The 41,520-nt window shown below is 68.4% G+C and carries 32 protein-coding genes; 11 read left to right on the forward strand and 21 right to left on the reverse strand.

Translation table 11 applies throughout. From position 1 onward, the window contains the following. Window positions 1-144 precede the first annotated feature (144 nt). Window positions 145-1,074 carry a tripartite tricarboxylate transporter substrate binding protein gene (locus tag AB7O82_RS11140; RefSeq protein ID WP_428538449.1) on the forward strand — a complete coding sequence of 310 codons (930 nt, stop codon included), beginning with the start codon at window positions 145-147 and terminating at the stop codon, window positions 1,072-1,074. Window positions 1,075-1,226: 152 nt separating this feature from the next. On the opposite strand, the gene AB7O82_RS11145 is transcribed toward AB7O82_RS11140, so the two are convergent. Beyond that, window positions 1,227-1,406, reverse strand: a complete 180-nt coding sequence (locus AB7O82_RS11145; RefSeq protein ID WP_428619403.1) for a hypothetical protein — start codon at window positions 1,404-1,406, stop codon at window positions 1,227-1,229. 191 nt (window positions 1,407-1,597) lie between these two features. On the opposite strand from AB7O82_RS11145, the gene AB7O82_RS11150 reads away from it, so the two are divergent. From AB7O82_RS11150 to AB7O82_RS11160, 3 genes are all read left to right on the forward strand, one after another. Next, window positions 1,598-2,626 (forward strand): LLM class flavin-dependent oxidoreductase, encoded by a 1,029-nt coding sequence (locus tag AB7O82_RS11150; protein ID WP_428538455.1) that lies wholly within the window; start codon window positions 1,598-1,600, stop codon window positions 2,624-2,626. Window positions 2,627-2,756: 130 nt separating this feature from the next. Then, on the forward strand, window positions 2,757-3,989 hold the full coding sequence (locus tag AB7O82_RS11155; RefSeq protein WP_428619405.1) for an efflux RND transporter periplasmic adaptor subunit: 1,233 nt from the start codon (window positions 2,757-2,759) through the stop codon (window positions 3,987-3,989). Continuing rightward, a complete protein-coding gene (locus AB7O82_RS11160) occupies window positions 3,989-7,150 on the forward strand; it encodes an efflux RND transporter permease subunit (protein WP_428538600.1) in 3,162 nt (1,053 codons plus the stop codon). Before AB7O82_RS11155 ends, AB7O82_RS11160 begins: the two co-directional genes overlap by 1 nt. A gap of 82 nt (window positions 7,151-7,232) precedes the next feature. Here AB7O82_RS11160 and AB7O82_RS11165 read toward each other — a convergent pair whose 3' ends face one another. Together AB7O82_RS11165 and AB7O82_RS11170 are read right to left on the reverse strand one after the other, a co-directional pair. Then, window positions 7,233-7,508 carry a hypothetical protein gene (locus tag AB7O82_RS11165; RefSeq protein ID WP_428538461.1) on the reverse strand — a complete coding sequence of 92 codons (276 nt, stop codon included), beginning with the start codon at window positions 7,506-7,508 and terminating at the stop codon, window positions 7,233-7,235. A gap of 291 nt (window positions 7,509-7,799) precedes the next feature. Next, window positions 7,800-8,528 (reverse strand): type 1 glutamine amidotransferase, encoded by a 729-nt coding sequence (locus AB7O82_RS11170; RefSeq protein ID WP_428538464.1) that lies wholly within the window; start codon window positions 8,526-8,528, stop codon window positions 7,800-7,802. Between the two features lie 118 nt (window positions 8,529-8,646). On the opposite strand from AB7O82_RS11170, the gene AB7O82_RS11175 reads away from it, so the two are divergent. After that, window positions 8,647-9,096, forward strand: coding sequence for a DUF305 domain-containing protein (locus tag AB7O82_RS11175; protein WP_428538467.1), 450 nt, complete (start codon window positions 8,647-8,649; stop codon window positions 9,094-9,096). Window positions 9,097-9,115: 19 nt separating this feature from the next. Here the strand turns inward: AB7O82_RS11175 and AB7O82_RS11180 are convergent, their stop codons facing one another. Further along, on the reverse strand, window positions 9,116-9,391 hold the full coding sequence (locus AB7O82_RS11180) for a metal-sensitive transcriptional regulator (RefSeq protein WP_428538470.1): 276 nt from the start codon (window positions 9,389-9,391) through the stop codon (window positions 9,116-9,118). Between the two features lie 39 nt (window positions 9,392-9,430). On the opposite strand from AB7O82_RS11180, the gene AB7O82_RS11185 reads away from it, so the two are divergent. After that, entirely contained in the window at window positions 9,431-11,824 is a 2,394-nt protein-coding gene (locus AB7O82_RS11185) for a heavy metal translocating P-type ATPase (protein WP_428538473.1), read from the forward strand. Here AB7O82_RS11185 and AB7O82_RS11190 read toward each other — a convergent pair. Continuing rightward, window positions 11,821-12,678 carry a LysR family transcriptional regulator gene (locus tag AB7O82_RS11190; protein WP_428538476.1) on the reverse strand — a complete coding sequence of 286 codons (858 nt, stop codon included), beginning with the start codon at window positions 12,676-12,678 and terminating at the stop codon, window positions 11,821-11,823. The genes AB7O82_RS11185 and AB7O82_RS11190 overlap by 4 nt on opposite strands. A 125-nt stretch (window positions 12,679-12,803) precedes the next feature. Between AB7O82_RS11190 and AB7O82_RS11195 the strand changes: the two genes are divergently transcribed. The 3 genes from AB7O82_RS11195 to AB7O82_RS11205 all read left to right on the forward strand — a co-directional run bounded on the left by AB7O82_RS11195 (window position 12,804) and on the right by AB7O82_RS11205 (window position 16,295). Next, the gene (locus AB7O82_RS11195; RefSeq protein WP_428538479.1) at window positions 12,804-13,349 is read left to right on the forward strand and encodes a GNAT family N-acetyltransferase; all 546 of its coding nucleotides are present in this window, start codon (window positions 12,804-12,806) and stop codon (window positions 13,347-13,349) included. Between the two features lie 345 nt (window positions 13,350-13,694). After that, window positions 13,695-15,218, forward strand: a complete 1,524-nt coding sequence (locus AB7O82_RS11200; RefSeq protein ID WP_428538482.1) for an MFS transporter — start codon at window positions 13,695-13,697, stop codon at window positions 15,216-15,218. 75 nt (window positions 15,219-15,293) lie between these two features. After that, window positions 15,294-16,295: an LLM class flavin-dependent oxidoreductase gene (locus AB7O82_RS11205; protein ID WP_428538485.1), complete on the forward strand. Its 1,002-nt coding sequence runs from the start codon at window positions 15,294-15,296 to the stop codon at window positions 16,293-16,295. Between the two features lie 196 nt (window positions 16,296-16,491). Here AB7O82_RS11205 and AB7O82_RS11210 read toward each other — a convergent pair whose 3' ends face one another. The 6 genes from AB7O82_RS11210 to AB7O82_RS11235 form a co-directional block, all read right to left on the reverse strand. Further along, window positions 16,492-19,896 (reverse strand): carboxyl transferase domain-containing protein, encoded by a 3,405-nt coding sequence (locus tag AB7O82_RS11210; protein WP_428538488.1) that lies wholly within the window; start codon window positions 19,894-19,896, stop codon window positions 16,492-16,494. Between the two features lie 216 nt (window positions 19,897-20,112). Continuing rightward, window positions 20,113-21,159, reverse strand: a complete 1,047-nt coding sequence (locus AB7O82_RS11215) for an amidohydrolase family protein (protein ID WP_428538491.1) — start codon at window positions 21,157-21,159, stop codon at window positions 20,113-20,115. Window positions 21,160-21,215: 56 nt separating this feature from the next. Next, a complete protein-coding gene (locus tag AB7O82_RS11220) occupies window positions 21,216-22,838 on the reverse strand; it encodes a thiamine pyrophosphate-dependent enzyme (protein WP_428619407.1) in 1,623 nt (540 codons plus the stop codon). 54 nt (window positions 22,839-22,892) lie between these two features. Further along, window positions 22,893-23,171 (reverse strand): hypothetical protein, encoded by a 279-nt coding sequence (locus AB7O82_RS11225; RefSeq protein ID WP_428538497.1) that lies wholly within the window; start codon window positions 23,169-23,171, stop codon window positions 22,893-22,895. A 68-nt stretch (window positions 23,172-23,239) separates the two neighbouring features. After that, a complete protein-coding gene (locus AB7O82_RS11230) occupies window positions 23,240-24,229 on the reverse strand; it encodes a hypothetical protein (RefSeq protein ID WP_428538500.1) in 990 nt (329 codons plus the stop codon). A 22-nt stretch (window positions 24,230-24,251) separates the two neighbouring features. Then, complete coding sequence (locus tag AB7O82_RS11235) at window positions 24,252-24,743, reverse strand: hypothetical protein (protein WP_428538503.1); 492 nt, start codon at window positions 24,741-24,743, stop codon at window positions 24,252-24,254. An 89-nt stretch (window positions 24,744-24,832) separates the two neighbouring features. On the opposite strand from AB7O82_RS11235, the gene AB7O82_RS11240 reads away from it, so the two are divergent. Together AB7O82_RS11240 and AB7O82_RS11245 are read left to right on the forward strand one after the other, a co-directional pair. Continuing rightward, entirely contained in the window at window positions 24,833-25,720 is an 888-nt protein-coding gene (locus AB7O82_RS11240; protein ID WP_428538506.1) for a LysR substrate-binding domain-containing protein, read from the forward strand. Window positions 25,721-26,130: 410 nt separating this feature from the next. Next, the gene (locus AB7O82_RS11245) at window positions 26,131-27,345 is read left to right on the forward strand and encodes an MFS transporter (protein WP_428538509.1); all 1,215 of its coding nucleotides are present in this window, start codon (window positions 26,131-26,133) and stop codon (window positions 27,343-27,345) included. A 129-nt stretch (window positions 27,346-27,474) separates the two neighbouring features. On the opposite strand, the gene AB7O82_RS11250 is transcribed toward AB7O82_RS11245, so the two are convergent. The 10 genes from AB7O82_RS11250 to AB7O82_RS11295 all read right to left on the reverse strand — a co-directional run bounded on the left by AB7O82_RS11250 (window position 27,475) and on the right by AB7O82_RS11295 (window position 41,167). Next, the gene (locus tag AB7O82_RS11250) at window positions 27,475-28,548 is read right to left on the reverse strand and encodes a DUF4424 family protein (protein WP_428538512.1); all 1,074 of its coding nucleotides are present in this window, start codon (window positions 28,546-28,548) and stop codon (window positions 27,475-27,477) included. Beyond that, window positions 28,545-29,699, reverse strand: a complete 1,155-nt coding sequence (locus AB7O82_RS11255) for a M20 family metallopeptidase (RefSeq protein WP_428538515.1) — start codon at window positions 29,697-29,699, stop codon at window positions 28,545-28,547. Before AB7O82_RS11255 ends, AB7O82_RS11250 begins: the two co-directional genes overlap by 4 nt. Before the next feature lie 96 nt (window positions 29,700-29,795). Further along, a complete protein-coding gene (locus AB7O82_RS11260) occupies window positions 29,796-31,871 on the reverse strand; it encodes a hydantoinase/oxoprolinase family protein (RefSeq protein ID WP_428538518.1) in 2,076 nt (691 codons plus the stop codon). Then, entirely contained in the window at window positions 31,868-33,661 is a 1,794-nt protein-coding gene (locus tag AB7O82_RS11265; protein WP_428538521.1) for a hydantoinase B/oxoprolinase family protein, read from the reverse strand. The genes AB7O82_RS11260 and AB7O82_RS11265 overlap by 4 nt, the downstream gene beginning before the upstream one ends. After that, complete coding sequence (locus AB7O82_RS11270) at window positions 33,658-34,656, reverse strand: oligopeptide/dipeptide ABC transporter ATP-binding protein (RefSeq protein WP_428538524.1); 999 nt, start codon at window positions 34,654-34,656, stop codon at window positions 33,658-33,660. Before AB7O82_RS11270 ends, AB7O82_RS11265 begins: the two co-directional genes overlap by 4 nt. A gap of 259 nt (window positions 34,657-34,915) precedes the next feature. Beyond that, a complete protein-coding gene (locus AB7O82_RS11275; RefSeq protein WP_428538526.1) occupies window positions 34,916-35,902 on the reverse strand; it encodes an ABC transporter ATP-binding protein in 987 nt (328 codons plus the stop codon). A gap of 58 nt (window positions 35,903-35,960) precedes the next feature. Beyond that, window positions 35,961-36,803: an ABC transporter permease gene (locus AB7O82_RS11280; RefSeq protein ID WP_428538528.1), complete on the reverse strand. Its 843-nt coding sequence runs from the start codon at window positions 36,801-36,803 to the stop codon at window positions 35,961-35,963. After that, window positions 36,800-37,810: an ABC transporter permease gene (locus tag AB7O82_RS11285; RefSeq protein WP_428538530.1), complete on the reverse strand. Its 1,011-nt coding sequence runs from the start codon at window positions 37,808-37,810 to the stop codon at window positions 36,800-36,802. Before AB7O82_RS11285 ends, AB7O82_RS11280 begins: the two co-directional genes overlap by 4 nt. Window positions 37,811-38,102: 292 nt before the next feature. Then, a complete protein-coding gene (locus AB7O82_RS11290; protein ID WP_428538532.1) occupies window positions 38,103-39,689 on the reverse strand; it encodes an ABC transporter substrate-binding protein in 1,587 nt (528 codons plus the stop codon). Between the two features lie 335 nt (window positions 39,690-40,024). Next, the gene (locus AB7O82_RS11295; protein WP_428538534.1) at window positions 40,025-41,167 is read right to left on the reverse strand and encodes a zinc-binding dehydrogenase; all 1,143 of its coding nucleotides are present in this window, start codon (window positions 41,165-41,167) and stop codon (window positions 40,025-40,027) included. Window positions 41,168-41,520 lie beyond the last annotated feature (353 nt).

Genomic DNA, 41,520 nt, shown 5'->3' on the forward strand with positions numbered 1-41,520 from the left:
ATTGCGCCTGTGGCGCCGGATCGACGGGCGGGACGCTGGCTTGCCTGTCCAAACGCGCAAGGTCTAGGTTCAGCGCAACGGAGTTCCAAGCCATGAGTAGTGTCACGCGTCGGGCCGCATTGATCGGAGGGTCGGTGCTGCCTCTTGCATCGCTTGTATCGTCGGGTACGGCGCGCGCAGGCGCGCTTTCCCGAGCGGCCGATCCGGCTGATCATCCCGTGGGCGGCCGGCGGGCCGGCCGACGGCGGCTTTCGCATCCTCGCCGAAGCCTCCGCCAAGAAGCTCGGCCAGCCGGTGGCGGTCGAGAACAAGGCGGGGGCCTCCGGCGTGCTGGGCGCCATCGCCCTGCAGGAGGCCAAGCCGGACGGCTACGTCGTCTCCCAGATGCACATGAGCGTGCTGCGCCAGCCGCTGCTCAATCCTCAGCTGCCTTACCATCCGATCAAGGACCTAACCTACATCCTGCAGATCACCGGCTTCGTGATGGGCGTCGTGGTGCGGACCGACGCGCCGTGGCGCACGCTCGGCGAGCTGCTCGACCATGCCAAGGCCAATCCGGGCAAGCTGAACTACGGCACGCTCGGCATTGGCTCGACCCAGCATCTCGCAATGGAGCGGATCGGTCTCGCCAGGAGCCTCAGCTGGACACACGCGCCCTATCGCGGCACGGCCGACACGTTGCGCGCGCTGCTGGGTGGCGAGATCGACTTCGCCTCGGAATCGTCGGGCTGGGCGCCGATGGTGATGGCCGGCAAGCTGCGCCTGCTCGCGGTCTTCACGGCGCAACGCGCCAAGCGCTTCCCCGAGGTGCCGACGGTGCGCGAGCTCGGCATGGACATCGTCGTCGAGAGTCCCGGCGGGCTGATCGGTCCGCGCAACATGGATCCCGCCGTGGTCGCCGTCCTGGCCGACGCGTTTCGCGCCGCCGCCCAGACGCCGGAGCACCTTAAGTTCCTGGACAACATGGACCAGCCGCTGCTGCTGCTCGAGGGCCCGGCCTATCGCGAGGCGATGACGCGCACGCTCGAGGAAGAGCGCACGCTGCTGCGCCGGCTGAATCTGATGTCAGGTTGATCGTCACGGGACCGCGGGCGTCTCGCCCGCTCATGAGCATGGCTTGTCGGGCACCTGCCGCCGTGACGGGGTATCGTCCTTCTGCGGCAGGTGTCCGACAACCCTAAGCATGAGCGGGCGAGACGCCCGCGGACCCGTGAAGAGAAGCCTCGCTAGCGCGTATAGACCGTCGTGGTGGTCTCGGGGGTCGTGTAGGTGGTTGCCGTGACGGTGGGCGCTGGCGTGACGACGGCAGCCGTCGCCGGCGCGGGGTGGACGGTCCGGGTCTCGGTATAGCTGCAGGCAGACAGGGCCGCGGCAAGGGCCATCGCGGCCGCAATGATCGGTTTCATGGCTTGCTCCTCGTCAAGAATCGTATGATTGGTGAACGTCCCCTTCCTGCGGCGGTTGCGACACCGGAACGCGCCAGAGGCATGGAGAGGCCCCTGTTGCCCCGCGGCCACACCATGAATAGTGGTCATTGAACCGCTTTACGAAAACGAACGATGCCGCGTGCAAGCGGCCCGAGGGAGGATCGAGACCAATGGCCAAGCCGCTGCGCCTGGGCGTCGCCTACGATTTTCGCAATCCGGCCGAATCCGGTATGAGCCACCAGGCGCTCTACGCCGCGATCATGGATCAGGTGACCTGGCTCGACGGGCTGGGGCTCGATCTCGTCTGGTTCACCGAGCATCATTTCGTCGAGGACGGCTACCTGCCGTCGTGGATCCCCGTCGCCGCGGCGATGGCGGCGCGGACCAGGTACGTGCGCTTCTCCTGCGACGTCTGCCTGCTGCCGTTCAACCATCCGATCCGTCTCGCCGAGGATCTCGCCGTGCTCGACAACATCAGCGGCGGGCGCGTCGAGATCGGCGTCGGCATGGGCTATGCGCCGCACGAGTTCCGCGGCTTCGGCTTGCCGGTGTCGCGCCGGGTGTCGCTGACCGACGAAGGCATCGCCGTGCTGAAGCGCGCCTTCACCGGCGAGAAGTTCAGCTTCGAGGGCAAGCGCTACACTTTCCAGGACGTCGCCATCACGCCGCGCTACGTGCAGTCCGGCGGGCCGCCGCTGTGGGTGGCGGCGATGTCGGAGGCCGGCGCGCTCCGGGCGGCGCGCTTCGGCGCCAACCTGCTGCCGCAGGGGCCGCGCGCCCAGTCGCTCGACGCCTGGACGAAGCAGGTGCGCGCCGACGGCCGCGACCCGGCGTCGTTCCGCATCGGCATCATCCGTTCCTGCCTGGTGACGGACGACCGCGAGCGCGACTGGGCCGCCGTCCGCGTCGCCGAGCGGCGGCGCATGGAGATCTACAACCGCTTCCGCGAGGAGGCGGGCGGGCATGGCGGCGTCGCCGGCATCACCGAGGCCGAGCGCATCCCGCAGACCTGGGTGGTCGGCAACGTCGAACATTGCGTGGCCGAGCTCTCGGCCTTCATCGAGCAGCACGGGCTGACCGATATCGTCTCGTGGGCGGTGCCGCCCGGCCTGCGGCCGGACGACATGAGCGCCAGCCTGGAGCGCTATGCGCGTGATGTTGCACCGCGGCTGAGGGCACGCTTCGGTGGCGGCGCCTGACGGCGGCGCTTGAGGCGGTCCGCCGCCCATAGGATATATATGTCTCGGTGTGCGAACGGCCTGTGCCGGCATGCGGCCTCGGATCGGGGCGGCGCCGGTGGCCGGGACCTGAATGCGTGAAGGGGTACACGTGCGAGCCTGGATTTGGCGTATCGCGGCGACCTGTGTCTTCGTGGCGGTGGTCGCGGCTGGAGTGTTGTGGTGGAAGCAGCCGCCGGCCAAGCAGGCCGCGCCGCAGGCGCCGCCGCCGCCCGAGGTCGGCGTGGTCGAGCTGAAGACGGCCAACGTCCCGCTGCCACTCGAGTTTTCCGGCCGCGTGGCGAGCTTCCGCGCGGTCGAGATCCGTGCCCAGGTGAGCGGCGTGCTGCAGAAGCGCGAGTTCCAGGAGGGCGCCATCGTCAAGGCGGGGGAGGTGCTGTTCCGCATCGATCCGCGCACCTACGAAGCGGCGCTGTCGCGCGCGACCGCCCAGGCCGCCCAGGCGAAGGCGACCCTCGTCCAGGCCGAGGAGAACTTCAAGCGCGTCGAAGGGCTGGCGTCGCAGAAGGTGTCGACGCAGAAGAGTCTCGAGGACGCCATCGCCGCCCGCGACCAAGCGCGCGCAGCCGTCCAGTCGACCGAGGCCGACGTGCTGACGGCCCGGCTCAATCTCGAATTCACCACCATCAAGGCGCCGGTCACCGGGCCGACCAGCCTTGTCGCGCCGGCCGAGGGCACGCTGATCCAGGCCCAGCAGACCGTGCTGACGACGATCACGCAGCTCGACCCGGCCTACGTGAACTTCACCTTTACCGAGGGCGAGATGCGCCAGCTCCAGGAGGTCGAGCGGCCGCAGGGCGAGCTGTTCGATCCCGACACCGTCAAGGTCGAGCTGCAGTTCGGCGACGGCGCGGTCTATCCGCAGCTCGGCAAGATCGACATGCGCTCGCGCACCATCGACCCGCGCACCGGCACGATTCTGATCCGCGCCATGTTCCCCAACAGCGACGGCGCTCTGCTGCCCGGCCAGTTCGTGCGCGTGAAGCTGACCGGCATCGTGCTGCAGAACGCCATCGTGGTGCCCAAGGCCGCGATCTCGCAGGGTCCGCTCGGCGCCTTCGTCTACGCCATCGAGCCCGACTCGGTGGCGCGCGCGCGCCAGGTGCGCATCTTCCGCGAGCTCGACAACGGCTTCATCGTGCGCAAGGGCCTGAAGACGGGCGACCGCATCGTCGTCGACGGCGTCATCCGCGTGCGGCCGGGCAACGTCGTGAGGCCGGTTCCGATGGCGGCGGCCCCTCGAGGTGCCGCGCAATCGGGCGGCGCGCCATCGGGCGCCGCGCCATCGGGCGCCGGGCAGCCGGCCGCGGGCGGCAAGCAGTGATCTCGAAATTCTTCATCGACCGGCCGGTCTTCGCCTCGGTCCTGTCGATCGTCATCGTGCTGGCCGGGCTGGTCGCCATACGCGTGCTGCCAATCTCGCAGTATCCGCAGATCGTGCCGCCGGAAATCATCGTATCGGCGAATTATCCGGGCGCCACGGCGGAGACCATCGCGCAGACCGTGGCGGCGCCGCTCGAGCAGCAGATCAACGGCGTCGAGCGCATGATCTACATGACCTCGACCTCGACCGGCTCAGGCACCATGAGCCTGTCGGTAACGTTCGACATCGGCACCAATCCCGACCAGAACGCGATAAACGTCAACAACCGGGTGCAACGCGCCCTGCCGCTGCTGCCCGCCGAGGTGGCGCGCCAGGGCATCACCGTGCAGAAACGCTCGACGTCGATCCTGCAGGTGATCACCATGTCGTCGCCGGACAACCGCTACGACACGATCTACATCAGCAACTACGCGCTGGTGAACATCCTCGACGAGCTGCGCCGCCTGCCTGGCGTCGGCGATGCCGCCCTGTTCGGCGCCTCGGACTATTCGATGCGGATCTGGCTCCGGCCGGACAAGCTCGCCCAGTTCAACCTGACGCCGGCCGACGTCGCCGCCGTGATCCGCGAGCAGAACCAGCAGTTCGCCGCCGGCCGCTTCGGCGAGGAGCCGATGAACAACCCGCAGGTCTTCACCTACTCGGTGACGACGCCGCCGCGCCTGGTCGACCGCACCCAGTTCGAGGACATCATCATCCGTTCCGAGGAGAACGGCGGCGCGCTCAGGCTGAAGGACGTTGCGCGTGTCGAGCTGGGGGCGCTGCTCTACGGCTTTTCCGGCACCTTCGACGGCTCGCCGGCAGTGCCGATCGCGGTCTACCTGCAGCCCGGCGCCAATGCGCTGGCCGTCGCGGCCCTGGTACGCGAGACCATGGAACGCATCTCCAAGCGCTTCCCTGTGGGCCTGCGCTACGACATTCCGTTCGACACCACGCGCTTCGTCGAGGTCTCGATCAAGGAGGTCGCCATCACCTTCGCCGAGGCGATCCTGCTGGTCGTGCTGGTGGTGTACCTGTTCCTGCAGAGCGTGCGGGCGATGATCATCCCGGTCATCGCCATCCCGGTATCGATCGTCGGCACCTTCGCCGGCATGTACATCCTGGGCTTCTCGATCAACCTGCTGACCCTGTTCGGCCTGGTGCTGGCGATCGGCATCGTGGTCGATGACGCCATCGTCGTGCTGGAGAACGTCGAGCGCATCATGTCGACCACCGGCAAGGGGCCGCGCGAGGCCGCCATCCAGGCGATGCAGGAGGTGACCGGCCCGGTCGTCGCCATCGTGCTGGTGCTGTGCGCGGTGTTCATCCCGGTGTCGTTTCTGGGCGGCCTGGCGGGCGAGCTCTACCGTCAGTTCGCCGTCACCATCGCCGTCTCGGTGGTGATCTCGGGTTTGGTGGCGTTGACGCTCACGCCGGCGCTGGCCGCGCTGATCCTCAGGCCGTCGCACGGCAGGCCATTCGCGCCGTTCCGCGTCTTCAACCGCTTCTTCGCCTGGACGACGGCGCGTTACACCGGCGGCGTCGGCTTCCTGGTGCGGCACGCCGTGCTCGGCGTGGCGGGCTTCGCCATCGTGCTGGGCGCGACCTGGGCCCTGTTCCAGCGCATCCCGGGCAGTCTCGTGCCCGCCGAGGACCAGGGCTACGTCTTCATGGTGACGATCCTGCCGCCCGCCGCCGCCATCGCGCGCACGCGCGAGGTCACCAGAGAGGCGACGGCGGCCCTGCTGAAGAACCCGGCGGTGGCCCATGTCGTCACCTTCTCGGGCTTCGACCTGCTGTCGCGCGCGCTGAAGACCAATGCCGGCATCTCGTTCGTGACCCTGAAGGACTGGTCGCAGCGTCCCGATGCGGCCCAGGACGCGCGCAACATCGCGCCGGCGCTCGCCCGCATCAACGCCAACTTCAGGGACGGCATCGTCATCGGCTTCAACCCGCCGCCGATCATCGGCATCAGCGTCACCGGCGGCTTCGAGTTCTACCTGCAGGATCGCTCCGGCGGGCCGCTGACCGCCCTCGGCGAGGCGGTCAACAAGGTCGTGGCGGCGGCCAACCAGCGGCCCGAGCTGCGCGGCGTGCAGACGACCTTCACGACCAGCGTGCCGCAGTACCGCATCGACGTCGACCGCGACAAGGCGCGCGCGCTCGGCATCCCGATCAACGCCATCTTCGACACCATGCAGAGCTCGTTCGGCAGCCTCTATGTCAACGACTTCTCGCTGTTCGGCCGGACCTATCGCGTCAGCCTGTCGTCGGAGGCCGACTACCGCGAGAAGCCGGACGACATGCGCCACGTCTTCGTGCGCTCCGACAACAACGTCATGGTACCGCTCAGCGAACTGGTGACTTTTACGCGCATTCTTGGACCCGATGCGGTCGAGCGCTTCAACATCTTCCCCGCCGCCAAGGTGATCGGCGGGCCGGCGCCCGGCTACTCGTCAGGCCAGGCGATCGCCGCGATGCGGGACGTCGTCGCCAAGACCGTGTCCAACGACTTCACCATCGGCTGGATCGGCTCGGCCTACCAGGAGATCGCTACCGCGGGCTCGGGCCAGCTCGGCTTCGTGTTCGGCCTGATCATGGTGTTCCTGATCCTGGCGGCACAGTACGAGCGCTGGTCGCTGCCGCTCGCCGTGCTGACCGCCGTTCCCTTCGCCGTGCTGGGCGCGCTCGTTGCCATCTGGTGGCGCGGCCTCGACAACGACGTCTATTTCCAGATCGGCCTGGTCACCCTGATCGGCCTCGCCGCCAAGAACGCCATCCTGATCATCGAGTTCGCCGCCCAGCGCCATCGCCAGGGGCTCACGGTCTACGACGCCGCGATCGAGGCCGCGCGCCTGCGCTTCCGGCCGATCGTCATGACCTCGCTCGCTTTCGTGCTGGGCGTGCTGCCGCTCGCCATCAGCACCGGCGCCGGCTCGGCCAGCCGCCATTCGATCGGCACCGGCGTGATCGGCGGCATGCTGGCCGCCACCTTCGTCGCCATCCTGTTCGTGCCCGTATTCTTCCGACTGCTGACGCCGGCCAGGAAGACGCCGGCGAAGGCGGCGGATGCACCCGGTGCGACTTTCGATCGGCCTTCGCCCGCGCCGGGGGAGGGCGGGTGACGGCTGCGGCGTGGATGCGACGTTCCTGCTCCTTCAGGATCGGCTCGCCAGACCTCGGACAAGCGGACGCCTGAGCTTCAAGTCAGAGTTCGACGACGAAGGAGAGTTGCTTCGTCGACTTGAGCGCCGAGAACAGACGATCCCACGCTTCGACGACCACGATGCAGCGTGGGTCGCCGCAGAGAGGCAGACCGTGAACGGGAAATGCGTGGCGACTTCCCGAATTGACCAGCACGACGCCTGCGTGATGCCGATGCTTGACCTCCGCGTCGCCGTCGAAGCGCTGAGCATAGTCTCCCGGATAGTCGAACACCTCGAACGCAGCGTTGTTGGCGATCGTCAGTCTCGTGCCGGCCACTCCCGTCGGCCTCCTGCTCGGCCGGAACTCATGCAAATGGTCCCACTGCGTGACGTGGAGTGCGCCGGTTCCAGCGGATCGGTCGGCTGCGCGCCAAGTCTCCAGGGTCGTGCCAGTGGGAGTTCGCAGGGTGGTCAGCCGGATCGGTCTGCCTGCGACGACGCCAGCAACCTTTCCGTCGCGCGGGCGATAGATGAGATAAGAGCTCGCCACTGCTCCGCAACTCCACCGTTCGCCAAGGAATGTTATGCCCCATGGACCAAGATGAACAGTCCCGAGGCACGTGAGACATCAGTCGGCTGCGCTCGCGTCCTCGACGGGTCGAATGCGTCGTACGAAGGCGCGGGCGATGGCATCGCCCGCGCGATCCGCCGCGGCAGCGTGCCGGTCGGCGTGTTCGGGGTAACGATCGAGCCATCCGGGCGCGACCCGCTCGGCGACATGGCGGTACTCGACCAGCCAGGCTTCGACGACCTCTGTGCTGGCTTCGAAGTGGAACTGAGCGCCATAGGCTGCCCGGCCGATGCGGAAACACTGGTTGGGCACGACGGAGCCGGAAACGAGCCGCACGGCATTGTCGGGCAGAGAGAAGGTGTCGACATGCCAATGAAAGCTGTCGAACCGCGCACCAAGCTCGGCGAACAGGGGATCGGCCGAGCCTTCCGGAGTGACGTCGAGCGTCGTCCAGGCGAACTCGCGGGCGCCGCCGAGGAGGTTATCTCCGCCATAGGCGCGCGCGAGCAATTGCGCGCCGAGACAGATCCCCAGGACCGGCTTGTCGGCATCGCCAAACTGGCGCATCAGGCCGGCGAGGAGGGGGAGGTAGGGATAGTGGTCGTCGTCGACCGCGCTCTGCTTTCCGCCGAGCACGACCAGGGCGTCATGCTCGCGAATGCCTGACGGCAGTGCGCCATCCCGCCAGGGGCGAAACCAGTCGACCCGGGCGCCGGCATCGTCGAGGGCCCGGCCCAGCGTGCCCAGATACGTGTTTTCCATGTTCTCGACGACGGCGACACGCATCCTGCTCTCCTCCGTCCGTAGCCATCACTTTCGAGGAACCATCGCGCCCGATCAACATCGGGGCAACCTGGCCGGACCGACCTCGTTCCGCTGAACAGTTCCGCCCCGGAGGTGAACCATGCACGGCCACTCCTATCTGCGCCTGGTCGTCATGGCGGCATTGTCGTTCGTGGCAATGTACGTCCTGATGTATGCGATGGTGAATGCCTTCGCCAATGTCCTGCCCAATCTCAACCAGGCCTACATGGCCGGACTCATGACGGCGCCGATGGTGATCATCGAGTTGCTGGTGATGCGCCCCATGTACGACAGACGCGGGTGGAACATCACCATCCTTGGCGTGAGCGCAGCGGCCCTGATGGCCTGCTGGTTCGCGATCCGCGGACAGGTGGCGATCGCCGACCGCGAGTTTCTGAAGTCGATGATCCCGCATCACGCCGGCGCCATCCTGATGTGTGAGGAGGCAAGGATCGACAGTCCCGAGATACGCAAGCTTTGCCAGGATATCATCGCCGGCCAGCAGGCCGAAATCGACCAGATGAAGGCCCTGCTGGACAAGGCCGCTTAGGGCACATGGGACCCCGCCGTCAGCGGCGCCGGCTGTCCAGCACTTCCAGCAGCTCGTCGATCTTGGTCTGCCGCTCGCGTTCGTTGCCGCCATGGAAGGCGTCCGCCACGCAATGCCGCAGATGATCGCCCAGCGTTTCCTGCTCGACCTTGTGGAGCGCCGCGCGCACGGCGCGGATCTGGGTCAGGACGTCGATGCAGTAGCGCTCTTCCTCGATCATGCGAGCGATGCCACGCACCTGGCCCTCGATTCGCCCCAGGCGCGCCAGCTGGGATCTCTTCAATCTCTCATTCATGGCTTGAACTATACCCCGGTAGGGTATAAATGGCAAGCCATGAGCAAGAATTCCTGCTGCCACGCCGGGCACACGCACGACCACCACCCCCAGGGCGCGCCCGCCAAGGCGGAGCATGATCATCACCATAACCATGCGCCGTCCGACATCGCCATCGATCCCATCTGCGGGATGAAGGTGAAGGTGGCGACCGCCAAGCACACCGCGGCCCATGGCGGCCAGACCTGGTATTTCTGCAATCCCAAGTGCCTCGCGAAGTTCACGGCGGAGCCCGAGCGCTATCTCGCGCCGTCGCGGGCACCCGAGCCGGAGATGCCGGCCGGCACCATCTACACCTGCCCCATGCACCCGCAGATCCGCCAGGTCGGTCCGGGCAGCTGCCCGATCTGCGGCATGGCGCTGGAACCGGAGGTCGTCTCGGCGGACAGCGGCCCCAATCACGAGCTCGCCGACATGACGCGCCGCTTCTGGATCGGCCTGGTGCTGGCGGTGCCGGTGATGGCCCTGGAGATGGGCGGGCACCTCACCAACCTGCACATGGTCCTGGGCCAGGAGCTCTCGAACTGGCTTCAGTTCGTGCTCGCCACGCCCGTGGTGCTGTGGGCGGGCTGGCCGTTCTTCGTGCGCGGCTGGCAGTCGCTGAAGACGCGCAACCTCAACATGTTCACCCTGATCGCCATGGGCACGGGCGTCGCCTGGTTGTACAGCGTCGTGGCCGTCGCCGTGCCCGGCATTTTCCCGCCGACCTTCCGCGGCGCCGAGGGAACCGTCGCCGTCTATTTCGAGGCCGCCGCGGTGATCACGGTCCTGGTGCTGCTCGGGCAAGTCCTCGAGCTGCGCGCCCGCGACCAGACCTCGGGCGCCATCCGGGCCTTGCTCGATCTCGCGCCCAAGACCGCGCGTCGCCTCAAGGGTGACGGTTCGGACGAGGAGGTATTGCTCGACGCCATCGCCGTCGATGACCGGCTGCGCGTGCGGCCGGGCGAGAAGGTGCCGGTCGACGGGGAGGTGATCGAGGGCCGTTCGTCGCTCGACGAATCGATGGTGACCGGTGAGTCCATGCCCGTCACCAAGGAGCCCGGCGCCAAGGTGATTGCCGGTACGGTGAACTCGACCGGCAGCTTGGTGATGCGCGCCGAGAAGGTCGGCCGCGACACCATGCTGGCGCGCATCGTGCAGATGGTCGCCGAGGCGCAGCGCTCGCGCGCGCCGATCCAGCGTTTGGCCGACTCGGTCGCGGGGTATTTCGTGCCCACGGTCATGGCGATCGCGCTGGTCGCCTTCGCCGCCTGGGTGGTGTGGGGACCCGAGCCGCGGCTGGCCTTCGGGCTGGTGGCGGCGGTGACCGTGCTGATCATCGCCTGCCCCTGCGCGCTCGGACTGGCGACGCCGATGTCGATCATGGTCGGCGTCGGACGGGGCGCGCAGGCCGGCGTCCTGATCAAGAATGCGGAGGCCTTGGAGCGCATGGAGCGGGTCGACACGCTTGTAGTCGACAAGACGGGCACGCTGACCGAGGGCAGGCCCAAGGTGGTCGCGATCGTTGCGGCGGCGGGCTTCGCCGAAGCGGAGGTGCTGCGGCTCGCCGCCAGTGCGGAGAAGGCGAGCGAGCATCCGCTTGCGATGGCTGTCGTCGCGGCGGCAGCCGAGCGCAAGCTCGCCCTGTCCGGTGTGACCGACTTCGACTCGCCCACCGGCAAGGGCGTCGTGGGTGTCGTCGACGGGCGCCGGCTGGCTCTGGGCAATGCGCGTTTCCTGCGCGAGCTCGGCATCGAGACACCGACCCTCGAGGCCGAGGCCGAGCGCCAGCGCCAGGAGGGGGCAACCGCCATCTTCCTCGCGATCGACGGCAAGGAAGCCGCCATCTTCGCCATCGCCGACCCGGTGAAGGAGACGACGCCGGCGGCGCTCCAGGCGCTGACCCGGGAGAAGGTGCGCGTGGTCATGCTGACTGGCGACAACCGCACCACCGCGCAGGCAATCGGGCGGCGGCTCGGCATCACCGAGGTCGAGGCCGAGGTGCTGCCCGACCAGAAGAGCGCCGTGGTCGAGAAGCTGCGCCGCGAAGGGCGCGTGGTGGCCATGGCCGGCGACGGCGTGAACGATGCGCCGGCGCTGGCCGCGGCCGATGTCGGCATCGCCATGGGCACGGGCACCGACGTGGCGATCGAGAGCGCCGGCGTCACCCTGCTCAAAGGCGATCTCATGGGCATCGTGAAGGCCCGCCACCTCTCGCAGGGGACCATGAGCAACATCCGGCAGAACCTGTTTTTCGCCTTTGTCTACAACGCAGCGGGCGTGCCAATTGCGGCGGGCGTGCTTTACCCGGTGTTCGGCCTCCTTCTCTCACCGGTACTGGCGGCCGCGGCGATGGCGCTGAGCTCGGTCAGCGTCGTCGGCAACTCGTTGCGCTTGCGCGGGTTACGTCTCTAGGCTGAAGGTTCCGCGGACAGGTGCTTGACCAGATGCGCCTCGAGTCGGTCGATGGCCGGCGAGGCGCGCTGATGGGTCTTTTCCAGTCGCACGCGCAACGATCGAAGCTCCGGGAAGCCGTCCTCGGCGCCGAGGCGGCGCATGTCGGGCGTCACGCTGCTGTCGACCATCACGGTGACGGCGAGGCCTGATGTAACCGCGGCACGCAGCCCGGTCATGTTGCGGCTCAGCACGGCGACGCGATAACGTCGCTTCATCGTCTCGAGCGCACCCAGCATCACCTGGCCGTAGCTTTCGTTGTGATCCCACAGGGCGATCGGCAGGGGATCGCGACTGTGGATGTCGCCCTCGGTCGGCCCGACCCAGACGATGCGGTCGTGGAAGGCGAGCGAGCCCTTGCCGCGCGGGCCCTCGCCCTCGGTGACGAAGGCGAGGTCGATCGAGCCGTCCGCCAGGCGCGCGACGAGGTTGCGCGATTCGTCGATCACCACGTCGACGGTGGCCTGCGGGTGGACGAGCGCGAAGGCCTGCAGCACCGACTTCAGGATGCGAGGGGCGTAGTCCTCGGGCAGGCCGAGCACCACCACGCCGTCCAGCCCGGCGCGGCCGAACGCCGCCATCACGTCGGCGGTGCGACCAAGGATGTCGCGGGCGTGACCGATCAGCAGCTCGCCATGCTCGGTCAGGGCGATGCCGGCACCGCCGCGCCGGAACAGCGGGCGGCCGAGCGAAGATTCCAGCCGCCGCACCTGCAGGCTGACGGCCGACTGGGTACGGCCGACGCGGCGCGCCGCCTCGGTGAAGCTGCGCGTGTCGCAGATGGCGACGAAGGTCTTCAGCAAATCGATATCCATGCCGCGCCGCGATCCGGGTCATGAGGGACGCTCATGCGCCATATTTCGACTACTCGTTGGACCACGCAACCTCGGCGATGCATGTCGGCGCCCCGGCGGGTTGTCCGCCTGCGAAGGAGATGTCGATGTCGAGCCGTGAATTCGAGATCATGCCGGCCAGCCTGGCTGACGCCGAACCCTTGAGGGCCATGCAGGCGCGTTCGATGCGTGTGCTGGGTGGCGGCTACTACCCCGTGAGCACGATCGAGAGCTTCCTGCGCTCGCCCGGCACGATGGACGACGCCGTGCTCGCTGAGGGCCGCTACCTGGTGGCGCGCGACGGCGCGGGCCGCATCGTCGGCAGCGGCGGCTGGTCCCGACTTCAGCCTGGCTATGCCAAAGGCGGAGTCGCCATGCCGATGGCGCGCGACCGGGCGGTGGTGCGCAGCGTGTTCGTCGAGCCCGCCTGCGCGCGGCAGGGGATCGGCGGAGCGATCATGCGGCGCATCGAGGACGACTCGGCGGCCGCCGGTGTCGAGACGCTGGCGCTTACCGCGACGCTTTCGGGGATGCCGCTCTACGGCGTGCTGGGCTACATCGTGCTGCGGCCGCGCACCCTGGTGCTGGGCGACGGCGCTCCTTTCGAGGCCATCGAAATGGAGAAGAGGCTGACCTGCCGGAAAGCCGCCTGAGAACGGCGCTTCCCGAACGCAGCGAGGACCTTTCCTGCCGCCTTGAAGGTCCCTTGCTGTGCTCGGGATGACGTCGTCGTGCAATCAATTGCACGCGCCTGGCTGCATTCTGCAGCCGCGCACGTGGCGGGGTGCGGACGATGGACCGTTCGGAGGACGCAGGAATGGTCCGCCAGCGTCCACGCTAACTGCTTGGTTCACAAGGGATAGACCGCAGCGGACGCTGCGGACGATGCGATGCAACCTCATTTTTTAGGGCGTCCCCTGGACCTCGCCGCCGACGCTTGTCAAAGCCGAGTCCGCGGCGGCAATCTGCGCGCGCGGGCGTGAAACGGGAGGCCTTTTGTGACAGATCCATCGCCAGGCCCCTTCACCGTCGCCGCCTTGCGTCGGGCTTTCCTCGAGGGCCATGAGCCGCCGCCAGCGCCGGCCATCGCGCGCCTCAAATCCTATCGTTGGTTCGTCGTCGGCACGGTCTGCATTGGCGCCTTCATCGGCCAGGTCGACGCCAGCCTGACGCAGATGCTGCTGCCCCGGCTCGAGCGCGACTTCGACGCCCGGTTGAGCACAGTGAGCTGGATCGCGGTGGCCTACCTGCTGGCGATGGCGTCGTGCATGCCGATCTTCGGGCGCCTGGCCGACATGATCGGCCGCAAGCTGCTCTACACCTGCGGGTTCCTGATCTTCATTTTCGGCTCGGCGCTGTGCGGCTTCGCGACCGACCTGACATGGCTGGTGGTCTTCCGCGTGATCCAGGGCGCCGGGGCAGCGCTGATAACGGCCAACAGCATCGCCATCGTCGTGCTGGCGACCCGTCCGGAAGAGCGCGGGCGCGCGCTCGGCCTGCAATCCGCAGCGCAGGCGATCGGCCTGGGGGCGGGGCCGGCGGTCGGCGGACTGGTTCTCGACACGCTGGGTTGGCACTGGGCGTTCTGGATCAACGTGCCGTTCGGGCTGATGGGGGCCGTGATGGGCTGGATGGTGATCCCGCAGTCGAAAAAGATGGCGGAAGGCGAGGGGTTCGACTGGCATGGTGCGCTGCTGATCGCGCCGGCGCTCACCGCCGTCATCGCGGTGCTGAACGAGGGCCATGCCTGGGGGCCGACGTCGCCCGCGTTCATCGTCTGCGTGCTGCTGGCGGTCCTGTTCCTGTGGCTGTTCATGCGCGCGGAGCGGCGCGCCGCCTCACCGCTGCTCGACCTGAATCTGCTGGCGCAGAAGCCCTTCCTGATCGGCAACCTGGCGAACTTTCTGTCCTACGCCTGCCTGTTCGGCGTGTTCTTCCTCATTCCCTTCGTGCTGGTCCGCGTCTACCAGGAATCCGAGCTGGCGGCTGGTCTGCGCCTCTCGATTCTGCCGGTGATGCTGGGTCTGCTGGCGCCTGTGGGCGGCGCCCTGTCGGACCGGTTCGGCGCGCGCGCCCCGACCACGGCCGGCATGGTGGTGTGCATGGCGGCGCTGGCGCTGCTCCATGTCTTCCTCGACGGCTCGGCCGCCGACATGACGATGGTGATGGTGGCGCTCGCCCTGTTCGGCGTCGGCCAGGGCCTGTTCGTCTCGCCCAACAGCAGCGCCGTCATGGGCCTTGCGCCGCCCCAGCTGACCGGCGAGGCCGGCAGCGTGCTGAACGTCATGCGCTTCCTCGGCATCAGCGCCGGCATCGCCAGCGCCTCGACAGTGCTGGCGCTGAGCCTGGGAATGATGCGCGGGACCCAGGGCAGCACGGTCGACGCGCCACCGGCGATGCTGATCGCGGCCAGCCGCGACGTCATCGTGCTGCTGATCTGCCTGGCCGCCGGGGCGGCGCTGCTGTCGCTCGTGCGGCCGGGCAATCCCGTCCGGGCCGACCACGTGTTCGTGCCCGAATAGCCCCGCGCAGCCCTTGCCTTGGCGCCTTGCGGGCCGCCAGACTGCGCGCTTTCACCCTCCAACGGGAAATGCGACATGCAGCTCGGACTCTTCATGGCGACGCAGTGGCGTCAGGGCGTGGATCTCGGACCGGAGCTCGCCAACCTGATCGAGCAGGTTCGCGTGGCGCGCGCCAGCGGTCTGGTCTCGCTGATGGTCGGCCAGCATTTCGTTTCCAGCCCCTTGCAGATGTTCCAGACCATGCCGCTGCTGGCGCGGCTTGCCGCCGAGGCCGAGGGCATGCGGCTGGGGCCCGGCCTGCTGCTGCTGCCGCTGCTCAATCCCGTCGTCGTCGCCGAGGAGTGCGCGACGCTGGACTGGCTGACCGACGGCAATGCCATCATCGGCCTCGGGCTCGGCTATCGCCACGAGGAGTTCAACTCGATCGGCGTGCCGTTCAAGGAGCGCGTGCCGCGCTTCGTCGAGGGCGTGGCTGTCATCCGCAAGATGTGGCGCGACGACGTCGTCGAGCACAGCGGCCGCTTCCACACGCTCGACAAGGTGCAGGCGAGCCTCAAGCCCAAGCGAGCGGGCGGGCCGCCGATCTGGATGGCAGGCGACGTCGAGGTCGCGGTCAAGCGCGCGGCGAAGCTCGCCGACGCCTGGATGCCGTCGCCCATGGTGACGCTCAACTCGGTCGGGCGGCTCAACACCCTGTTCCGCGAGACGCGCGCCGGGCTCGGCCTGCCGGCGGTCGCCGAGTACCCGATCATCCGCGAGTGCCATGTCGGCAACGGCGTGGGCAAGGCGATCGACGAGGTGCGCGAGCCGCTCGCCTACAAGTACGAATCCTATGCCAGCTGGGGCGAGGCCAGCGGCTTCGTGCCGGCCGACCGCATCCGCGGCGACTTCGACCAGTTCGCCGCCAGCCGCTTCATCATCGGCTCGGAGAACGAGGTCGCCGACCAGATCGCCGCCTATGGCGAAAAGACCGGCACCAACCACATCCTCGTCCGCGTCCAATGGCCCGGCCTCGACCAGCAGACCGCGCTGCGCACGCTGGAGCGGCTGGGAAGGGTGGTCGAGAAGGTACGTTGACTCCCCCCAGCTTCGCTGGGGACGCCGTCTTCGGCGACGAAGGGGTCATGAGTCTCATTGCCGGGAGCGCGCCACTCCGTGGCGCTCATATCTCTTGCGATTGCGGCAAAGCGTGAGCACCACGGAGTGGCGCGCTCCCGGCAATGACCCCTCCGCGTATGACGCGACACCTCCCCAGCGAAGCTGGGGAGGAGGTTCAAGGCCTGAACTGCAGCGCCCTTGGCCCGAGCCGCGCGGGCTGCGACACGATGCGGTAGGCATCGCCGACCCATTCGCAGACCAGCCGGCGGGTGTCGCGCGGATCGATCATCTCCTCCATCTCGAAGCGGTTGAGCGGGCCGATCGGCCCGCGCGCGCTCTCGATGCGGGCGTTGATCTCCGCGCGCAGCGCCGCCGGATCGGCGGCCTCGGCAAGCTGGCGCTTGTAGGCCGCCTCGATGCCGCCTTCCGGCGGGATGCCGCCGACGTCGGCGGCCGGCCACACCACGCGCGCCGATACCGCTGCGCGCGGCGTCGCGTAGTTGTTGCCGGCAACGCCGAAGCTTCGGCGCATCAGCACGGTGAAGATCGGCACCGCCACCTGCGCGAAGGCGACCATCCATTCGCCGCCCTTGCGGATCGTGCCGGTGATCTCGTGCTCGATGCCGACGGCGAAGCCTGGGTTGTCGACCAGGTTCAGCACCGGCAGGTGGAACAGGTCGCAGAGATCGAGATGGCGCCTGAGCTTGTCGCAGCCGTCGGCGGTCAGCGCGCCGCCGTTGATGTGCCGGCTGTCGGAGGCGATGACGCCCATCGGATGTCCGGCGAAGCGTACGAAACCCGTCACCTGATCGGTGCCCCACAGCGGCCCGATTTCGAAGAACGAGTCCCTGTCTGCCATCAGCCGGATCGCCCGGCGCACGTCGAAAGTCGCAATGCGCTTGCGCGGCACCAGGGTCAGCAGCTCCTCCTCGCGGCGATCGGCCGGATCGGACGCCGGGATAACTGGAGGCACTTCGTAGACGCTCGACGGCAGGTAGGAGAGGAAGCGTCGCGTCATCGCCATCGCCTCCTCCTCGGACTCGGCGAGATTGTCGACCGAGCCGTTGCGGCAATGGATCTGCCAGCCGCCGAGATCCTCCTTGGTGACGTCGTAGCCCATGGCGTGGCTGACCACCGGCGGGCCGGCGACGAAGAGCTGCGCGATGTCGCGCACCATTACCGAGAAATGGCCGAGCACCGCCTTGGCCGCGCCGATGCCGACGACGCTGCCCAGCAGCATGTTGACCACCGGCACCTTGCTCAGCTGGTCGACATAGAGCGTGCTGCCGAGATGGCCGGGCAGGAACGAGCCCCCCGTGCCGGTGACGCGCGGCCGGCCGGCCTTGATGGCGCCAGTGCTCTCCTTGACCGACGCCGCGCCGTCGCTCGCCTGCTTGGGCACCATGGTGGCGACGCTGCCGCCGCCCGACGAGCCATCGAGCAGGCGGATCGACGGCGCCAGAAGCTCGGTCGACAGGCGGTCGAAATGGCGCGACTTCTGGCCGACCGCGCCGTCGGCATGGCCACCGCGGGAGGTGAAATCGTCGGCACAGACGACGCAGGCGCGACCGTCGATGCGGCCCGTTCCACCGACATGGCTGGCCGGCGTGAACTCGGCGATTTCGCCGTCCTCGTCGTAGCTCGCGAAGCCCGCCAGGCTGCCGATCTCGCGAAAGCTGCCCTTGTCGAGCAGCGCATCGATGCGCTCCCGGCAGGTGAGCTTGTGGCGGTTGCGCTGGCGCACCACGCCTGGATCCTTGGAGCCCGGCGCCAGCCGCGCATGGGCGATCGCCTGCAGTGCGCTCACCTGGGTGAGCACCGGCGACCAGCCGTCCTCCGCCGGCTCGTGCGCGACAGCGTCTGCGGCGCCGGCCGCCGGGCGCAGGACGGCGAGCACCTGGCCGCCATCGACGGCGTTGCCGACAGCGATCGGTGCGAGGCTCGTGACCGTGCCGGCGCACGGCGCGGTGATCGAGCTTTCCATCTTCATCGCCGTGACCACGAACAGCGTGTCGCCGGCAGAGACCTTCTGGCCGTCGCTGACATTGATCGCCACCACCGAGCCGGCGTGCGGGCATTCGATGCCGCGATGACCGGCCGGCACGGGCAGCGTCGGCTTGGGTGGCGGCAGGCCTGCGCCGGGTCCGCGGCCGCGCCCCAGGGCGGCGACCTGCTGGTCGAGGAACTGCAGGGTGCCCGCCGGCCTGGGTTTGGCCGCGCCGAGCTCGGGCGCCTCGGCCAGGAGGGTGGTGCGCGCGTCGCCGGCGCGGAAAGCGGCATGGCCCAGAATGGCATCGAGCTGCGCGAGATTGGTCGGCACGCCGGCGATGTGGAACTCGGCCAGCGCGCGGCGCGTGCGGTCGACCGCCGACTCGAACGTGCCCGACGACGCGGACTGGCAGATCAGCTTGGCGAGCAGCGGATCGAATTGCGGTGGCGGGGCGTGGCCGACATAGCCGCAGGCATCGACGCGCACGCCGGGTCCCGACGGCTCGCGATAGGCGGTGAGCGTGCCAGCGCCTTGCGCGACGATACGCGCCTGGATGGCGAAGCCGCGCGGCTTGCCGACGGCCTTTTGCTCGGCCAGGCCCAGCGCGCCCAGGGAGGCGCCGGCGGCAATCCGAAACTGCGCCTCGACCAGATCGACGCCCGTCACCTGCTCGGTGATGGTGTGCTCCACCTGGATGCGCGGATTGCATTCGATGAAGAAGTGCTCGCCCGACTCGGGATCGACGAGGAACTCGACCGTGCCGGCGTTCTCGTAGCGAGCAGCCCGGGAGAGCTTCAGCGCATCGTCCAGGATGCGCTGGCGCAAGCCCTCGTCGAAATTGGGCGCCGGCGCCACCTCGACGACCTTCTGGTTGCGCAGCTGCACAGAGCAGTCGCGCTCGTGCAGGTGCACGACATCACCCTTTCCGTCGCCCAGTACCTGGACCTCGATGTGGCGCGGGCGCGGCACGATCTTCTCCAGGAACACGGCGCCGTCGCCGAAGGCGGCTTGCGCCTCGCCCTGGCAGCGCGCAAAGGCCTCATCCATGTCCTCGGCGCGGGCCACGGCGCGCATGCCGCGTCCGCCGCCGCCGGCCGAGGCTTTCAGCATCACCGGATAGCCGACCGACTTCGCCAGCGCCCTGGCCTCGGCACTGGAGGCGAGCGCCGCCGGTGCCCCGGGCACGACGGGGATGCCCTGCGATTGCGCGAAGGCGCGCGCCTCGACCTTGTCGCCGAACAGCGCCAGGGTCGCGGGCGCTGGGCCGATGAAGCGCAAGCCTTCGGCGCGGCAGCGCTCGGCAAAGTTGGCGTTCTCGGAGAGGAAGCCGTAGCCTGGATGAACGCAGTCACAGCCGCTTTCCTTCGCCGCCGTGATGATCGCCTCGACATCGAGATAGGCGCGCACCGGATCGGCGGCGAGCGCCGCGCCGCCGCCGATCTCGCGCGCGGCGGTCGCAAGCTTCGCATGCAAGGACAGCGCATCGGCCGGCGCATGAACCGCGACAGATTCGACCCCGAGCGCCGACGCCGCCCGCGCAATGCGAATCGCGATCTCGCCGCGATTGGCGATCAGGACACGCTTGAACATCGCTTTCCTCACCTTCTCCTCCTCTCCGGCTTTGCCGGGGAGGTGTCGCCGTCATACGGCGACGGACGGGTCATGGTTTTCCGGACCGCGGGCGTCTCGCCCGCTCATGAAGATGATCATGAGCGGGCGAGACGCCCGCGGTCCAAGAGGTCCATGACCCCTCCGTCGCCGTATGACGGCGACACCTCCCCAGCGGTGCTGGGGAGGCCATGAACATCACGCCAGCCTGTAGATCCGCTTCGCCGTGCCGCTGAACAGCGCCGTCTTCTCGTCGGCCGAGGCGCCGGCGGCCATCAGCTTGAAGGCGTTCCACAGCACGGCATAGCCGGTCGAGACCTTGTCGACCGGGAAGTTGCTTTCGAACATGCAGCGCGCCGCGCCAAAGGCCTCGATGCAGGTCGCGATCCATGGATTCCAGGCGTCGGCGATCTCGCGCGACGTCGGCGGCACCGGACGGTGCATGTGGTCGAACGGGCCGATATCCATGCCGAGTCCGCCCAGCTTGACCACGACGTTGGGGCAGCGCGCCAGCTCGGTCATGTCGGCCTTCCAGGCGGCGAACACGGCGTCGGTCTTGCCGGCATAGGGGCCGATGCCGAGCGGGCCGCCGCAATGATTGAGGATCATGGTCGTTTGCGGCACCGCGCGGGCGAGCGCAATCACGTCCTTGAGCTGCGGATGGTACTGCCAGGCCTCGTAGGTGAGGCCGAGCGCGCCCAGCTGGGCCACGCCCTCGCGGTAGTCCGCCTGGGCGTAGAGGCCCTGCGGCGGATTGGTGTGGCTGTTGCGCACCTCGGGGCTTGCGTCCCAGCCGCCGGCATGGCGGATGCCGCGAAAGCGGCCGTTGCCGGCGGCGACATGTGCCTCCAGCACGGCGCGGGCGCGCGCGCCCAGGGTCATGTCGACATAGGAGACGATGCCGGCGCAGGCGCGGGTCGGGCCGTAGATGCCGCTCTCGCTCATCGCCGCCACCCCGTTGGCAAACTCGGTCTCGCCGACGGGACGCATCTCGACTGGCCCGCCGCCGCGATACATCGAGCGGCAGTCGATATAGACCGTGTGGGTGATGGTGTGGCCGGTGCCGGTGTCGGCCAGCAGCTCGTCGAGCAGGTAGCGCTGGTTGAGGTGATCCCACAGATGATGGTGTGGGTCGACGATCGGCAGGTCCGGCTCGAGGATCGGTTCTTTCGCCTGCTTGGCGAGCCACGCTTCGTCCGGCACGAAGGCGCGGCGCTGCCGTTCGACTGTCTGCCCTTTGGCCATCGTTTCCCCCTTGCGACTTGTCCCTGAATCCTACAGGGCAAAGCGGGGGCTATGCATCAGTGCCGCTTCGGCTGATGGAATTCGTAGGGCGGATAATCCCTGGTGATGTCGGAGACGACCTCGATCACCGCCGGGGCGTTGGTGGCGATCGCCTCGCGCAGCGCTCCCCGCAGCCCGTCAGCCGTCTCGACCTGCCACGCGGCGACGCCGAACGACCTGGCGTAGGCCTGGAAGTCGGGGTTGGTGAGCACGGCGCCGGAATGCCGGCCCTCGTAGAGGCGCTGCTGGTCGCGCTTCACGTTGCCGTAGGAGGCGTTGTTCACCACCACGGTCACCAGATTGATACCGAACTGCACTGCGGTGGCGAGGTCGGAGCCGCCGAACAGAAAGCCGCCATCGCCGGTGACCGACACCACCGGGCGGTCGGGGTTGGCCACCTTGACGCCGAGCGCGGTCGGGAAGCCGTAGCCCAGAGTGCCGGAGAAGCCCGACGAGATCAGGCGGCGCGGCTGGTGGACCGGATAGCCGTACCAGATGATGTAGCCGACCTGCGTCACCTCGTCGACGACGATGCCGTCGTCGGGCAGCACCTCGCGGATTGCCTCGACCATGGAGTATTGCGGCTGCGCCTTCTGGATTGCCGCCAGCGCCGCCGTCTTGGCTTTCGCCACCTCGGCGAGCCATGGCACGGTGTCGCTCTTCCTCGCAACCGCGGCGGTCAGCGCATGGGTACCCTCGGCAGCGTCGGCGACGATCGGCACGGTGACGCTGAGCCGGCGATGCTCGGCCGGATCGATGTCGATGCGCGCCGTCCTGAGGCCGGCCGGCGCCGCACCCCAGCGCGCCATCGGCACGTCGAGGCGCGTGCCGATGCCGATCAGAAGATCGACCTTGTCCCACAGCTCGAAGCCGCCGACCGTGCCGAGCGACAGCGGATGGCGGGAATCGACCACGCCCTTGCCGGTGCGGAAGGAGACGACGGGCGCGCCGATCTTCTCGGCCAGCGCCAGCACCTCGGCGCCGGCCTCGACCGCGCCGCCGCCGACCCAGATCATCGGCGCCTTGGCAGCATCGACCAGCTTCGCCAGGGCGGCGATCTTGTCGGGATCCGGCGTCGGGGCCTCGCGCTTGCCGAGCGGATCGATCGGCGTGACGTCGGCGGTAGCCGGGAACATGTCCCATGGCATCTCGACCGCGACCGGGCCGGGGCGGCCGGAGACCATCGCCTGCCAGGCGCGCGCCATCACCTGTGGCGCGTCCGTCGGATGCTCGATGCGCTCGGCGAACTTGAGCAGGGTCTTCAGCGTCGCCAGCTGGTCGGGCATCTCGTGCAGCTGCCCGCGGCCGCGCCCGATCATGGCGCTCGGCACCTGGCCGGTGATGCACATGATCGGCGCGTTGACGCCCCACGCCGTGGTGAGCGCGCCCATGGTGTTCATGACGCCGGGACCCGGCACGACGGTGAAGGCCGACGGCCTGCCGGTCGACTGCGCATAGCCCAGCGCCATGTAGGCCGTCGTCTGCTCGTGCCGCGCATTGACCACGCGCAGCCGGTTGGCATTGCGCGCGAAGGCGTCGAACAGGCCATACATCTGCACGCCGGGCAGGCCGAAGATCGTATCGATTCCGTGACGCAACAATGAATCTACGATGGCGTCGCCGCCGGTCATGCGAGGCATGGGTTCTCCCGTCTCATGATGTTGCTGTCGATCTTGGCCAAGTCGGCAGGCGAGTCAGTCGATCCCGACCATCCTCGCGATGCGCTGGATGCCCTGCCACATCGGATCGAGGGCCGCGACCGTTCGGATCATGTCGCGGCAATCGGCGACAATGGCCTTGAGCTTCACGCCGTTGGGCTCGTCCTTCTCCGCTTCCCGCCTTGCCTCCTCGAGTAGCGCGCGCAGCTCGCGCAGCTCTTCCCGGTAGTCGCCGTCGATCGCCTTGAGCGACTCGGTCAAGGCTGCCGCCAGGCTCTGCTTCGGGTCGTCGGGCGGTTGGGTGCCAGTTGTCATGAAAAAGCTCTGCCTCCCGGTCGCGGTTTGCCTTGTCGTCCGAAGGTTCACAGTAGCGCAGTCTTGGCTCAGAACTCGACCGGATAGGGCGGCAATTCGCCGCTTTCGTAGCGCTGCGGCAGGCCGGGCGTGACGTTCTCCCAGACATACAGCATCGAGCGCTTGGTCGAGTAGCCCTGATGGCGGATGTCTGCCGGCATGGCGGCGACATCGCCCGCCTTCATGGTGACGCGCGCGCGCGGCGCGCCGGTGTTCTTGTCGGCGACGTCCCACACGATCTCGTCGGACAGCTGGATGAACCATTCGACGCGATCGTTGCCGTGGAATACCGGCAGGATGTACTCCTCGGTGGTCGGGCAGGCGAGCGAGGCCTTGCATACGGCGGTGACCGACGGATTCCACGTGACGTCGGAGCGGCTGAGGTACTTGAACAGGCTGAAGGCATGCAGCTCGCCCTCGAAGCCCGGCTCGGCGTGGATCTCGGGCTCGTCCTGTGAAACGTCTGCGAAAGCGCGATTGATCGGCATGTCGTCGCGCAGGGGCGAATCACCGGGCAGGCCGGGCATGCGCGTGGTGCCGATGCGAGTGCGCTCGATGGCCGCGAGGTTGTCGCCATTCTTGTGGCCGAAGGCGCTGCCGGTCTCGACCGGGGCGGCGAAGGGATCGAAGCCCTCGTTGACCCAGTCGCGCAGGATGGCCTTGAAGGTCGCCATGATGAGCTCGGAGTCGAACTGCTCGAGATAGTCGACGCCGGCCTCCTTCAGGGTGCCGTTGAAGGTGCCGGCATAGAAATCTACCTTGCCGTAGTGATTGCGCGTGCCGATGACGTGGTCGAAATTGACCCAGCCATAGAAGAAGTTCCAGGCCACGTCGCGCATGCAGGCGCGCAGGAAGGCATCCGCCGGCATCTGGTGAGAGTGGCGCGCCCCCTTGGCCGGCCAGTGCACGGTGACGAAATACTCGTCGCGCGACAGCTCGAACTTGCCGAGCTTGAAGCTGCGATAGCCGTTGCGGTTGCTCGGCTCTGACGCGACGACCTGGGTCAGGGTGTCGGGCATCTGGCTCTCCCCATTCTCGATGTCAGGCGTAACAGATCTCGCGCCATTTCTGGACGCTGAGATCGCCCAGCAAGGTCTGCTGCAGCAGCACGCCGAGCCGCGTCGCCGTGAAGCGATAGGCATTGCCGGCACCGAGCAGCACCTGGTGGCCACGCCTGAGTTTGACATAGCCCATACGCGCGCCATCGGGTTGCTTGCCGGCCAGCACCGCCCCGTTCTTGTCGGCACCGGGCGGAGTCTCGAGTTTGACGAAGTCGACCGTGATCTCGCCGTCCATGCAGAGGGCGAACTCGTCGTGGCCGCAGGCGAACCAGGGCGACACGCCCTCGGCCCGCATCACCTCCTGCACGTATTCGAGGTTCTTGCCGACGACGACGCGCTCGTAGGGCCTGGACTTCGCGGCGACCTCGAAGATGTTGGAGAAAACGTAATGCCGCGCCTCTCCGGACACCAGCTCGATGGTTCCCTTGGTGTAGTCGGTGATCGAGCCGAACACGGTATGGACCTGGCTCATGTCTGTCCCCTCCCTGTTTCGCCAAGGGTGGAATAGTCTCGCCCCCAAGACAAGGGACGCCCGGAACCCTTGTCCGCCCGGAGGCTTTCATGCCGCTTCGTCTTCCGCCACTGCCTGCCCTGCGCCTGTTCGAGGCTGCAGGCCGGCTGCGCAGCTTCAAGCTGGCCGCGGCGGAGCTCAATGTCACGCCGAGTGCGGTGAGCCACGGCATCGTCGGTCTCGAGCAGGCGCTCGGTGTCACGCTGTTCGAGCGCAAGCCGCGCGGCCTGTCGCTGACGCACGTCGGCGCCGACTACCTGACCTATGTCAGCGAGGCGCTGTCCCTGATCGCTGTCGGCACGCAGCGCCTGCCGGACCGCTCCGCACCACGCTCGATCGCCGTGAGCTGCGCCCCGACGCTTGCCCAGCGCTGGCTGCTGCCGCGCCTTGCGGGCTTTCGCGAGCGATGGCCGAAGACCGCCATCGTGGTCGACACGTCGCGCCGGCATGTCGGCTTCCCGATCGACGGCTTCGACTTCGCCATCCGCATGAGCCGCGCGCCGGTGGGCGGACTTGCATGGGTGAAGCTGCTCCACGGTGCGCTGATGCCGGTCTGCAGTCCCGTCTATCGCGCCAGCCTCGTCGATCGCCGCGGCAAGATCGATCTCCGGCGCGCGACGCTGATCCACGTCACGACGGTGAGCGAAGGCTGGCAGTCATGGCTGAAAGCGGAGGGCCATGGCGAAATCGATGCCGAAGGTGGATTGCGCGTGGACACGTTCGAACTCGCCTTCGAGGCGGCGAGCCTGGGACTCGGCGTCGTGCTGGCCATGCGCCCGCTGGTCGACCGCGACCTCGGGGCCGGCCGCCTGGTGGCGCTGGGTGCCGGGACGCGGCCATCGCCGACGGCTTACTGGCTCGTGAGCGCACCCGGAACCGAGCGCCGCGCCGACCTGCGCGCCTTCAAGCGATGGCTGGTGGCAGAGGCGCGGTCATAGGGACGCTCATCATTCATTCTCCTCCTATGAAAATTGGGGGGTACCGCCCCTATTTCTTACCATCGTGGTGCGCGCCGGGCGTGCTGGGTGTCTCCCCAGCGAAGCCCGCCTCGATTCCCTCCCCCGCAATCAATCTCCTCCGCAGCTCTGCTGGAAAGGTGTCCGCGCCTTCGCGGACGGAGGGGTCATGGGCAGCGGGTCTGGAGCTCATGGCCCCTCCGTCGCCGTAAGACGGCGACACCTCCCCAGCAGAGCTGGGGAGGAGAATGGGAAACGGGGCAGAGATTCTCGAGGTGGCAGCGCCAGGGAGGAGAATTATCAGGTGAGCGCGGCTCACCCGTCGTTGCGTTCTTCTCCTTTGTCGACACCGCTGAGCGTTCGCATTGTCCGCTTCTCTCGGAGATGGACAGATGCAGCGTACGGGTCGAGTGTTGATCGTGGTCGTGGCGGCGGCGTTGATGATGAGCGTCGCCATGGGCACGCGGCAGACCTTCGGGTTGTTCCTCGGCCCGCTCGCCCAGGAGCGCGGGCTCGCGATCACCACCATCGCGCTGGCGATCGCGCTGCACAATCTGGTGTGGGGCCTCGCCCAACCGCTCGCCGGCGCGGCCGCCGACCGTTTTGGCGCGGCGCCTGTCGTCATCCTCGGTGCCATTGCCTATGCCGCCGGGCTGGCGCTGACGGCAATCACCGACTCGGGCGTGCTCCTCGTGCTGGGCATGGGCCTGCTGGTCGGCATCGGCATGAGCTGCACGACTTTTGGCGTCGTGCTGACAGCGGTCGGCCGTGCCGCGACCGCCGAGAATCGCAGCCTGGCGATGGGACTGTCGGGCGCCGGTGGTTCGCTCGGTCAGGTCGCGTTGGTGCCGATCTCCCTGATTGGCCTCGAGGACTGGGGAATCGCGGCATCGCTCGTCGGTCTTGGGGTGCTGTTGCTGATGGTTGCTCCTGTTGCGCTCCTGCTCGAGCGGCGAGGGCAACCGACTACACCACATGCCGTCAGCCCCGGAACGACTCCGCGCCTCGGCGAGGCGCTGACCGAGGCCATGAAGCATCTCGGCTACCGGCTGCTGACCCTGGGCTTCTTCACCTGCGGTTTCCAGCTCGCGTTCATCGGCACGTACCTGCCTGACTATCTCACCCTGTGTCACATGCCGTTGGGCCTCGGTGCGACGGCGCTGTCGCTGATCGGCCTGTTCAATATCGCAGGCAGCTGGGCCTGCGGCTGGCTGGGCGGTCGTTTTCGCCAGCAGCAGGTGCTCGGTTGGCTCTACCTCGTGCGCGGCGTCACCATTGCGGCGTTCTTCCTGCTGCCCAAGAGCACGGCCTCGGTGGTGATCTTCGCCGCCGTGATGGGCCTCACCTGGCTGGGGACGGTGCCGCTCACCAGCGGATGGCTGGCCAAGGTCTTTGGAACTTCTCATCTGGGCACGCTGTTCGGCGTGTGCTTCTTCAGCCACCAGATCGGCTCGTTCATCGGCGCCTGGCTGGGCGGCGTCCTGTTCGAGCTGACGGGCTCCTATGCGATCGTCTGGATCCTCACCGCCGCCGCCGGCCTGATGGCCGCGCTGCTCAACTTCCCGATCAAGGACGCGGTCCCGCGACCGGTAGCGAGGCTTGCGTAGGCTCATGCTCTTCCGGACCGCGAGCGTCTCGCTCGCTTATGGCGCGGCACGGCGAAGCCGAACGCGCCTTCATCAAGCGCATGAGCATGAGCGAGCGAGACGCTCGCGGTCCGGAAGAAGATGACGCGGCTATTCAGTAACGAACAGCACCCGCAAATCGTGCTTCGGCACGTAGTCCTGCGCACTCGCCTCGAACTTCAAGGGGCCGGTCTGGCGAACGGCGAGATCGGAGCAGAAGGTCACCAGCTCCGGCCTCTTGAGATTTGTCGCGCCGTCGAGGCCGGCCGGCCCGCCTTCAATGGTGAGGTGGAAGCTGCCGATGGGGCCGTGCCAGTTGCGTGCCGTCAACAGGATGTAGCCCAGCGTGAAGCCCTGCAGATACGAGTCCTCGATGCCGCTCTTCTGTCGCCGCTCGGCGGAAACACGCTGCGACATCGCGCGCAGGGCCTGGACCGTGGCGCCGGAGATGCAGAAGTCGCGCTGCGGATCGCCGTCGCCCGACCCCGTCACCTTGCCGTTGGCTGCGGGAACGATGAATCGGAAGCCCAGGATCGGCCGGTAGTTGTGCTCGATCACGGTGATCCCTGGCGCGAAGGTCTGCATCCAGTGGAAGGTGACGCGGGTCGTCCACGGCAGGCGATAGCCCTTTGCATCGAGCGGCTCGACAGCGCCCAGCTTCTCGAGCGCGGCGCGCGTGGCGGGCTCGAGCTCGGGATCGTCGGGCGGGAAGAACAGGCCGGTGCGCAGGACCAGCTTCATGCCGCCGATCCTCGTCAGTTCGCCCGTGATGTTGCGGCCGTCCGGCAGCTCGGCGCGAACCTCCGTTTCCGGGGTCACGTCGCGCCCGTCGACGCGAAGGCGGAAGCCCAGGAAGTTGGGATCGGTCGGCTGATCCATGACGATGTTGTAGCCGCCGGTGCTGGTGACCCGCCCGCCGGGCGTCTGGCTCGGCAGCTCGGGCAGCGGGAAGGCGACGCGCAGGGTCACCGGCTGGCCGGTGTCGTTGCGCATCTCGTATCGTACGCGCACCTCGGCGGGCGAGAGGTGCAGATCCTCGCGCTGCATGGTGATGGCGTCGGTCTTCACCAGCACGATGCCGCCGGCTGCCAGCTCCGACGCCGAATCGTTGGCGGACGCGGTGGCGGCGGCGCACAGCAGCGCCAGCCCGGCAAGCCGGGCAACCAAGCGCGCGGCAGTGCTCACCGCAGCGTCTCCAGCATCCGCACCAGAAGCTGGGCGCGCGGCACCAGCGAGGCGAAGCTGATCTGCTCGTCGAGCGCGTGCGCGCCGCGGCCGTCGGCGCCCAGCCCGTCGAGGGTCGGGATGCCGAGCGCCGCCGGGAAGTTGCCGTCGCTGACGCCGCCGGTCAGCGGCGTGTCCTCGAGCACGAAGCCGATCTCGGCAGCGCAGCCCTTGGCATGCTCGAACAGGGCGGTGATGCCTTCGTTCTTGGCATAGGCCGGCCGGTTGATGCCGCCGGTGACCTCGACCCGGCAATCGGGGTCGAAAGCGGGGCGTTGCAGGACGCGTTGCACCACCGCGTCGGCGTCGATGCCGGGCGGCACGCGCAGGTCGATGGTCGCCGTCGCCAGCGCCGGCACGACATTGGGCGCGCTGCCGCCCTGCGCCATGCCGACGACGATCGAGATGCCCACCGCCGGATCGGACATGGCTTCGAGATCGAGGATCTGGCGGGCGAGCTCGCGCAGGGCGCTGCGGCCGTCCTGCGGCCGCGAGCCGGCGTGCGAGGCGCGCCCGGTGATGGTCATGTCGAAGCGGCCCCAGCCCTTGCGCGCGGTCACGCACTTGCCGCCGTCGCGCGCCGGCTCCATCACCAGCACGTACTTGGATTTGCGCGCCGCGGCCTCGATGGCGGCCCGACTGGTCGGGCTGCCGACCTCCTCCTCGGGCACGTAGAGGATGCGCACGGGCAGGGTGGTGCGGCGGCCCTCGCGCACGAAATGCTGCAGGGCGTAGCAGGCGAGATAGGAGCCCGCCTTCATGTCGTAGATGCCCGGTCCGTAGACCGTGTCGCCTTCGCGCCGGAAGACATGGGTGGTGGCCAGCGCGCCGATCGGATGCACGGTGTCGAGATGGCCCACGATCAGGATTCCGGGCTCGTTCTCGTCGCCCCACGGCGCGCGCGCCTCGAGGATGTCGCCGAAGCCGTCGCGTCCCGGGGTGCGCAGCGTCTGGGCGCCGATGCGCGTCAGGTCGCTCTGCACGACATCGACCAGCTTGTTGACGGCGACGCCGTCATGGCTCGGCGTCTCGATCTCGACCCAGCGGCGGATGCCGGCGAGAATCTCCTCGCCGTCGAAGGTCGGGATGTTGGAGCGGGCAGAATCAGTCACGGCGGTTACCTCGGATCAGTTTCTTTTGGACCGCGGGCGTCCCGCCCGCTCATATCATGAACGGGCGGGACGCCCGCGGTCCGGAAGACGATGAACTTAATCTTCCCGCACGATCAGGCTGCCAGTCGGATGGACCTCGGCGGTCTGGCGCGGCAGCAGGAGGGTGGTGGCGTCGAGCTGGGTCATGATCGCCGGGCCGGCGATGCGGACGCCGGCGCCGAGGCGGGCGCGGGCATAGACCGGCGCCTCGACGATGCCGCTTTCAAGGTTGATCGACTGGCGCGCGACGATGGCGTCGCGCGGATCGCCGCCGGGCGCAAGCTCGCTGAGCTGCGGCTGCGGCAGCGCGCCGCTCGCCGACACGCGCAAGGTCACGATCTCGACCGGCGTATCCTCCTGGGCGAAGGTGTAGAGCGTGCGGTGCAGCTCGTGGAACCGCCGCAGCACCTCGGCCGCCGCCGCGTCGTTGACCTCGGTGCCCGGCCAGTCGACCGTGAGTTCGAAGCCCTGGTGCTCGTAGCGCAGGCTGGCGCTCCACATCGTCTTGCGCGCCGCAGCCGGCACGCTCTCTGTCTCGAACCAGCGCTCAGCCTCGGCCTGCAGGCCGGTGAAGGTCGCCGCCATCTGGGCGACGTCGAAATGGCCATGCTGCTGCAGGCAGGTGCGGGCGAAATCGGCCTTGAGGTCGGACACCAGCAGCCCGAGCGCCGACAGCACGCCGGGCGACGGCGCGATCAGCTGGGTGCGGATGTCGAGCAGGCGCGCCAGCGCGCCGCCATGCAATGGTCCGGCGCCGCCGAACGGCACCAGCACGAAGTCGCGCGGATCGCGGCCGCGCTCGACCGAGACGACGCGGATCGCGCCGACCATGTGGCTGTCGGCAATCGCCAGGATGCCGCGTGCCGCAGCCATCAGGTCGAGCCCCAGCGGCTCGGCGACCTTGGTGGCAACCGCGCGCTCGGCCGCCTCGAGGTCGAGCCGGAAGCTGCCATCGAGCAGCCACGGCGGCAGATGGCCGAGCACGAGATGGGCATCGGTGACGGTGGGCTCGCTGCCGCCGCGGCCGTAGCAGCACGGGCCGGGATTGGCGCCGGCGCTCTGCGGTCCGACGGTCAGGGCGCCGGAGCGGCCGACGCGGGCGATCGAGCCGCCGCCGGCGCCGATGGTGACGATGTCGACCATCGGCAGGGGTAGCGGCCATTCGCCGACGCGGCCGTTGACGGTGACGCTGGGCTTGCCGTCCTTGATCAGGCTGATGTCGGCCGAGGTGCCGCCGATGTCGACGCCGATCAGGTCGCCGTAGCCCGCCGCGGCGCCGACGAAGGCCATGCCGACCGCGCCTGCCGCGGGGCCGGACAGCGCCGTCTCGACCGGCGCGCGGCGCACCGTCGAGGTACCGGCGACGCCGCCGCTCGACTTCATCAGCAGCAGGGGCGCGGCGACCTCGGCCTCGCGCAGGCGCTCCTCCAGCCGGCCGACATAGGCGGAGATCACCGGCATGACGTAGACGTTGAGGATCGTCGCCATGCTGCGCTCGTACTCGCGGAACACCGCCAGCACCTCGCTCGAGATCGAGACCAGGGCGTCGGGGTGCTCTTCGCGCACCAGCGCGGCGGCCCGCTGCTCGTGCGCCGCGTTGGCGTAGCTGTGCAGGAAGCAGATGGCGACCGCCTGCACGCCTGCGGCCCGCAGGGTGCGAGCGGCGGCGCGCACGGCCGCCTCGTCGAGCGGCTCGACCTCGCTGCCGTCGGGACCGAGGCGTCCGGCGACTTCGAAGATCCGGTCGGGCGTCACCGGGCGGCGCGGCTTCACCCAGGCGAACATGTTGGCGCGCCGCGGGATGTCCTGCCGGCCGATCTCCAGCACGTGGCGAAAGCCCAGGGTGGTGATCAGGCCGGCCGCTGCGCCCTTGCCCTCCAGGATCATGTTGGTGGCGACGGTCGTGCCATGCAGCACGCGGCCGACGTTGCCGGGCTGCGCCGCTGCCGCGGCGAGGCCATCGCGCACGCCGTTGATGAAGCCCAGCGACGGATCGGCGGGCGTCGTCGAGGTCTTGGCCGTCCACAACCGGCCGGTCCTGATGTCCAGCACCGTGACGTCGGTAAAGGTGCCGCCGGTGTCGATGCCGAGGATCGTGCGCGGGCGTGTGGCGCCGAGATCGCCCGCGTTCATGTCAGGACGTCCGCATACTGGCGACGATGGAACAGCTTGGTCGTCGGACGGTTCTGGCGCACCGTTCCGGTCGCCGCGGTGTCGATCGTTCGGCCATCCGCCGTGAGCACGACGCCGTATTCGCGCTCCGCCGCCTCGCGCGACACGAAGCCTCCCAGCACGTCGTCGAGCACGCGTTCGGGCTCGCGGTCGAACGGATGACCCCAGCCGCCGCCGCCGCCGGTCTCCAGGCGGATGACGTCGCCGCGCTTGACGATCGTGCCGTCGCTGATCGGCGGGATGACGCGCTCGTCGGCGCGTCCCGGATTGACGACGATGCGGCCTGGCCCGCCGCTCTTGCCGCCGGCCACGCCCCACGGCGGGTTCTCGACGCCGTCGATGCGCACCGAGACGATCGCCTCGGGTGCCAGCACCTCGACCTCGCGCACGATGCCGCAGCCGCCGCGCCATCGGCCCGGTCCGCCGGTGTCGCAGTGGATGCCGTAACGACGCAGCCGCACCGGGTACACCGAATCGAGGAACTCGGCCGGATAGTTCTCCTGGGCCACGAGATAGACGGCGTCGATGCCGTCGGCGGTCGGCCGCGCCCCGTAACCGACTCCGATGCCGTCGGACATCAGGAACAGCGAGCCGTCGTCCTTCTGGCCGCGCAGGTACCAGATGACGTAGGCGGCGTGCGCGGCCGGCGCCTGGCCGCCGGTGGCGACGTTGATCAGGCCGAGGCAGGCGGCGACGTTGCGCATCAGGGTGACGCCGCGCAGGCCGAGCGGGGCGGGGAATTTGGGCTGCAGGATGGAGCCCGGCCGCGTGATCACCTCGTCGATCACCCGCACCGCGCCGTCGTTAAGCAGATTGTCGGGGTCGCCGCCCAGCAGGTAGAGGCCGAACACGGTGCTCGGCACCTGTGGCGCCATCAGGAAATTGACCGGGCCGGGTGTCTGGTCGTCGCTGTCGCTGCAATCGAGGTCGATGTGATTGTCGCCGACGGTGAGCTTGTAGCGCAGCCGGATCGGCCCGTTGCCCTGGCCGTCAGAGTCGATCATGTCGGTGAAGCGATATTCGCCGGGCGCGGCCAGCGCGCGCAAGCGCTCGCGCATGGTACGCTCGCTGCGCTCGATAAGCTGACGGAAGGCGTCGACCATGCGTGCCTTGCCGAAGCGCTCGAACAGCTCGAGCAGCCGCTTCTCGCCCAGCCGCACCGCGGCGACGGCGGCGCGCGTGTCGCCCTGGATCATCGCCGGGAAGCGTGAGTTGCGATAGAAGATGCGCAGCGCCTCCTCGTTGAAGACGCCGTCGCGCGCCAGCCGGATCGGCGGCACCATGATGCCTTCCTGGAAGATGTCGACGCAGTCGGGCGACAGCGACCCCGGTCGCAGGCCGCCGACGTCGTTGAAGTGCGCCCACGAATGGGCGAAGGCCACCAGCTCGCCCTCGGCGAAGATCGGCGCCACGAACACCTGGTCGGGCGTGTGCGAGACGGCGCCCTTGCTGAGGTAGCAGTCGTTGTACCAGTAGAGGTCGCCCGCTTGCATGTCCTTCAGCGGATAATACTCGGCGATCGGCGCCACGATGTCGCCGAACGCCGGCAGGTTGCTGCCGACCACCAGCTTGCCGCGGCCGTCGAACAGGGCGGCGAAGAAATCCTTCTTCTCGCGAATGAAGGGCGACATCGCCGTGCGCTCGATCAGCGCCTCCATCTCGCTCTGCGCCGCCCGCAGCGCGCCGCGCACGATCTCGAGGGTAACGGGATCACAGACGGTGGGGAGAGCCTGGGGGCTGGTGTCGTTCATGACCTGCTCGGAACTGTGTAGGCTGGAAGATCGCGCCATCGCAGGCAACTGACCAGATGCGAATCATCGACCAATTCCGCTTCTGGCCTGCGATGGGAGCATTGCTCGCCCGCGTGGTTGCAGCGCGGATGGAAGGCGCAGCCGGTCGGCACGGCCCCCGGCTTGGGCGGCTCGCCGAGGACCGGAACGTCGTTCACCAGCGCGCTGTCGAGGCGCGGCGAGGCGGCGAGCAGGGCGCGCGTGTAGGGGTGCCGCGGCGCTTCGAAAGCCTGTGCCGTGTCGGCCATCTCGACGATGCGGCCGAGATACATGATGGCGATGCGGTCGCACAGCGCGCGCACGACGGAAAGGTCGTGGCTGATGAACAGGTAGGTAAGGCCGAGCCGGCCGCGCAGGTCGCGCAGCAGGCGCAGCACCGTGGCCTGCACCGAAAGGTCGAGGCCGGCGGTCGGCTCGTCGAGCAGCACCAGGCGCGGCTGCAGCACCAGGATGCGGGCGATGCCGACCCGGCGCAGCTGGCCGCCCGACAGCTCGTGCGGATAGCGGCCGGCCATGGCCGGGTCGAGCCCGACCTCGGTGAGGGCGCGGTGCACGCGCGCGCGCCGGTCGGCCGCCGACTTGTTGCCGAGGATGGTCAGGCCTTCCTCGAGCGTGCGGCCGATCGACCACCACGGATCGAGCGCGGCGCCGGGATCCTGGTGGACGTACTGGATGTCCTTGCGCGTCTGCCGCGCAACGGCCGGAGCGAGGCCGCCGACCGGATTGCCATCGAGCAGGATCTCGCCCGAATGCTCGCACTGCACGCCGAGGATGGTGCGGGCCAGCGTGGACTTGCCGCAGCCCGATTCGCCCACCAGCCCGACGATCTCGCCGGGGCGGATCGCGAGGTCCACGCCGTCGACCGCCCGCACGCCGCGCAGCCCGCGACCGAGGATGTCGGTGCGCCGGCCGAGGATGGTGACCAGGCTGCGCACCTCGAGGAGGGCCTCGCTCACGCGCGTGCCTCCGGTGGCGCGAGTGGGCCTCCGGGAAGGGAGAAGCCGTCGCCTATGATATTTCCGTCATCCCGAGCGGAGCCGCCCGAAGGGCGGCGCAGTCGAGGGACCTTCCTTGATGCAAGCGACAACAGGAAAGGTCCCTGCACTGCACCTCGCCGCGCTCGGCTCCGGTCGGGATGACGGTTTTCTCCATATGCGATTGCCGTGCCGGGGCGGGCAACAGATTGGGTGGCTGCTTGAGCCGGAAAGGCGTTGCTCACGCGACCGCCTCCGGCAGGGCGAGCTCGTAGCGCGGGCACGCCACGGTGTGGCCCATCGATTGCGCCAGCAGTTCCGGCCGCGCCGCCGCGCAGTCGGCGACGGCGAGCGGGCAGCGCGGATGGAAGCGGCAACCGGGAGGTGGCGCGAAGGCGCTGGGAACGCTGCCGGGAATGCCGCCGAGGTCGGTGGCGCGATCGGGATGGCAGGCCAGCAGCATGCGGGCGTAGGGGTGGGCTGCGCCGTCGATCAGGCCGCGCGTCGGTGCGGCTTCGACGGTCTGTCCGGCATAGATCACGCTCACCTCGTCGCAGAGCTGGGCGACGACGCCGAAATCGTGGGTGACGAACAGCATGGAGAGGCCGAGCTCGGCCACCAGGTCGCGCAGCAGCTTCAGCACCTGCTGCTGCGTCGTGACGTCGAGCGCCGTCGTCGGCTCGTCGGCGATCAGGAGCCGCGGCTGGCAGGACAGGGCGGCGGCGATCAGCAGGCGCTGGCGCTGGCCGCCGGAGAATTCGTGCGGATAGCGCTCGAGGGCACCTTCCGGGTCGGGCACCTGCACCGCGCCCAAAAGCTTCACCAGGCGCTGGCGATGCTGGCCCTTCCACTGCGGCGGCGCGTGCCAGCGCATGGTCTCCAGCATCTGGGTGCCGACGCGAAACACGGGATTGAGGGCGAGAAACGGATCCTGCGGGATGAAGCCGATCGCCGAGCCGCGCACCTCGCGCGCCAGGATCGCGGGATCGAGCCGGGCGAGGTCGCGTCCTTCGAACACGATCTCGCCGCGCTCGATCAGCGAGCGCGGCGGCAGCACGCCGAGGATGGCCTTGATCAGAGTCGACTTGCCGCATCCCGATTCGCCGACCACGCCGACGATGCGGCCCTTCGGGATGGCGAGGTCGACGCGGTCGAGGATGCTCGCCGTGCCCTCGTCGCCGCGGATCGAGACGGCGAGGCTGGAGACGCGCAGCAACGGCTCGGTCATCGCGACCACCGCAGCCTGGGAGAGACGGCGAGGCTGGAGACGCGCAGCAACGGTTCGGTCATCGCGACCGCCGCAGCCTGGGATCGACCAGGTCGCGCAGCCCGTCGCCCAGCAGGTTGAAGCCCAGCACCGCGATCAGGATGGCGAGGCCCGGAAAGGTGGCGAACCACCAGGTCTCGGGAAGGAACTTCCGACTCTCGGCGATCGCCAGGCCCCAGTCGGGATCGGGCGGCGTGGCGCCGACGCCGAGGAAGCCCAGCACGGCCGCGGTCAGGATGGTGAAGCCCATGCCGATCGTTGCGCGCACGATGATCGGCGAGGCGGCATTGGGCAGCACGTGCAGGAACAGGATGCGTGTTGTCGAGGCACCGACGCCCTGCAGCGCCTCGACAAACAGGGACGATTTGAGGCGCCGCGTCTCGGCATAGACGGTGCGGGTGAAGAACGGCCAGTAAGTGAGGGACAGCGCCACCATCGCCGTCACCAGGCCGGGCTTCATGAGCTGGGCCAGCGCCAGCGCCAGGATGAGCTGCGGGACGGCCAGCACGATGTCGGTCACGCGCATGATGGCCTCGGTGCGCCAGCCGCCGAGATGGCCGGCCAGCAGGCCGAGCGGTACGCCGATCAGCATGGCCGAGCCGACCACCGCGAGGGCGATCACGAAGGCGCTGCGCGTGCCCAGGATCACCCGGCTGAAGATGTCGCGGCCAAGATTGTCGGTGCCGAACCAGTGCTCGGCCGACGGCGGCTTGAAGCGCTGCAGCAGGTTCGAGGAGAAGGCGGCGTCGGGGTACGGCGCGAGCTGGCTGGCGAACACCGCCACGAACAGGCCGAACAGCACGATGGCGAGCCCCAGCACCGCCGGCGTGTCGCGCAGGAACTTCCAGAGGATCAGCTTCATAGCTGCTCGGCGACGCGCGGGTCGAGCAGGCCGTGCGCCAGGTCGACGGCGATATTGACCACGGCATAGATCACGCCGACCACGAGGGTGACGGCCAGCACCGCCTTGTAGTCGCTGTTCAGGATGGCCTGGACCGCGTAGCTGCCCAGCCCCGGCCAGTCGAAGATGGCCTCGACCGCGACGGCGCTCGAGATCAGGGCGCCGAACAGCAAGCCGATCTGGGTCACCGCGGCGATCACCGAGTTGCGCAGGACGTAGACCCAGATGATGCGATGGCGCGGATAGCCGATCGCCGTCTCGTACTGCACGAAGTCGCGCTGCAGCGTGTCGAGCACGCCGGCGCGGGCGAAGCGGGCGATGGTGGCGAGGGCGGGTATGGCGAGCGTGACGGCCGGCATGGCGATGTGGCGCAGGCTGCTGGTGAACTGCGCCCAGCTGCCGGCCAGCAGCGAATCGATCAGGAAGAAACCGGTCACCGTCGGCGGCGCGCCGATGTTGACGCCGATGCGGCCACGCAGCGGCAGCCATTCGAGCTCCATCGAGAACAGGAGCTGCAGCATGATGGCGAACCAGAACGAGGCGACCGCGAGGCCGCCCACCGTGGTGACGCGCACGACATGGTCCAGCAGGCCGTTGTGTCGCACCGCCGCGAGCGTGCCCAAGGGAATGCCGATCAGGGTGGCGATCAGCAGGGCGATGAAGACCAGCTCGATGGTCGCCGGCAAGGTGCGCAGCACGTCGCCGGAGACCGGCCGGTTGGAGAAGGCGGAATTGCCCAGATCGCCCGACAGGACCTGGCGGACGTAAATCGCGAACTGCTCGTAGAGCGGCCGATCGAAGCCGTACTTGGCGCGGATCTCCTCGATCTGCTGCCTGGTCGAGTTCTCGCCGGCCAAGGTCGCCGCCGGATCGGCGGGTACCACGCGTACCAGCACGAAGGTCAGCACCATCAGCCCGATGAGCGACGGGATCACCAGGAGCAGGCGGCGGATCAGGAAGCGAAGCACGGGGTTACTTTCTCTTCTCCTCCCCAGCTTCGCTGGGGAGGTGCCCCGTCATACGGGGCGGAGGGGTCATGTATCTCAAGGCCGGGAGCGCACCACTCCGTGGCGCTCTTCTTGTTGATCACGCATCCCATGAGCGCCACGGAGTGGCGCGCTCCCGGCGATGACTCATGACTCCTCCGCCTGCCTGCGCGAAGCCGAAGCGGCTTCGCTTCGGCGAAGGCAGGTCGCCGAAGACGGCGACACCTCCCCAACGGAGTTGGGGAGGTGGACTTGAACGCCGATTTCGCGCCCCTCACTCCGCGAGCGACATCCAGCGCAGGTCGCCGCCGCTGCCGACCGGGCTGAACTGGTAGCCCTGGACGCGCTTGGACAGGCCGCGCAGCTGGATGGTGTTGTAGACCCAGATGTCCGGCGAATCCTCGACGACGAGCGCGGTCGCCTGCTCGTAGAGCTTCTGGCGGTCGGGCTGGGCGCCGGTCGAGCGCGCCTTGCGCAGCAACTCGTCGACCTTCGGGTTGGCGTAGTAGGCCGATGCCTTCCAGGTTCCGTGGAACTGGCTGTCGTACATCTGGCCGATCCAGTTCTCGGGATCGACGAAGTAGGTGCTGACCCAGTGGATCCACAGGTCGGGCGAGGTTTCCGGTTTGGCGGTCGCCGAGGTGATTTGCGGCCACTGGCTGGGCACGATCTTCATCTTGATGCCGAGCTTCTGCAGGTCGGCCTGGAACATCTGCGCCGCCTGCGAGGTCTGCTCGAGCTCGCTCTGGATGTGGATCTCGACCTCGCGGTCGAGCTTGGCGCCCTCAGCCTTGGCCTTGTCGCAGAACGCCTTGGCCGCCGCCATGTCGTACTTGTAACCCTTGAGATCGGGCGGATTGCCCCACAGGTTGCGCGGGTTGGGGCCCGGATTGCGGTCGACCAGGCCCTTCAGGATGACGTTGTTGAAGCCTTCGTAGTTGAACGCCGAGGCGAAGCACTTGCGCGCGTTGGCGTTGTCGAACGGCGGCTTCTTGTTGTTCATCCGGATGATGAAGACGCGCATCGATTCATCACGCGCCACGCGCGTGCGGGTGTTCTTCTCGACGCGCTCGACCTGGTCGGTCGGCAGATAGGAGTCGGTGGCGTCGATCTCGCCGCGCATAAGCGCCAGCACGCGGGTCGAGGTCTCGGCGACCGGGCGCGAGCGCACCACGTCGATCGGCTTGGGATTGTGTCCCCAGCCCTTGAAGTGATCCTTGTTGCGCAGGAGATCGAGCGCCTCGCGCGGCCGGTAGGTCGCCGGATCGGCGCGGTAGACGCCGCTGCCGGCGCCGTTGGCGGAGAGCCAGGCGCTGCCGAAATCGTTGTCCTTGACGTTGGCCTCGACCTGCTTCTGGCTGACGATGGCAACCAGCGGGAGCGCCGCCAGGAATGGCGCATAGGGCTTGGAGAGCACGAACCGCACGGTTTCGGCATCCGGCGCCGTGACGCCATCCGGCTTCAGCACCGGCAGGAACGCGCCCGCCGGGCCGCGCTTCATGCCGAGCAGGCGGCGGAAGCTGAAGACCACGTCGTTCGCGGTGAGCGGACTGCCGTCCTGGAACTTCACGCCCGGCACCAGCTTGAAGTTCCAGGTGAGGCCGTCCTCACTGACCGTGTGGCCCGACGCCAGCCAGGGCTCAAGCTTGGGCGGGTTGCCGATATAGCGATAAAGCGTGTCGTACATGTTGAGCAGGACGAACTGCATCGGCACGTCGAAGATCGCGTGCGGATCGAGCCCTGCGGGCAGGGTGTCCCCCCATACCAGGACCTGCTTGTCCTGCTGCGCGGCGGCGGGCAGCGGCGCCGCAAGGCCGAGCGACAATGCGCCAGCCAGGGCCAAGAACCTCGAGCGTTTCATGCGAAGTGTCCCCCTGAAGACGGTGTTGGCGAAAGACGCGACACGTTCCTCTCCCCCAATCGGGATAAGATCGCTCCGCGCCTGTCCGGTCAATGGCTGGCCGAAGCCACTGCAAGAATCCCGCCATTCGGCGGAGGGACCTCGCCGCGCACCGGACGTGCGCCAGACCAGGCGGCGATGGCGCTCGCGAAAGAACCCTCGCTGCGCTCGGGATGACAATATTGCGGTCATCCCGAGCGCAGCGAGGGAACTTTCTCTTCCGGACCGCGGGCGTGCCCCCCGCGCCTGTATCCAGAGCGGGCGGGTCGCCCGCGGTCCGGAAGATCATGAGGCCCTCATTTCTTCTGCGGGTTGATCAGGAACTTCTCGCCGGTGGCGCGCTTGGTGTAGGCGGCGATGTTCGCGACATCGAGCACCTCGGGCAACGACACGACCTTGGTGTAGTGGCTGGCGAAGGTGGTCTTGAGATTGTTGACGACGCGCTCGCGTAGCGGCGTCTGGCCGGCGCGGCCGATCTTCTGCAGGAAGGGCGTCAGCAGCCAGCCGCCGACACCCCAGGCGGTGCCGTAGTTGCGCGCCAGCTCGGTCGGGCCGAGGTCGAGATTGCCGTAGAGGTAGACCTGCTTGTGCACACTCGAGCCGTAGCGATTGTAGGTCGTCGCCGTCTTGTTGATGGCGATTTCCATGCAGGTCAGGATCTGGCTGGCCAGCTTGCCGCCGCCGATCGCATCGAAGGCGATGGTGGCGCCGGTGTCGACCAGGGCCTGCGTGAGATCGTCGAGGAAGGACGGCGCGCTCGAATCGACGACATGCCGGGCGCCGATGCCGCGCAGCAGGCTCGCCTGCTGCGCGTTGCGCACGATGTTGACCAGGCCGATGCCGTCGGCGAGACAGATCTTGTTCAGCATCTGGCCGAGATTCGAGGCGGCCGCGGTGTGGACCAGCGCCTTGTGACCCTCGAGCTTCATCGTCTCGGTCATGCCGAGCGCGGTCAGCGGGTTGACGAACCACGACGCGCCTTCGGCCGCCGTCGTGCCGGGCGGCAACGGCTGGCAGTCCTGCACGCGGAGCAGGCGGTACTGGGCGTACATCGAGCCGCCGACCATCGACACCGTCTTGCCTTCGAGCGCCCGCGCCTTGTCCGAAGAGCCGGTCCTGATCACCGTGCCGGCGCCTTCGTTGCCGACCGTCATCGACTGGTCGAGGCGGGTCGCCAGGAACGGCAACGCCGTCTGCGGCACCTTTGCCGTGACCTTGATGCCGGTGCCGCTGCCGCTCGAGGTCGCGGTCTTGACGTCGGCCGGACCAAGCAGCAGCCCGAGGTCGGAGGGATTGATCGGCGTTGCGTCGATGCGCACGACGACTTCCTCCGGGCCCGGCTCGGGTATCGGCACCTCGATCAGCGACAATTCCAGCTCGCCGCTCTTGCGGATCAGGGAGCGAAGTTGCAGCCCGGTGGCGTTGCTTGCGGTGCTCATCTCGGTGTTCCTCTCGTCAATGACTCATCGGCGAGACCATAGCAGAGCTCGTCTCATTCGCCTCACCAGCTTCGATGCTACCGAGTAGGCGCAGCTTGTCTGCCTCCCCCGTAGTCGACCCGATTACGGGGGAGGAGTTCGAGATGCACTCCGCAGCAGCTTTGCTGGGTGGGACTAGACGAGCTAGGGCGCGCCACCCGTGAGCCGCCAGCGCTCGGTAGCCGGAATGAGAGTCAAGTTGCCGAGGATCTTATGCTGCGGGTCGGCACTCGCCGCCAGCCTGGGCTGCAGCGTGAGCAGGGACTGGCCGAGCTTCGTCTCGCTCCACAGCCATTCCTTGCGTGATCTGGCCG

Source organism: Reyranella sp. (assembly GCF_050185545.1).
Classification (GTDB): Bacteria; Pseudomonadota; Alphaproteobacteria; order Reyranellales; family Reyranellaceae; genus Reyranella.

Coding starts and splice junctions, on each gene's coding strand:
- AB7O82_RS11145 (WP_428619403.1), bottom strand. CDS start 1,406: ATGAAACCGATCATTGCGGCCGCGATGGCCCTTGCCGCGGCCCTGTCT.
- AB7O82_RS11150 (WP_428538455.1), top strand. CDS start 1,598: ATGGCCAAGCCGCTGCGCCTGGGCGTCGCCTACGATTTTCGCAATCCG.
- AB7O82_RS11170 (WP_428538464.1), bottom strand. CDS start 8,528: ATGCGTGTCGCCGTCGTCGAGAACATGGAAAACACGTATCTGGGCACG.
- AB7O82_RS11175 (WP_428538467.1), top strand. CDS start 8,647: ATGCACGGCCACTCCTATCTGCGCCTGGTCGTCATGGCGGCATTGTCG.
- AB7O82_RS11180 (WP_428538470.1), bottom strand. CDS start 9,391: ATGAATGAGAGATTGAAGAGATCCCAGCTGGCGCGCCTGGGGCGAATC.
- AB7O82_RS11185 (WP_428538473.1), top strand. CDS start 9,431: ATGAGCAAGAATTCCTGCTGCCACGCCGGGCACACGCACGACCACCAC.
- AB7O82_RS11190 (WP_428538476.1), bottom strand. CDS start 12,678: ATGGATATCGATTTGCTGAAGACCTTCGTCGCCATCTGCGACACGCGC.
- AB7O82_RS11195 (WP_428538479.1), top strand. CDS start 12,804: ATGTCGAGCCGTGAATTCGAGATCATGCCGGCCAGCCTGGCTGACGCC.
- AB7O82_RS11205 (WP_428538485.1), top strand. CDS start 15,294: ATGCAGCTCGGACTCTTCATGGCGACGCAGTGGCGTCAGGGCGTGGAT.
- AB7O82_RS11210 (WP_428538488.1), bottom strand. CDS start 19,896: ATGTTCAAGCGTGTCCTGATCGCCAATCGCGGCGAGATCGCGATTCGC.
- AB7O82_RS11215 (WP_428538491.1), bottom strand. CDS start 21,159: ATGGCCAAAGGGCAGACAGTCGAACGGCAGCGCCGCGCCTTCGTGCCG.
- AB7O82_RS11220 (WP_428619407.1), bottom strand. CDS start 22,838: ATGCCTCGCATGACCGGCGGCGACGCCATCGTAGATTCATTGTTGCGT.
- AB7O82_RS11225 (WP_428538497.1), bottom strand. CDS start 23,171: ATGACAACTGGCACCCAACCGCCCGACGACCCGAAGCAGAGCCTGGCG.
- AB7O82_RS11230 (WP_428538500.1), bottom strand. CDS start 24,229: ATGCCCGACACCCTGACCCAGGTCGTCGCGTCAGAGCCGAGCAACCGC.
- AB7O82_RS11235 (WP_428538503.1), bottom strand. CDS start 24,743: ATGAGCCAGGTCCATACCGTGTTCGGCTCGATCACCGACTACACCAAG.
- AB7O82_RS11240 (WP_428538506.1), top strand. CDS start 24,833: ATGCCGCTTCGTCTTCCGCCACTGCCTGCCCTGCGCCTGTTCGAGGCT.
- AB7O82_RS11245 (WP_428538509.1), top strand. CDS start 26,131: ATGCAGCGTACGGGTCGAGTGTTGATCGTGGTCGTGGCGGCGGCGTTG.
- AB7O82_RS11260 (WP_428538518.1), bottom strand. CDS start 31,871: ATGAACGCGGGCGATCTCGGCGCCACACGCCCGCGCACGATCCTCGGC.
- AB7O82_RS11265 (WP_428538521.1), bottom strand. CDS start 33,661: ATGAACGACACCAGCCCCCAGGCTCTCCCCACCGTCTGTGATCCCGTT.
- AB7O82_RS11275 (WP_428538526.1), bottom strand. CDS start 35,902: ATGACCGAGCCGTTGCTGCGCGTCTCCAGCCTCGCCGTCTCGATCCGC.
- AB7O82_RS11280 (WP_428538528.1), bottom strand. CDS start 36,803: ATGAAGCTGATCCTCTGGAAGTTCCTGCGCGACACGCCGGCGGTGCTG.
- AB7O82_RS11290 (WP_428538532.1), bottom strand. CDS start 39,689: ATGAAACGCTCGAGGTTCTTGGCCCTGGCTGGCGCATTGTCGCTCGGC.
- AB7O82_RS11295 (WP_428538534.1), bottom strand. CDS start 41,167: ATGAGCACCGCAAGCAACGCCACCGGGCTGCAACTTCGCTCCCTGATC.